Source organism: Pseudomonas sp. 2hn (genome assembly GCF_019646095.1).
GTDB classification, from domain to species: Bacteria; Pseudomonadota; Gammaproteobacteria; order Pseudomonadales; family Pseudomonadaceae; genus Aquipseudomonas; species Aquipseudomonas peradeniyensis.
This window is the reverse complement of the sequence record NZ_CP081016.1, coordinates 5,309,529-5,366,422: the sequence shown is the minus strand read 5'-3', so window position 1 is coordinate 5,366,422 and position 56,894 is coordinate 5,309,529. Positions and strand designations below refer to the sequence as shown.

At 65.3% G+C, this 56,894-nt stretch carries 48 protein-coding genes (1 of these 48 only partly in view); 29 read left to right on the top strand and 19 right to left on the bottom strand.

Annotated elements, in window-relative coordinates; translation table 11 throughout:
- Positions 1 to 528, bottom strand: the 5' end (the start) of a protein-coding gene (locus K2O50_RS24225) for a murein transglycosylase A (RefSeq protein WP_050707224.1). The gene continues 624 nt to the left of window position 1, outside the view; 528 of the gene's 1,152 nt are visible here — the first part of the coding sequence; it begins with the start codon at positions 526 to 528; its stop codon lies beyond the left edge, outside the window.
- A gap of 119 nt (positions 529 to 647) precedes the next feature.
- Between K2O50_RS24225 and K2O50_RS24220 the strand changes: the two genes are divergently transcribed.
- On the top strand, positions 648 to 1,094 hold the full coding sequence (locus K2O50_RS24220; protein WP_050707223.1) for a cytochrome c: 447 nt from the start codon (positions 648 to 650) through the stop codon (positions 1,092 to 1,094).
- 140 nt (positions 1,095 to 1,234) lie between these two features.
- Here K2O50_RS24220 and K2O50_RS24215 read toward each other — a convergent pair whose 3' ends face one another.
- The 4 genes from K2O50_RS24215 to K2O50_RS24200 form a co-directional block, all read right to left on the bottom strand.
- Complete coding sequence (locus K2O50_RS24215; RefSeq protein WP_050707222.1) at positions 1,235 to 1,630, bottom strand: DUF1090 domain-containing protein; 396 nt, start codon at positions 1,628 to 1,630, stop codon at positions 1,235 to 1,237.
- Positions 1,631 to 1,689: 59 nt separating this feature from the next.
- Positions 1,690 to 3,360 carry an NAD-dependent DNA ligase LigB gene (gene ligB, locus K2O50_RS24210; RefSeq protein ID WP_050707221.1) on the bottom strand — a complete coding sequence of 557 codons (1,671 nt, stop codon included), beginning with the start codon at positions 3,358 to 3,360 and terminating at the stop codon, positions 1,690 to 1,692.
- A gap of 145 nt (positions 3,361 to 3,505) precedes the next feature.
- On the bottom strand, positions 3,506 to 4,696 hold the full coding sequence (gene metK, locus K2O50_RS24205; protein WP_050707220.1) for a methionine adenosyltransferase: 1,191 nt from the start codon (positions 4,694 to 4,696) through the stop codon (positions 3,506 to 3,508).
- Positions 4,697 to 4,715: 19 nt separating this feature from the next.
- A complete protein-coding gene (locus K2O50_RS24200) occupies positions 4,716 to 5,708 on the bottom strand; it encodes a metalloregulator ArsR/SmtB family transcription factor (RefSeq protein ID WP_050707219.1) in 993 nt (330 codons plus the stop codon).
- 243 nt (positions 5,709 to 5,951) lie between these two features.
- Here K2O50_RS24200 and tkt point away from each other — a divergent pair, with 243 nt between their 5' ends.
- The 13 genes from tkt to K2O50_RS24135 all read left to right on the top strand — a co-directional run bounded on the left by tkt (position 5,952) and on the right by K2O50_RS24135 (position 19,008).
- The gene (gene tkt / locus K2O50_RS24195) at positions 5,952 to 7,949 is read left to right on the top strand and encodes a transketolase (protein ID WP_050707218.1); all 1,998 of its coding nucleotides are present in this window, start codon (positions 5,952 to 5,954) and stop codon (positions 7,947 to 7,949) included.
- 150 nt (positions 7,950 to 8,099) lie between these two features.
- The gene (gene epd, locus K2O50_RS24190) at positions 8,100 to 9,161 is read left to right on the top strand and encodes an erythrose-4-phosphate dehydrogenase (RefSeq protein WP_050707217.1); all 1,062 of its coding nucleotides are present in this window, start codon (positions 8,100 to 8,102) and stop codon (positions 9,159 to 9,161) included.
- A gap of 12 nt (positions 9,162 to 9,173) precedes the next feature.
- On the top strand, positions 9,174 to 10,337 hold the full coding sequence (locus K2O50_RS24185; protein ID WP_050707216.1) for a phosphoglycerate kinase: 1,164 nt from the start codon (positions 9,174 to 9,176) through the stop codon (positions 10,335 to 10,337).
- 32 nt (positions 10,338 to 10,369) lie between these two features.
- Positions 10,370 to 10,588: a hypothetical protein gene (locus K2O50_RS24180; protein ID WP_050707230.1), complete on the top strand. Its 219-nt coding sequence runs from the start codon at positions 10,370 to 10,372 to the stop codon at positions 10,586 to 10,588.
- A 159-nt stretch (positions 10,589 to 10,747) separates the two neighbouring features.
- Positions 10,748 to 11,077 carry an MliC family protein gene (locus K2O50_RS24175; RefSeq protein ID WP_050707215.1) on the top strand — a complete coding sequence of 110 codons (330 nt, stop codon included), beginning with the start codon at positions 10,748 to 10,750 and terminating at the stop codon, positions 11,075 to 11,077.
- Positions 11,078 to 11,177: 100 nt separating this feature from the next.
- Positions 11,178 to 12,242, top strand: coding sequence for a class II fructose-bisphosphate aldolase (gene fba, locus K2O50_RS24170; RefSeq protein WP_050707214.1), 1,065 nt, complete (start codon positions 11,178 to 11,180; stop codon positions 12,240 to 12,242).
- A 207-nt stretch (positions 12,243 to 12,449) separates the two neighbouring features.
- A complete protein-coding gene (locus K2O50_RS24165; RefSeq protein WP_050707213.1) occupies positions 12,450 to 14,567 on the top strand; it encodes a bifunctional diguanylate cyclase/phosphodiesterase in 2,118 nt (705 codons plus the stop codon).
- Between the two features lie 38 nt (positions 14,568 to 14,605).
- Complete coding sequence (locus K2O50_RS24160; RefSeq protein WP_023631708.1) at positions 14,606 to 15,106, top strand: M48 family metallopeptidase; 501 nt, start codon at positions 14,606 to 14,608, stop codon at positions 15,104 to 15,106.
- A gap of 14 nt (positions 15,107 to 15,120) precedes the next feature.
- On the top strand, positions 15,121 to 15,423 hold the full coding sequence (locus tag K2O50_RS24155; protein ID WP_028688318.1) for a helix-turn-helix domain-containing protein: 303 nt from the start codon (positions 15,121 to 15,123) through the stop codon (positions 15,421 to 15,423).
- 47 nt (positions 15,424 to 15,470) lie between these two features.
- Positions 15,471 to 16,100, top strand: a complete 630-nt coding sequence (locus K2O50_RS24150) for a transcriptional regulator (protein WP_050707212.1) — start codon at positions 15,471 to 15,473, stop codon at positions 16,098 to 16,100.
- Positions 16,101 to 16,198: 98 nt separating this feature from the next.
- The gene (locus K2O50_RS24145) at positions 16,199 to 17,176 is read left to right on the top strand and encodes a threonine/serine dehydratase (protein ID WP_050707211.1); all 978 of its coding nucleotides are present in this window, start codon (positions 16,199 to 16,201) and stop codon (positions 17,174 to 17,176) included.
- Positions 17,173 to 18,120, top strand: a complete 948-nt coding sequence (locus K2O50_RS24140; protein ID WP_050707210.1) for an ornithine cyclodeaminase family protein — start codon at positions 17,173 to 17,175, stop codon at positions 18,118 to 18,120. The genes K2O50_RS24145 and K2O50_RS24140 overlap by 4 nt, the downstream gene beginning before the upstream one ends.
- Before the next feature lie 150 nt (positions 18,121 to 18,270).
- A complete protein-coding gene (locus K2O50_RS24135; RefSeq protein WP_050707209.1) occupies positions 18,271 to 19,008 on the top strand; it encodes an ABC transporter substrate-binding protein in 738 nt (245 codons plus the stop codon).
- Between the two features lie 11 nt (positions 19,009 to 19,019).
- Here K2O50_RS24135 and yccS read toward each other — a convergent pair whose 3' ends face one another.
- The 7 genes from yccS to K2O50_RS24100 form a co-directional block, all read right to left on the bottom strand.
- On the bottom strand, positions 19,020 to 21,203 hold the full coding sequence (yccS, locus tag K2O50_RS24130; RefSeq protein ID WP_050707208.1) for a YccS family putative transporter: 2,184 nt from the start codon (positions 21,201 to 21,203) through the stop codon (positions 19,020 to 19,022).
- A gap of 189 nt (positions 21,204 to 21,392) precedes the next feature.
- Entirely contained in the window at positions 21,393 to 22,574 is a 1,182-nt protein-coding gene (locus tag K2O50_RS24125; RefSeq protein WP_050707207.1) for an NAD(P)/FAD-dependent oxidoreductase, read from the bottom strand.
- Between the two features lie 144 nt (positions 22,575 to 22,718).
- The gene (gene dbpA / locus K2O50_RS24120; RefSeq protein WP_256206027.1) at positions 22,719 to 24,056 is read right to left on the bottom strand and encodes an ATP-dependent RNA helicase DbpA; all 1,338 of its coding nucleotides are present in this window, start codon (positions 24,054 to 24,056) and stop codon (positions 22,719 to 22,721) included.
- Positions 24,057 to 24,168: 112 nt separating this feature from the next.
- Positions 24,169 to 25,596, bottom strand: coding sequence for a multidrug transporter subunit MdtD (gene mdtD / locus K2O50_RS24115; protein ID WP_050707205.1), 1,428 nt, complete (start codon positions 25,594 to 25,596; stop codon positions 24,169 to 24,171).
- Between the two features lie 155 nt (positions 25,597 to 25,751).
- Positions 25,752 to 27,083 carry a TldD/PmbA family protein gene (locus tag K2O50_RS24110; protein WP_050707204.1) on the bottom strand — a complete coding sequence of 444 codons (1,332 nt, stop codon included), beginning with the start codon at positions 27,081 to 27,083 and terminating at the stop codon, positions 25,752 to 25,754.
- Positions 27,083 to 28,525 carry a TldD/PmbA family protein gene (locus K2O50_RS24105; RefSeq protein WP_050707203.1) on the bottom strand — a complete coding sequence of 481 codons (1,443 nt, stop codon included), beginning with the start codon at positions 28,523 to 28,525 and terminating at the stop codon, positions 27,083 to 27,085. The genes K2O50_RS24110 and K2O50_RS24105 overlap by 1 nt, the downstream gene beginning before the upstream one ends.
- Before the next feature lie 30 nt (positions 28,526 to 28,555).
- Positions 28,556 to 30,352 (bottom strand): acyl-CoA dehydrogenase, encoded by a 1,797-nt coding sequence (locus K2O50_RS24100; RefSeq protein ID WP_050707202.1) that lies wholly within the window; start codon positions 30,350 to 30,352, stop codon positions 28,556 to 28,558.
- Between the two features lie 276 nt (positions 30,353 to 30,628).
- On the opposite strand from K2O50_RS24100, the gene K2O50_RS24095 reads away from it, so the two are divergent.
- Positions 30,629 to 30,961, top strand: coding sequence for a type II toxin-antitoxin system RelE/ParE family toxin (locus K2O50_RS24095; protein WP_050707201.1), 333 nt, complete (start codon positions 30,629 to 30,631; stop codon positions 30,959 to 30,961).
- 49 nt (positions 30,962 to 31,010) lie between these two features.
- Positions 31,011 to 31,295, top strand: a complete 285-nt coding sequence (locus tag K2O50_RS24090; protein ID WP_050707200.1) for a helix-turn-helix domain-containing protein — start codon at positions 31,011 to 31,013, stop codon at positions 31,293 to 31,295.
- A 489-nt stretch (positions 31,296 to 31,784) separates the two neighbouring features.
- Here K2O50_RS24090 and putA read toward each other — a convergent pair whose 3' ends face one another.
- Together putA and K2O50_RS24080 are read right to left on the bottom strand one after the other, a co-directional pair.
- Entirely contained in the window at positions 31,785 to 35,735 is a 3,951-nt protein-coding gene (gene putA, locus K2O50_RS24085) for a trifunctional transcriptional regulator/proline dehydrogenase/L-glutamate gamma-semialdehyde dehydrogenase (RefSeq protein WP_050707199.1), read from the bottom strand.
- 96 nt (positions 35,736 to 35,831) lie between these two features.
- On the bottom strand, positions 35,832 to 36,095 hold the full coding sequence (locus K2O50_RS24080) for a hypothetical protein (protein WP_156329675.1): 264 nt from the start codon (positions 36,093 to 36,095) through the stop codon (positions 35,832 to 35,834).
- On the opposite strand from K2O50_RS24080, the gene putP reads away from it, so the two are divergent.
- The 9 genes from putP (at position 36,094) to K2O50_RS24035 (ending at position 46,882) form a co-directional block, all read left to right on the top strand.
- A complete protein-coding gene (gene putP / locus K2O50_RS24075; RefSeq protein ID WP_050707198.1) occupies positions 36,094 to 37,572 on the top strand; it encodes a sodium/proline symporter PutP in 1,479 nt (492 codons plus the stop codon). The genes K2O50_RS24080 and putP overlap by 2 nt on opposite strands.
- 142 nt (positions 37,573 to 37,714) lie before the next feature.
- A complete protein-coding gene (locus K2O50_RS24070; protein WP_050707197.1) occupies positions 37,715 to 38,551 on the top strand; it encodes a 23S rRNA (adenine(2030)-N(6))-methyltransferase RlmJ in 837 nt (278 codons plus the stop codon).
- Between the two features lie 233 nt (positions 38,552 to 38,784).
- Positions 38,785 to 40,542 carry a carbamoyltransferase gene (locus K2O50_RS24065; RefSeq protein WP_050707196.1) on the top strand — a complete coding sequence of 586 codons (1,758 nt, stop codon included), beginning with the start codon at positions 38,785 to 38,787 and terminating at the stop codon, positions 40,540 to 40,542.
- Positions 40,526 to 41,656, top strand: coding sequence for a glycosyltransferase (locus K2O50_RS24060; RefSeq protein ID WP_050707195.1), 1,131 nt, complete (start codon positions 40,526 to 40,528; stop codon positions 41,654 to 41,656). Before K2O50_RS24065 ends, K2O50_RS24060 begins: the two co-directional genes overlap by 17 nt.
- Positions 41,656 to 42,552, top strand: coding sequence for an antimicrobial resistance protein Mig-14 (locus tag K2O50_RS24055; protein WP_050707194.1), 897 nt, complete (start codon positions 41,656 to 41,658; stop codon positions 42,550 to 42,552). Before K2O50_RS24060 ends, K2O50_RS24055 begins: the two co-directional genes overlap by 1 nt.
- 2 nt (positions 42,553 to 42,554) lie before the next feature.
- Positions 42,555 to 43,982: a PIG-L deacetylase family protein gene (locus tag K2O50_RS24050; protein ID WP_050707193.1), complete on the top strand. Its 1,428-nt coding sequence runs from the start codon at positions 42,555 to 42,557 to the stop codon at positions 43,980 to 43,982.
- Complete coding sequence (locus K2O50_RS24045; RefSeq protein WP_050707192.1) at positions 43,979 to 44,941, top strand: glycosyltransferase; 963 nt, start codon at positions 43,979 to 43,981, stop codon at positions 44,939 to 44,941. The genes K2O50_RS24050 and K2O50_RS24045 overlap by 4 nt, the downstream gene beginning before the upstream one ends.
- Positions 44,942 to 44,964: 23 nt before the next feature.
- The gene (locus K2O50_RS24040; RefSeq protein ID WP_050707191.1) at positions 44,965 to 45,732 is read left to right on the top strand and encodes a glycosyltransferase family 2 protein; all 768 of its coding nucleotides are present in this window, start codon (positions 44,965 to 44,967) and stop codon (positions 45,730 to 45,732) included.
- Positions 45,725 to 46,882, top strand: coding sequence for a hypothetical protein (locus K2O50_RS24035; RefSeq protein ID WP_050707190.1), 1,158 nt, complete (start codon positions 45,725 to 45,727; stop codon positions 46,880 to 46,882). Before K2O50_RS24040 ends, K2O50_RS24035 begins: the two co-directional genes overlap by 8 nt.
- A gap of 36 nt (positions 46,883 to 46,918) precedes the next feature.
- Here K2O50_RS24035 and K2O50_RS24030 read toward each other — a convergent pair whose 3' ends face one another.
- The gene (locus K2O50_RS24030; RefSeq protein WP_050707189.1) at positions 46,919 to 47,557 is read right to left on the bottom strand and encodes a phosphotransferase; all 639 of its coding nucleotides are present in this window, start codon (positions 47,555 to 47,557) and stop codon (positions 46,919 to 46,921) included.
- A 110-nt stretch (positions 47,558 to 47,667) separates the two neighbouring features.
- On the opposite strand from K2O50_RS24030, the gene msbA reads away from it, so the two are divergent.
- Positions 47,668 to 49,470, top strand: a complete 1,803-nt coding sequence (gene msbA / locus K2O50_RS24025) for a lipid A export permease/ATP-binding protein MsbA (RefSeq protein ID WP_050707188.1) — start codon at positions 47,668 to 47,670, stop codon at positions 49,468 to 49,470.
- Positions 49,471 to 49,602: 132 nt separating this feature from the next.
- On the top strand, positions 49,603 to 51,024 hold the full coding sequence (gene hldE / locus K2O50_RS24020; protein ID WP_050707187.1) for a bifunctional D-glycero-beta-D-manno-heptose-7-phosphate kinase/D-glycero-beta-D-manno-heptose 1-phosphate adenylyltransferase HldE: 1,422 nt from the start codon (positions 49,603 to 49,605) through the stop codon (positions 51,022 to 51,024).
- Positions 51,025 to 51,087: 63 nt separating this feature from the next.
- Here hldE and K2O50_RS24015 read toward each other — a convergent pair whose 3' ends face one another.
- From K2O50_RS24015 to K2O50_RS24000, 4 genes are all read right to left on the bottom strand, one after another.
- Positions 51,088 to 52,056, bottom strand: coding sequence for a hypothetical protein (locus K2O50_RS24015; RefSeq protein WP_050707186.1), 969 nt, complete (start codon positions 52,054 to 52,056; stop codon positions 51,088 to 51,090).
- 37 nt (positions 52,057 to 52,093) lie between these two features.
- Positions 52,094 to 52,906: an aldo/keto reductase gene (locus K2O50_RS24010; protein ID WP_050707185.1), complete on the bottom strand. Its 813-nt coding sequence runs from the start codon at positions 52,904 to 52,906 to the stop codon at positions 52,094 to 52,096.
- Complete coding sequence (locus K2O50_RS24005) at positions 52,903 to 54,078, bottom strand: FAD-binding oxidoreductase (protein ID WP_050707184.1); 1,176 nt, start codon at positions 54,076 to 54,078, stop codon at positions 52,903 to 52,905. The genes K2O50_RS24010 and K2O50_RS24005 overlap by 4 nt, the downstream gene beginning before the upstream one ends.
- Positions 54,079 to 54,152: 74 nt before the next feature.
- A complete protein-coding gene (locus tag K2O50_RS24000; protein WP_050707183.1) occupies positions 54,153 to 54,485 on the bottom strand; it encodes a multidrug efflux SMR transporter in 333 nt (110 codons plus the stop codon).
- A gap of 90 nt (positions 54,486 to 54,575) precedes the next feature.
- Here K2O50_RS24000 and K2O50_RS23995 point away from each other — a divergent pair, with 90 nt between their 5' ends.
- Together K2O50_RS23995 and waaA are read left to right on the top strand one after the other, a co-directional pair.
- On the top strand, positions 54,576 to 55,466 hold the full coding sequence (locus K2O50_RS23995) for a LysR family transcriptional regulator (protein WP_050707182.1): 891 nt from the start codon (positions 54,576 to 54,578) through the stop codon (positions 55,464 to 55,466).
- Positions 55,467 to 55,504: 38 nt separating this feature from the next.
- Positions 55,505 to 56,776, top strand: a complete 1,272-nt coding sequence (waaA, locus tag K2O50_RS23990) for a lipid IV(A) 3-deoxy-D-manno-octulosonic acid transferase (protein WP_050707181.1) — start codon at positions 55,505 to 55,507, stop codon at positions 56,774 to 56,776.
- The last annotated feature ends 118 nt before the right edge of the window (positions 56,777 to 56,894 follow it).

The following is a 56,894-nucleotide window of genomic DNA, read 5'->3' as shown; positions in this document are numbered from 1 at the left end:
CTCGGCGGTGTCGTAGGGCTTGAGCAGCCGCCCGTCGAGGCGCCCGCGCAGGCGCTTGCCCTTGAGCTCTGGGTACACGCTGGCCAGGTCGACCACGATCATGTCCTCGGGCACGCCATACACCGGGACGTGCGCCCTGTCGGTGCGAGCCAGGCTGCCGGGGTAGACCGGCTCGTAGTAGCCGGTGATCAGGCCGTTGGCGCTGTTCTGCGCCGAGCGCAGGCCATAGACCTGGAGGTTCTGTTCGAGGAAGGTGCGCACCTGGGCGGCATCGGCCGTGGCCGAGCCCGCTGCCTCGCAGGTGGCGGCCCACACCGGGTCGCGCCTGAGCTTCTCGCAGCCATTACGCCAGGCGTAGAAGCCGGCCAGCAGGTCGTCGTCGCTGACCTGGGGCAGGTCCTTGAAGGTGGCTGGCACGTAGGTGGCAATGGCGTGGGGTTCGGGCTTGGCGCTTTCGCCGCCGTTGCAGCCGGCCAGGAGCGCCAGGGCGGGCAGTGCCCAGGCGAGATGGCGCAATGCAGATTTCATGTCGTCGATCCTGTAGGGGGCGAAGCATGAAGATTCACCCCTGTTTTCTGTGTGGCTATTGGTCTTTGCCCGCGAGGCGGCGATACTGGCCGCCCGTTTTCCTGGCCGAAGAGACCGTGATGTTCAAGCGATTGACCGTAGTACTGCTCGCCGCCCTTGCCCTGAGTGCCTGTGACGGCGTTGATCCCAACTCGCCGCTGGGCCAGCGCAAGGCGATCTTCAAGCAGATGCTCAAGACCAGCGAAGACATGGGCGGCATGCTGCGCGGGCGCCTGCCCTTCGACGGCGTGAAGTTCGCCGATGGTGCGGCGAAGCTGGACAGCCTGGCCCACGCGCCGTGGCAGCATTTCCCGCAGGTGCGCGACGCGGGCGACAGCAGCGCGCGGGCCGAGGTCTGGGAGCGCCAGGCGCGGTTCCAGGACCTGGCCCGGCAACTGGAGGGCGTCACCGGCGAGTTGGTCGCGGTGACCCGTGCCCAGCCGCTGGATGCGGCGCAGGTGAAGGCGCCGATGGACAGGGTCGAGGCGGCGTGCAAGGCCTGTCATAGCGAGTTTCGCAATCACTGAGCGAGTGGGCCGTTGTGGGTGCGGGCTCGTGGGAGCGGGCTTGCCACGCGATGGCGTCGGATCGGCCAGTGACGTTGCCTGGGCTGACGTCATCGCGGGGCAGGCCCGCTCCCACGGTTCGTACACATAAGACCGGTCGGCTAGCGTTCGAGCTCGTCCACGGCTTCCTGCAGCTCCTTCTTCGCCTCGGCCAGCTTGTCCTTGCGCTTGTTGATCTTCTCCGCGTCGCCCTTCTTCATGGCCTTGTCCAGATCCTTGGTGCGCTGGTTCACCTCATGGCGAGCGTCGAGCACCTTCTGCTCGCGCTCCTTGCGCAGGCCGGCATCGGTGCAGTGTTCGGTGACTTCGCTCAAGGCTTTTTCCAGGCCCGTCAGCTGATCGCTGTTGCCATGGGCGCGGGCTTGCTCGATCTGTTCGCTGATGGCCTGGCGCTTGGCCGCGCAGCCGGTCAGGCCCGGCTGCTCTTCGGCGGCCAGCAACGGGCTGGCGACGAAGCCGAGCAGGGTGGACAGGGCGAGGGACGAAAGCAGTTTCATCGGGGGCTCCATTCGGGGCTGGGCAACAGAAAGCGAAATGCTGCCCTGATCCGCGCAAATTAGAAACCCTCGATTGCATGGGCGCGCAGGTTTCGGGCCAGCGCCTGAACCCGCTCGTGGGCGAAAAAAGCCTGCAATTGCTCTGCTCGACCAGGCCCGACGCCAGGTTCGGCAAGCCATTGCTCGATGTTTCTGGATGCCAGTGTGTGCCAGTCGGGGCCCATTTGCAGGCTGGACGGTGCGGGTACGCCGAGGCCTCGTAGCCAACGCTGGAAAGGCTGGCGGCGGGCCTGGGCGAAAGCAGTCTGCAATTGCCTGGCTCGAGCCTGGGCGATCCCAGGTACCTTGAGCAATTGGTCCTGTTCGAGGCTCAGCCAATCAGTCAGTTGCACGATATGGCCACTCTCGACGAGGTGCTTCCAGGTTTCGGCCCCCAGGCCTGGCAGGTCGAGGCCCTGCTTGCCGCCCAGCCAGGCCAGGCGGGCAAGGAACTGCTGCTGGCAGTCCTTGTCGGCCTGCCAGCAACTGAGAGCGTGATAGGTCGCCGGATCCGGAGCCTGCACGATGGGGCGTCGCGCGGCACGATGCACCACGCTTTCCAGACGTGGAATGGTCAGGCCGGCCAGGCTGACCGCTATCTGGTCACCGGGGCGAACGTCCAGCTGTTTCCAGCGCGCCAGCGAGCCGAGACTGAGCTGGCTGATCCGGCGGTCGTCCAGGGTCACCGGTTGTAACAGCAGCAAGGGCGTGATGCGCCCGGTACGGCCGATTCGGAACTGCACATCCCTGACCTGCGCCAGCGCCTGGGCGAACGGATACTTCCAGGCAGCGATCCAGTAGGATGCCTGGGCGCGCCAGCGCTGTGCCGGGGGACGGCTGTCCTGGCGCAGGATCACGCCGTCGCTGGCGAAGGGCAGGGGCGAGCGGTACCAGTGCTGACGCCAGCGCGTCGCCTCGGCAACGCCCTCGATGGCCACGCTCAAGCGCTGGCTGTCGGGGAAGCCAAGCACTGCCAGGCGTGCCAGGCGCTCGGCCTGGTTATCCGGGCCGTGCGGCCAGTCCCAGACGAAGAGTCCGATGCCTTCGCCTTGTTCCTCGGTCATCCGTTTGCGCGCCAGCAGCCCGGCGACGGTGCCGCGTGCATTGGCACTGCCTGCCTCGGCCTGCACATGGTCGTCCAGGCGCCAGTACAGCTCGCCCTGGAACACCGCGTCCAGCGGTTGGGAAAGTTGCCGCGCGATGCCGCTCAGCATGGGGATGTGCCGGCTCCAGTCGTGCCCCAGCGTGCCATCGCCACGGCTGAGCAGACCCGTCAGTTGTCCCTGGCGATAGATCAGCGACACCGCGACGCCGTCGACCTTCGGCTGCATCCAGACGTCGCGTTTGCCCTGCAGCCATCGGGCTACGGCCTGCTCGTCGGCAAGCTTGTCGACACCGGTGTGGGGGATGGGGTGAGGGATAGTGCCGCGGGCGCTCGCCAGCGGCGCTTCGTCGTGGGAAAGGCCAAAGCAGGCTTGAAGTTCCAGCAGGTGCTGGCGGCTTTGATCGTAGAGTTCGTCGGCCACCAGGGCGATACCCAGGCGATGGTACTGGTCATCCCAATGAGCGAGGGTGGCACGCAGTTGTGCGATCTCGGCTTCGGCCTGCGCGGTGCCCCAGGCCGGGCACGCGCTCGCCTGGGCGATGGAGTGGTGCAACAGCAGCGCTATGAGTATCAGCAGCAACGGCATGGCCGGCATCCTTGCGAGGCGGGAAGGAGTCCTCAGCCTAGGCGGGCGGCGGCGTTGGCAACGGCGGTGATTTGTCAGCCGATATGTCACAAAAAAGCCCCTGCCGATCACTCGGCAGGGGCTTTCCGTTACTGCTGTAGGAGGCTTACAGGCCAGCGGCGTCGCGCAGGGCGGCGGCGCGGTCGGTGCGCTCCCAGGTGAAGGTGGTGAAGGTGTCGTCACCGACGGTCTTCTGCTGCGGCGTACGGCCGAAGTGACCGTAGGCGGCGGTTTCCTGGTACATCGGATGCAGCAGGTCGAGCATGGTGGTGATGGCGTACGGACGCAGGTCGAAGCACTCGCGCACCAGCTGGATGATCTTGTCGTCGGAAACCTTGCCGGTACCGAAGGTGTTGATCGAGATGGAAGTCGGCTGGGCCACGCCGATGGCGTAGGACACCTGGATCTCGCAGCGCTCGGCGAGGCCCGCGGCAACGATGTTCTTGGCCACGTAGCGGCCGGCGTAGGCGGCCGAACGGTCGACCTTGGACGGGTCCTTGCCGGAGAACGCGCCACCACCGTGGCGGGCCATGCCGCCGTAGCTGTCGACGATGATCTTGCGTCCGGTCAGGCCGCAGTCGCCCACCGGGCCACCGATGATGAAGTTGCCGGTCGGGTTGATGTGGTACTGGGTGTCCTTGTGCAGCAGCTCGGCCGGCAGGGTGTGCTTGACGATCAGCTCCATCACCGCTTCCTGGAGGTCTTTCTGCGACACTTCAGGGTTGTGCTGGGTCGACAGGACGACGGCATCGATGCCTACGACCTTGCCGTTTTCATAGCGGCAGGTGACCTGGGACTTGGCGTCCGGGCGCAGCCATGGCAGCAGCTTGGACTTGCGCGCTTCGGCCTGGCGCTCGACCAGGCGGTGCGAGAAGCAGATCGGCGCCGGCATCAGCACGTCGGTTTCGTTGCTGGCGTAGCCGAACATCAGGCCCTGGTCGCCGGCGCCCTGGTCTTCCGGGCGCGAGCGATCGACGCCCTGGGCGATATCCACCGACTGCTTGCCGATGATGTTCATCACGGCGCAGGTGGCGCCGTCGAAGCCGACATCGGAGCTGTTGTAACCGATGTCGATGATCACTTTGCGCACCAGCTCTTCCAGGTCGACCCAGGCCGAGGTGGTGACTTCACCGGCGATGATGGCGACACCGGTCTTGACCAGGGTCTCGCAGGCCACGCGGGCGTACTTGTCCTGGGCGATGATGGCGTCCAGCACCGCGTCGGAGATCTGGTCGGCGATCTTGTCCGGATGCCCTTCGGACACGGACTCGGAGGTGAAAAGGGAGTATTCGCTCATCTCGATGGGTTCCTGAAATTTACCGATGTTGTATGTCGCCAGTGGTCCGCTGGAAGTGCCGGACCTGGATCTGGAAACCGTTACGCAAGCCCACGTAGAGGCTGTCCCCGGGGGCCAGCCCTGCCGCGTTGGCCCAACGGGCCAGGTCGTCCTGCTCGAAGCCAAGCCACAGGTCGCCGCAGGCTTCGCGCGCCCACCCCTGGTCATGGCTGCACAGTTCGGTGACCAGCAGGCTGCCGCCCGCCTTCACCCGTCTGGCCAGCAGGCGCAGGGCCTGGGCCGGATCGCTGAAATGGTGCAGGACCATGTTCAGCACAACGCAGTCGGCTTCCACATCCGTTGCACCCAGTGCATCGGCCAACTGCAGGTTTACGTTACTCAATTCGTTGCGCTCGCAGACCTGGCGGGCCAGCTCGAGCATGGTCGGGCTGTTGTCCATGGCCGTGACCTGCTCGAAGCGTCTGGCCAGGTCGGGCAGGAAACCGCCGTCGCCGGGGCCGACCTCCAAGGCGCTGGCACCGGCCTCGAAGCTCAGCTTGTCGAGCAGCGCCAGCAGGCTCTCGCGGTATTGCGGCAGGCCGGCGATCAGGTCCTGCTGGGCACGGAACTTCTCTTCCACGCGCAGGAAGAAATCCTGGCTGGTGGCGGCGCGACGCTGCTGGACCTGGGCGATGCGAGCCAGTACCGCTTGAGGCAGGGCGAGGTCATCGACCTCCTCGAGCAGCGCCGAATGCAGGCGACCGCCCAGGCGCTGGCTGTCGGGCAGGGCGCGGCGGTAGAAGATCGCGTTGCCTTCGCGGCGGGTCGCCACCAGTTCGGCCTGGGCCAGCACCTTCAGGTGATGGCTCATGCCCGACTGGCCGATGTCGAAGATCTGCGCCAGCTCCAGCACGCCGAACGAATCATTGGCCAATGCGCGCAGCACGTTCAGGCGCAGGGGGTCGCCGCCGGCCTTGCACAGGGCGGCCAGCTCGTCGCTGCGTTGTGGGGTGATGGGCGCATTGAGGTTCATGGGGCGGGAGTCTAGACAGGGGATGCTGTCGTCGCAATAGCAATATCAAAAAGTTTTGATATTGCCTGACCGATGGCCCCGTGGGGCTGATTGTGGGAGCGGGCTTTTCTACTCTTTTCCCAATCAATCACAGGAAAAAAGCCCGACTGCGACCATACGTCATTGCCCCCGGCCCCCCCTGTGGGCGAAAATGGCCGCCTTTTTTCGCTTCACCACCTATTTCAAGCCCCAGGAGACTCAGCGATGCCCAGCCGTCGTGAACGTGCCAACGCCATTCGTGCCCTCAGCATGGATGCCGTGCAAAAGGCCAACAGCGGCCACCCAGGTGCCCCCATGGGTATGGCGGATATCGCCGAAGTGCTTTGGCGCGACTACCTGAAGCACAACCCGAGCAACCCAAGCTTCGCCGACCGCGACCGTTTCGTGCTGTCCAACGGCCACGGCTCGATGCTGATCTACTCGCTGCTGCACCTGACCGGCTACGACGTCACCATCGACGACCTCAAGGCCTTCCGCCAGCTGCACAGCCGCACCCCGGGCCACCCGGAGTTCGGTTACACCCCGGGCGTCGAGACCACCACCGGCCCGCTGGGCCAAGGCCTGGCCAACGCCGTGGGCTTCGCCCTGGCGGAAAAAGTGCTGGGTGCCCAGTTCAACCGTGAAGGCCACGACATCGTCGACCACAACACCTACGTGTTCCTCGGCGACGGCTGCATGATGGAAGGCATCTCCCATGAAGTCGCCTCGCTGGCCGGCACCCTGGGCCTGAACAAGCTGGTTGCCTTCTACGACGACAACGGCATCTCCATCGACGGCGAAGTCCACGGCTGGTTCACCGACAACACCCCGGCGCGCTTCGAGGCCTACAACTGGCTGGTGATCCGCAACGTCAACGGCCACGACGCCGACGAGATCAAGACCGCCATCGAGACCGCGCGCAAGAGCGACCGTCCGACCCTGATCTGCTGCAAGACCATCATCGGCTTCGGCTCGCCGAACAAGCAGGGCAAGGAAGACTGCCACGGCGCACCGCTGGGCAACGACGAAATCGCCCTGGCCCGCAAGGAACTGAACTGGAACCACGGCCCGTTCGAAATCCCGGCCGACATCAAGGCCGAGTGGGATGCCAAGGAAGCTGGCGCCAAGGTCGAAGCCGAGTGGAATCAGCGCTTCGATGCCTACGCCAAGGCCTATCCTGAGCTGGCTGCCGAGTTCAAGCGCCGCGCCGCCGGCGACCTGCCGGCCGACTTCTCCGAGAAGGCCCAGGCCTACATCAACGAAGTTGCTGCAAAGGGCGAGACCATCGCCAGCCGCAAGGCCAGCCAGAACACCCTGAACGCCTTCGGCCCGCTGCTGCCCGAGTTCCTTGGCGGCTCCGCCGACCTGGCCGGCTCCAACCTGACCCTGTGGAAAGGCTGCAAGGGCGTCGAAGCCAACGATGCCAGCGGCAACTACGTGTTCTACGGCGTGCGCGAGTTCGGCATGACCGCCATCATGAACGGCGTCGCCCTGCACGGCGGCCTGGTGCCTTACGGCGCCACCTTCCTGATGTTCATGGAATACGCCCGCAACGCCGTGCGCATGTCGGCGCTGATGAAGCAGCGCGTGATCCACGTCTACACCCACGACTCCATCGGCCTGGGCGAAGACGGTCCGACCCACCAGCCAATCGAGCAGCTGACCAGCCTGCGCAGCACGCCGAACCTGGACACCTGGCGTCCGGCCGACGCGGTGGAATCCGCCGTGTCCTGGAAAGCCGCCCTGGAGCGCAAGGACGGCCCGTCGGCACTGATCTTCTCGCGCCAGAACCTGCAGCACCAGACCCGCGACGCCCAGCAGATCGCCGATATCGCCCGTGGCGGTTACGTGCTCAAGGACTGCGCCGGCGAGCCTGAGCTGATCCTGATCGCCACTGGTTCCGAAGTGGGCCTGGCCGTTCAGGCCTTCGACAAGCTGACCGCCGAAGGCCGCAAGGTCCGCGTCGTTTCGATGCCGAGCACCAGCGTGTTCGACGCCCAGGACGCAGCCTACAAGCAGTCGGTACTGCCGCTGGAAGTTGGCGCGCGTATCGCCATCGAAGCCGCTCACGCCGACTTCTGGTACAAGTACGTCGGCCTCGAAGGCCGCGTGATCGGCATGACCACCTACGGCGAGTCGGCCCCGGCCAGCGCGCTGTTCGAGGAGTTCGGCTTCACCCTGGACAACATCCTGGGCACCGCCGAAGAGCTGCTGGAAGACTGATACAGGTAAGGCGAGGGCCTTTGGCCCTCGTTCGCGGCACAAGGCCGCTCCTACAGGGCATTGCGCACGCCGTTTCCTGTAGGAGCGGCCTTGTGCCGCGAATGGGCCGCGCAGCGGCCCCGTTCAACCGCCGGAGTTCAAGAGCTACCTATGCCCCACCCGCGTCCCTACAAAGTTGCACTCAACGGTTACGGCCGCATCGGCCGCTGTGTCCTGCGCGCACTGTTCGAGCGGGGGGCGAAGGCCGGTTTCGAGATCGTCGCGCTGAACGACCTGGCCGACCAGGCCAGCCTGGAATACCTGACGCGTTTCGACTCCACCCACGGGCGCTTCCCCGGCGAGGTGAAGGTCGACGGCGACTGTCTGCATATCAATGGCGACTGCGTGAAGGTGCTGCGCAGCGCCACCCCGGAAGGCATCGACTGGGCCGCCCTGGACATCGACCTGGTGCTGGAATGCTCCGGTGCCTACCACACCCGTGCCGACGGCCAGCGCTTCCTCGATGCCGGTGCGCCGCGGGTGCTGTTTTCCCAGCCCATGGCCAGCGAGGCGGACATCGACGCCACGGTGGTCTACGGCGTCAACCAGGATTGCCTGACCGGCAGCGAACTGCTGGTGTCCAACGCCTCCTGCACCACCAACTGCGGCGTGCCGCTGCTGCGCGTGCTGGACCAGGCCTTCGGCATCGAATACGTGCAGATCACCACCATCCACTCGGCGATGAACGACCAGCCGGTGATCGACGCCTACCATCACGAAGACCTGCGCCGCACCCGTTCGGCGTTCCAGTCGGTGATTCCGGTGTCCACGGGCCTGGCCCGGGGTATCGAGCGCCTGCTGCCGGAACTTGCCGGGCGAATCCAGGCCAAAGCGGTACGCGTGCCGACCGTCAACGTCTCGTGCCTGGACATCACCCTGCAGACTTCCCGTGATACCAGCACCGAGGAAGTCAACCGGGTGCTGCGCGAGGCCGCCCTGGACGGCCCGCTGAAAGGCTTGCTGGCCTACACCGAGCTGCCCCACGCCAGCTGTGATTTCAACCATGACCCGCATTCGGCCATCGTCGATGCCAGCCAGACCCGCGTCTCAGGCCCCCGCCTGGTGAACCTGCTGGCCTGGTTCGACAACGAATGGGGGTTTGCCAACCGTATGCTCGACGTTGCCGAACACTATCTGCACGTCGTTCACCCAACCCGCAGCAAACAGCCCTGAAGGACTGCATTCATGACCGTGTTGAAGATGACCGACCTCGACCTGCAAGGTAAGCGCGTACTGATCCGCGAAGACCTCAACGTCCCTGTGAAGGACGGTGTGGTGGCCAGCGACGCGCGTATCCTGGCAGCGCTGCCGACCATCAAGCTGGCCCTGGAGAAGGGCGCGGCGGTGATGGTCTGCTCGCACCTGGGCCGCCCGACCGAAGGTGAGTTCTCTGCCGAGAACAGCCTCAAGCCGGTTGCCGACTACCTGAGCAAGGCCCTGAGCCGCGACGTGCCGCTGGTCGCCGATTACCTCGACGGCGTTCAGGTTCAGGCCGGTGACCTGGTGCTGTTCGAAAACGTGCGCTTCAACAAGGGCGAGAAGAAGAACGCCGACGAGTTGGCACAGAAATACGCCGCCCTGTGCGACGTGTTCGTCATGGACGCCTTCGGTACCGCCCACCGCGCCGAGGGCTCCACCCACGGTGTTGCCAAGTTCGCCAAGGTCGCCGCCGCTGGCCCATTGCTGGCCGCCGAGCTGGATGCACTGGGCAAGGCCCTGAAAGCCCCGGCCAAGCCGATGGCCGCCATCGTCGCCGGTTCCAAGGTGTCGACCAAGCTGGACGTTCTGAACAGCCTGAGCGCGGTCTGCGACCAGCTGATCGTCGGTGGCGGCATCGCCAACACCTTCCTCGCCGCCGCCGGTCACCCGGTCGGCAAGTCGCTGTACGAACCTGACCTGGTCGAGACCGCCAAGGCCATCGCCGCCAAGGTCAGCGTGCCGCTGCCGGTGGACGTGGTGGTCGCCAAGGAATTCGCCGAAAGCGCCGAAGCCACCGTCAAGGCGATCGCCGACGTGGCCGCCGACGACATGATCCTGGACATCGGCCCGAAGACCGCCGAGCAGTTCGCCGAGTTGCTGAAGACCTCGAAGACTATCCTGTGGAACGGTCCGGTCGGTGTGTTCGAGTTCGACCAGTTCGGCAACGGCACCAAGGTCCTGGCCAAGGCCATCGCCGACAGCGCCGCGTTCTCCATCGCCGGTGGCGGCGACACCCTGGCGGCCATCGACAAGTATGGCGTGGGTGCCGATATCTCCTACATTTCTACCGGTGGCGGCGCGTTCCTCGAGTTCGTCGAGGGCAAGGTCCTGCCTGCCGTGGCAATCCTGGAAGAGCGGGCCAAGGCCTGAGCGTGAAGGCGCCTGGCAAAGGGAGCGACCTGATGGTCAAGCAATTGCCTGTGATGATCGTGGCCTTGTTGCTGGGCGCCTGCTCTAGCAACAAGGGCAGCGAGGCCGATCCGGCGCAGCCGCCCAAGGGCGGTTGCTACCAGTCCCAGTGGCAGGCGGAGACGGCACCGGTGATCAATAAGCGCCTGGGCCCGGACGGCCTGGAAAAGTACGACGACGAACACCAGCGCAAGGCCCCGGGCTGCCCTTGATCGGGTGGCTGGCAACCTGAGCCGGATTTCGTGGTCTTGGACATTGGGGCTGTCGTTGCGGCCTCATCGCGGGGCAAGTCAGCTCCCACGCACTCATCGTGGGAGCGGGCTTGCCCCGGCGATGAGGCCGGTACAGCGCTCCCGTAACGAGGATGTTTGATGAAAGCGCTTCTGGCCGTATTGGCCCTGGCGACCCTGGCAGGCTGCTCGCTGTTGCAGCCGGCCCAACCCGCCCCGGCGGACAACTGGACCCGCTGGGTCTGCGACAGCCAGGCCGAAGTGCTGTGGCGCTTCGCCGACGCGCAACAGGACGCGGTCGATGTCCGCCTTGGCGGCGGCGACCAGGTCCATCGGCTCAAGGCCGAACCGGGTGCCTCCGGCGCGCTGTACAGCGATGGCATGCTGGCCTTCCACACCAAAGGTGAAGAAGGCCTGGTGTACTGGGTGGCGACCAACGATCTGATTGGGCGGGGCTGCAAGGCACCGTGACTGGCCGGGCCACGTAGATGGCCCACACTACTTGAACAGCAACCGCCCCTGCGGCAGGCTTGCATGAAACAAACGACGCTTGTCGGGAGAGAGATACACAATGGCACTCATTAGCATGCGCCAGATGCTGGACCACGCCGCCGAGTTCGGCTACGGCGTTCCGGCTTTCAACGTCAACAACCTCGAGCAGATGCGCGCGATCATGGAAGCCGCCGACGCCACCGACTCTCCGGTCATCGTCCAGGCCTCGGCCGGCGCCCGCAAGTACGCGGGTGCCCCGTTCCTGCGCCACCTGATCCTGGCCGCCATCGAAGAGTTCCCGCACATCCCGGTGTGCATGCACCAGGACCACGGCACCAGCCCTGACGTGTGCCAGCGCTCGATCCAGCTGGGCTTCAGCTCGGTGATGATGGACGGCTCGCTGAAGGAAGACGGCAAGACCCCGTCCGACTACGACTACAACGTCCGCGTCACCCAGCAGACCGTGGCGTTCGCCCACGCCTGCGGCGTGTCGGTGGAAGGTGAGCTGGGCTGCCTGGGCAGCCTGGAGACCGGCCAGGCCGGCGAGGAAGACGGCGTCGGCGCCGAAGGCATCCTGGACCACAGCCAGATGCTGACCGACCCGGAAGAGGCCGCCGACTTCGTCAAGAAGACCCAGGTCGATGCCCTGGCCATCGCCATCGGCACCAGCCACGGCGCCTACAAGTTCACCAAGCCGCCAACCGGTGACATCCTGGCGATCGACCGCATCAAGGAAATCCACAAGCGCATCCCCAACACCCACCTGGTGATGCATGGTTCCTCCTCGGTGCCGCAGGACTGGCTGGCGATCATCAACGAGTACGGCGGCCAGATCAAAGAGACCTACGGCGTGCCGGTCGAAGAGATCGTCGAAGGCATCAAGTACGGCGTGCGCAAGGTCAACATCGACACCGACCTGCGCCTGGCCTCCACCGGTGCCATCCGCCGCTATATGGCCCAGCACCCGAGCGAGTTCGACCCACGCAAGTTCTTCGCCGAGACCGTGAAGGCCATGCGCGACGTGTGCATCGCTCGCTATGAAGCCTTCGGCACCGCCGGCAACGCTTCGAAGATCAAGCCGATCTCCCTGGAAGGCATGTTCCAGCGTTACGCCAAGGGTGAGCTGGCCGCCAAGATCAACTGATCCGGCGCCATTCAACGAAAAAGCCCGCAGCGATGCGGGCTTTTTTTTGCCCGTACGTCGCCTGCCCGCCGCTTATACCGTTAGTCGGCTAACATCGGTTCGGATGGCTTATGGCCATCTGCCTGCATTGCGTCTTCGGGTGCCGAGTCTAGAGTAACAATCGGATCCAATCACAAGTCGAAGTTTGGACTTACCAAGAGAAGCAGCATGGATGGCGCTTATTCACAATCACCGGAAAGCAGCTCGGTGCTGCTGGTCGTAGACGACTACCCGGAAAACCTCATCAGCATGCGGGCCCTGTTGTCCCGCCAGGATTGGCAGGTATTGACCGCCAGTTCAGGGATGGAAGCCCTGAGCACCCTGCTCGAACACGAAGTCGACCTGGTCCTGCTCGACGTGCAGATGCCTGAGATGGACGGCTTCGAAGTGGCCCGCCTGATGCGCGGCAGCCAACGCACGCGGCTGACCCCGATCATCTTCCTCACCGCCAACGAACAGTCCGATGCCGCAGTGCTTAAAGGCTATGCCAGCGGCGCGGTGGACTACCTGTTCAAACCCTTCGACCCGCAGATTCTCAAGCCCAAGGTCCAGGCCCTGCTGGAGCAGCAGCGCAACCGGCGCATGCTGCAACGCCTGACCCGCGAGCTGGAGTCGGCGCGGGCCTTCAATGCCTCGATCCTGGAGAACGCCGCCGAGGGCATCCTGGTGGTGGACGAGTCGGGCTGCATCGGCTTTGCCAACCCGGCGATCTCGCGCCTGCTCGATGCCCCGGTGGACAAGCTGCAGGGCGCGCACATGCTCGACCTTATCCAGCTGCCCTGCGCCAACCTGTGGCCCGAGTCGGATTTCTACCAGGCCTACCTGGGCCGGCAGATCTTCCGTGTGCACGACGCCCAGCTGCGCACCCTCGGCGGCCAGCCGGTACCGGTGGCGCTGTCCTGCGCGCCGTTGCCCGCCGAGCAGAAGGCCATGGTGGTGACGGTGCTGGACATGTCGGTGGTGCGCAGCCTGCACCAGCAGCTCGAGTACCAAGCGGTCACCGACCCGCTGACCGGGCTGCTCAATCGCCGTGGCTTCTACCAGGCCGCCGAAAGCGCGCTGTTGCGCAACGAGCGCTCGGACAAGGCCAAGGCCTTGATGTACATGGATCTGGACGGCTTCAAGCGGATCAACGACCTGCTTGGCCACGAGGCCGGCGACAAGGTCCTGCGCTGGGTGGCCGACCAGCTCAAGGAGTGCCTGGGCAGCGAGGCGCTGCTGGCCAGGATGGGTGGCGACGAGTTCACCGCGCTGTTCGATGGCCTGCCGTACCCCGAGCAGGCCGGGCGCTATGCCGAGAAGCTGCTGGAGCGGATGTCGAGCTTCCAGCAGGTGGACGGCCTGGAGGTCAACCTGGGGGTCAGTATCGGCATTGCCACCTACCCCGACTGCGGCGCCAACGTGGAAGGCCTGCTGCGGGCGGCCGATGCCGCGATGTATGCGGCCAAGCAGGCCGGCCGCCAGCAGTACCGCTTCTACGACCAGGAGCTCAACGGCCGTGCCCGCTCGCGGTTGATGCTCGAGGACAGCGTGCGCACGGCCATTGAGCAGAACGATTTCAGCCTGGTCTACCAGCCCCAGGTGGCGTTCGCCGATGGCCGGTTGCGTGGCTTCGAGGCGCTGTTGCGCTGGAAGCATCCAAGCGTCGGCGATGTGCCGCCCGGGCTGTTCATTCCCTTGTTGGAAGAGGCGCGCCTGATCAACCGCCTGGCCAGCTGGATCTATCGCAAGGGTGCTGCCCAGCGCAATGCCTGGAGCGATCGCTTCGGCTCGCAACTGGTGCTGGGCATCAGCCTGAGCCGCGCCCAGTTCACCATGCCAGGGTTGGTCGATGAGCTGGCCCAGGTGATCGACAAGCACCAGTTGCTGCCAGCCCAGCTGGAGGTTGAGGTGGCCGAGACGTCGCTGATGTACAACATCGACGCGGCGGTGAAGCAGGTGCATCGCCTGCGCGAGCTGGGTATTCGCGTGGCGCTGGACGACTTCGGTGCCGGCGATTGCTCGTTGCGCATGCTGCGCGACCTGCCCATCGACACCCTCAAACTTGACCGCCACCTGGTTGCGCGGCTGCCGGACTCGGCGGCGGATATCGCCCTGGTGCGCAGCGTCATTGGCCTGTGCGCGGCCTACGACATCACCGTGATTGCCGAGGGCGTGGAGACCCGGGCCCAGGCAGAATGGCTCAAGGACGCCGGCTGCGCCTACGTGCAGGGGTTCCTGGTCGCCCGTCCGCTGACCGCCAGCGATGCTGGCAACTTCCCGGTGGTTTTCCCATGGGCGTCGTGATTGGCTAAACTCGCGTCTTCCCGTTCCGAACGCCTGCCATGACCGCCTTACGCTACCTGCAAGCCTACCCGCCGCACCTGCAGGAACAGGTGCGCCAGATGATCGCCAGCGATCGCCTGGGCGACTACCTGCGCCAGCGCTACCCCGAGCGCCATGACGTGCAGAGTGACAAGGCGCTGTACGGCTATGCCCAGGAAATCAAGCAGCAGTACCTGCGCAGTGCGCCGCCGCTGGACAAGGTGCTGTTCGACAACCGCCTGGACCTTACCCACCGGGCGCTGGGCCTGAACACGGCGGTGTCGCGGGTGCAGGGCGGCAAGCTCAAGGCGAAGAAGGAAATCCGCGTCGCCTCGCTGTTTCGCGAGGCGGCGCCGCAGTTCCTGCGCATGATCGTGGTGCATGAGCTGGCGCACCTGAGGGAGCGCGACCACAACAAGGCCTTCTACCAGCTCTGCCAGCACATGGAGCCGGACTACCATCAACTGGAATTCGACCTGCGCGTCTACCTGACCTATCGGGAGCTGCCGGGCAACACCTGAGGGACAAGCACCCCATGACCACGGAAGTGAGCAAGACCCGCAGCAGCTTCTATCGCCGCCTCTACGTGGCCTGGCTGATCGACAGCCAGACCGCCACCAGCGTGCCAGCGCTGATGGAGGCCACCGGCATGCCGCGACGCACTGCCCAGGACACCATCGCCGCCCTGGCCGACCTGGATATCGTCTGTGAGTTCGAGCAGCAGGCCGGCGCGCGCAACCATGCCGGGCACTACCGCATCCGCGACTGGGGGGCGATCGACAAGCAGTGGATCATCCAGCACCTGCGCCAGTTGCGCGAAGTGTTGGGTTATCCCTGAGTTTCACTACCACCTGTACGTCATACCTCTCTTTCAGGATGTTCCGGATGTCTGCCAAGGCCATTGACGCTCGCTTCAGCAACTACGCCGCCATGGCCGATGGTGTCGCGACCCTGTTGTTCCCCCATGCCGAAGTGGTGGTCCACGACCTGCGCAGCCAGACGGTCGTGCATATCGCCAACAATATTTCCAGGCGGCAGTTGGGCGACGACTCGGCACTTGAGGATCTACCGGGCGAACTGAGCGCCACGACGCCGTTGGGGCCCTACGAGAAACTCAACTGGAACGGTCAGAAAGTGCGCTCGATCAGCAGTGTCATGGTCGATGAGGCCGGTGCTCCCGAGGCGCTGCTGTGCATCAACTTCAATGTCTCGGTGCTGGAGCAGGCCAAGCAGGCACTGGACCTGTTCTTCCAGGCCAGCCGCCTGCTGCCCCAGCCAGACGTGCTGTTCCGTGATGACTGGCAGGAGCGCATCAACACCTTCCTGCATGCCTGGCTCAGGCAGCATGGCTTGAGCCTCGAGGGGCTCAGCCGGGAGCAGAAACGCGAGCTGGTCGAGGCCCTGCACGGGGAAGGCGCCTTCCGCGGCGGTGGCACATACGACTACGTGGCCAATATCCTCGGCATGGGCAGGGCGACGGTTTACAAGTATGTGAAGCTCGCTCGGGAGGCATAGTTTCCAGGCTTGTACTTGGTGGAAAAATATTCTACGGTGGATTTTTATTCCATTTGGCGTCGGCGCCTGCCTGTCGCTTCCCGAGGAGATTCCACCCCATGCCTATCGACGATCTGGCGCTCGAGCAGCTGTACCAGTCCATTCTCCAGGCCCATCAGGCCCTGCGCCCGCAGGTGCCGGTGACCCCGCTGGCACGCAGCCTGGCGCTCTCGGCCATGACCGGCTGCGACGTTCATCTCAAGTGCGAACACCTCCAGCTGACCGGTTCGTTCAAGTTTCGCGGTGCCAGCAACAAGCTGCGGCTGCTGGGTGAGGCGCAGCGAAGCAGGGGGGTTATCGCTGCTTCCTCGGGCAATCATGGGCAAGGGCTTGCCCTGGCCGGTCAGCTGCTGGACGTGCCGGTGACGGTGTATGTCAGCGATGAAGCCTCGCCGGCCAAGATCGAGGCGATGCGTCTGCTGGGGGCGCAGGTGCAGGTTCTGGAGGTCGATTCGCTGGGGGCGGAGCAACTGGCTCGTGAAGAGGCTGGGCGTCAGAACAAGCCGTTCGTCTCACCTTACAACGATCTGGAGGTCATCGCCGGGCAGGGGACCATCGGCATGGAACTGTTCGAGCAGGCGCCGGACCTGGACGCGGTGTTCGTCGCGGTGGGCGGCGGCGGAATGGTCTCCGGCATCGCCACCGCACTGCACAAGCTGGCGCCGTCGGTACAGATCATCGGCTGCTGGCCGGCCAACGCGCCGACCCTGCAACGCTCCATCGAACAAGGCCGGATCATCGAGATGGATGAACTGCCGACCCTGTCCGACGGCACCGCTGGGGGCGTGGAGACGGACGCGGTCACCTTGCCTATCTGCCAGCGCCTGCTGACGCGCACCGTGCTGGTCAGCGAGGACGAGATCAGGCAGGCCATGCGTGATGCCGCTGCGTGCGAGCGCTGGATCATCGAAGGCGCTGCCGCCGTCGCGCTGGCCGGCATGAAGCAGCTGGCCGGGCGCTACCAGGGCAAGAAGGTGGCGGTGGTGTTGTGCGGACGCAATATCCAGTTGGAGAAATACCTGGAGGCCATCGCATGAAGATCCACGACCTGCAGGCGATCAAGGCCTGCCTCGACCTTGACGCGATCGAGCGGCGGCTGGTGGACGGTTTCAAGGCCTACAGTGCGGGCCTGGTGCAGGCCCCGCCGGTGCAGACTTTCCAGTTCCGTCAGGCCAATGGTGATTGCTGCATCAAATCGGCTTACCTCGAGGGCGGCGAAACCTTCGTGGTCAAGGTCTCCAGTGGTTTCTACGACAATCCGGGCAAGGGCCTGCCCAGCAATGACGGCTTGATGCTGGTGCTGTCGGCCCGCACCGGTGAACCGCTTGCATGGCTGGCCGATCAGGGCTGGCTGACTGCCGTGCGCACAGCCTTGGCCGGGCGCATTGTTGCCCGCCTGCTGGCGCCTCGCGAGGTCGAGGCCATCGGCGTGCTTGGCACCGGCCTGCAGGCCCGCCTGCAACTGGAGTACCTGATGCCGCTGACGAGCTGCCGTCAGGTGGTGGTCTGGGGGCGCAGCGAGCAAGGCCTGTCGGACTACCGTGAGCATGCCCGGGCGCTGGGCTTCAGCGTGCGGACGGTCGGACAGCCGCAGGCTGTCGCGCAGGCGGCCAACCTGATCGTCACCACCACCCCGTCACGTGAGCCGTTGCTCAGGCGCGAGTGGGTTCGTCCCGGCACCCATATCACGGCGGTCGGCGCGGACTGCGTCGGCAAGCAGGAGCTGGATGCGGCGCTGGTCGCTTCGATGTCGCGAATCATCGTCGACTCGCAGGTCCAGTGCGGGGCCTATGGCGAGGTTTCCCACGCGCTCAAGGCGGGGGCGCTCGAACCTTCCCGCCTATTGGAGCTGGGCGCGGTGCTGGCTGGCCAGGGCACTGGGCGTCAGGATCAGCACGAGGTTACCCTGGCCGACCTGACCGGTGTCGCAGTGCAGGATGCGCAAATTGCCCAGTGGGTCTTCGAGCGCCTGCGCGGTTGAACGATGAAATTATCCACAGTCCGGCCAAAATAGAGGCAATTTGACAGTATTGTCGCGTGCCACAACGCTCAGCCTTGTGTAGGCTGCCAGAGCAGTAGTCGTTAAGATCGCCGTTACCGCGTGGGTTACCAATTGCGAAAGGACTTGAGCATGCGGCCACTGCTTTGCGTTCTTGGTTTACTCGGGCTGTTGTGCGCGGGGCCTGCCCTGGCCCAGGGCAAGCTGCGGCTGGTGGCCGACAGCTGGCCGCCTTTTACCGACACCAGCATGCCCGGTGGCGGCCTGGCCACCAGCATCGTCACCACGGCGCTGACCCGTGCCGGCTACGCCACCGAGTTCGAGGAGGCGCCTTGGGCCAGGGCGCTGATGGGCGTGGGCGAGGGGCGCTACGACGTGCTGATCAACGCCTGGTACAACGACGAGCGAACCCTGATCGGCCAGTTCTCCGATGCCTACCTGGTCAACCGCATCCGCCTGCTCAAGCGTGAGGGCGAGGCGTTCGCCTATGCGCGCCAGTCCGACCTCTACCCCTACACCATCGCCGTGGTGCGCGATTACGCCTATTCCCCTGAATTCGACAGCGACGAGCGCCTGAACAAGGTGCCGGTACGCAGCTTCTCGTCCGCGGTGCGCATGCTGGCGGCCGGCAGGGTCAACCTGGCGGTGGAGGATGAGTTCGTGGCGCGCTACAACCTGCAACGCGAGCCGCAGCCGGTGCGGGAGGGGGTGGCGTTCGTCGATCCGCCGCTGAGCGAGAACAGCCTGCATATCCTGGTCAGTCTCAAGCACCCGGAGCACCAGAAGATCGTCGCCCGCTTCGAGAAGGCCATCGCCGCGATGAAGGCCGACGGCAGTTACGACCGGTTGCTGCGCCAGCATGGGTTTTGATCGCGGGTCGATCAGGCGGGTTCGCCTTCCTTGATCAGATGCCCTGCCAGGGTGCGCAATGGCCCGAGTTGCCGGCAGATCAGCGCCAGTTGCGTCTGCACCAGCCGCTGATGCTCGTCCAGCTCCTCCGGCATCTGCTCCAGCGCATTGGCCAGGGCTTCTTCGGCATCGCTGTGGATCGCCACCGGCAAGCGCGCCGCCAGGCCATTGGCAATTTCGTCGAGGCTGCTGGCCAGGCTCCGCCCGGCGCCATCGATCAGCTGCTCGTGGACCTCGGTCGGCAGCGCCGTGTCGCGGTGCGCCCCGAGCCCCGAGAGGTAGCTGAGCAAGGTGTGTGACAGCACCAGGAAGCGGAAGCCGACATCGGCCTCCTTACGGAAATGCCCCGGCTCCATCAGCATGTTGGCCAAGGTGGTGGACAATGCCGCGTCGGCGTTGTGCGCGTTGCGCCGGGCCAGGCGATAGGCCAGGTCGTCGCGCTTACCGTGGGCGTACTGCTGCATGATCTGGCGCAGGTACTCGCTGGCGCAGGCCAGGGTGTTGGCCAGCACCTTGTTCAGCCGTCGGCCCTGCCAGTCGGGGAGGAACAGGAACACCGCGAGAATGGCGATCAGGCTGCCCACCAGGGTATCGAACAGGCGTGGCAGGAACAGGCCGTAGCCATCGCCGATCTGATTGAAGCAGAACAGCACCATCAGGGTGATCGCCGCCGTGGCCAGGGTGTAGCGGGTGGTGCGGTTGACGAAGAACACCACCCCGGCGACCACCGCGAACAGCGATTGGATGATCGGGTTGGGGAACAGGTCGAACAGCGCCCAGCCCACGGTCAGGCCGATGGCAGTGCCGAAGATCCGCTGCACCAGCTTGCGCCGGGTCGCGCCATAGTTGGGCTGGCAGACGAACAGCGTAGTGAGGATGATCCAGTAGCCCTGGGTCGGGTGGATCAGGTGCACCATGCCATAGCCCACCGACAGCGCCAGCGACAGGCGCAGGGCGTGGCGGAACAGCAGCGATGTCGGCGTCAGCTGGGTGCGCAGGCGTTTCCACACGTCCTTGAGGTTGCGGGGCGAGCGGTCGAGCAGGCTGCTGTCGCTGGCATCGGCCAGGCTGTCCGGGTTGCTCGCGGCGCTGAGCAGTCGGTCGAGGGTAGCCAGGTTGGCGGCCAGCGCGCGCAGCGAGCGCAGCAGGCCGCGCCAGGCCGGATTGCTTTGGATGCGCAGGTGCTCGAGCGAAGCATTGAGGTCTTCCAGGGCCTCGGGGTAGCCGCTGGCGAGCACGAAGGGCTGGCGCAGGCGAATCGAGCGGGCCAGCTCCTGGCAGGATGAGCCCTGTTTGCGCAGCAGGCGCTGGCAGCGGAACATCACATCGCTGTGGAAGAAGGCGTCGGTCAACGCGTTGTAGGGGTAGTGCGAGGCACTGACCCGCTCATGGATGTCCTGGGCCAGGAAGTACAGCTTGAGGTAGCGGCTGACCTTGGAGTTGGGCTGGCTGTTGCCGACCCGGTGCAGGATGATTTCCTTGGCCGCGTTGAGCGCCGCCACCACCCTGCCGTTCTGCTTGGCCAGTTCCAGGCGCGTGGCCTCGACGTCGAGAGTGCGCACCGGCTCGAACAGGCTGGCCTTGAGCTTGAGGTAGCTGCCCAGCTCGTAGAACAACTTGGCCAAGCTCTGTTGCACCGGCTGGTTGGAGAACAGCGCCTGCCACAGCACCGACAGCAGCCCATACCAGGCCGCTCCCGCCACCAGCAGCAACGGCTCGTGCCAGAAATCGCTGACTTCACCGCCGCGCTGGTCGACGCCGATCATCGTATAGACCGACAGGATCAGCGTGGCCGAGGCAATCGCCCCGTAGCGCTCGCCCAGGGCCCCGAGCATGGTCAGGGAAAACGCCGCCAGGGCCAGGGCGACGGCGAAGATCCAGGGGTAGGGGAACAGCAGCTCGACCGACAGCGCGGCGATGGCGAAGCAGCCCAGGGTCACCAGCAGGGCGCTGAGCCGGCCCTGCCAGCCATCGTCGGTTTCGGCCAGGGCACTGGCGATGATGCCGAGGAACAGGGGAATCAGCAGGCTCATCTCGTTCTGGTACCAGCACCAGGCCATGCTGCCGGTGAGGGCGATGGTCACGCGGATGGCGTAGCTGAACTTGTCTTGGCCCCACAGGCGACGCAATGAATGGCGGAACGAGCTCGATGACATGATGGCCCTGGGCTGAGATCAGTTGAATACCTTCGAGGCCCTTTCGCGGCACAAGGCCGCTCCTACAGAGGGACGCGATCTCCTGTAGGAGCGGCCTTGTGCCGCGATAGGGCCGCACAGCGGCCCCAAAAAATGGCGCTCAAGCACAGACCAGCAAGAAGCGTTCCGTGCTGCTGAATGGATTCTACTCTACACGAACTGTGCCGCCGCGTTGGCCGAAGCCCAGGCCCACTGGAAGTTGAAACCGCCCAGGTGCCCGCTCACGTCCAGCACCTCGCCGATGAAGTAAAGCCCAGGGCTCTTCAGCGATTCCATGGTCTTGGACGACACCTCGCGGGTGTCCACGCCACCCAGGGTCACTTCCGCGGTGCGATAGCCCTCGGTGCCGGCCGGGATAACCTGCCAGGCCGCCAGTTTTTCGGCGATCTGGGTCAATTCCGCCGGGGTGTACTGCTTCAATGGTTTCGAAACGAACCACTGCTCGGCCAGCAGGTTAGCCAGCTTGCGGGTGAACACCTCGCCCAGCACCGTCTTCAGTTCGCTGTTGGGGCGTTCGACTTGCTGGCCCTGCAGCCACTCCAGCGCATCGCGATCAGGCAGCAGGTTGATCTCCACCGTGTCGCCAGCTTCCCAGAACGACGAGATCTGCAGGATCGCCGGGCCGCTCAGGCCGCGGTGGGTGAACAGCAGGTTCTCGCGGAAGCTTGTGCCATTGCAGCTGGCGACGCAGTCCAGCGAGGTACCCGACAGCTCGGTGCACAGTGCCTTGAGCTGGGGCTCGGTGATGGTGAACGGCACCAGACCGGCGCGGGTCGGCAGCAGCTCATGGCCGAACTGGCGGGCGACCTGGTAGCCAAAGCCGGTGGCGCCCAAGGTCGGGATCGACAGGCCGCCGGTGGCGATCACCAGCGACTGGCAGGCGAATGGGCCGGCGCTGGTCTGCAGGGTATAGCCGCCTTCGGTCTTGTCGATGCGCTCGATGCTGGTGTTCATGCGCAGCTCGGCGCCAGCCTCGTCGCACTCGGCCAGGAGCATGTCGAGGATGTCGCTGGACTTGTTGTCGCAGAACAGCTGGCCGAGCTTCTTCTCGTGGTACGGCACGCCGTGCTTGCACACCAGCTCGATGAAGTCCCACTGGGTGTAGCGGGCCAGCGCCGACTTGCAGAAGTGCGGGTTGTGCGAGAGGAAGTTGGCCGGCTCGGTGTACATGTTGGTGAAGTTGCAGCGCCCGCCGCCGGACATGAGGATCTTCTTGCCCGGCTTGTTGGCGTGGTCGAGCAGCAGCACCCGGCGCCCGCGGCGGGCGCTGAGCTGGGCGCACATCAGGCCGGCGGCGCCGGCGCCGAGGATGATCACGTCGGTGGAGTGCACGTGGGTGAACCTTTGCAATTGGAGTTGAGTGTCAGGGCAGCGTGGGAGCGGGCTTGCCCCGCGATGGCGCCAGCAGGGGCAACATCATTGCCTGGCTTGACGCTATCGCGGGGCAAGCCCGCTCCCACGGGATCTGTGCAGGGCTTAGATAATACGGACTTTCAGGGCACGACCCTTGATCTTGCCGCTGTTCAGCCGCTGCATGGCCTGCTTGGCCACCGCCCGCTCCACAGCCACGAACGCCACGAAATCGAAGATGGCGATCTTGCCCACCTGCTTGCCCGGCAGCCCGGCATCGCCGGTCAGCGCGCCGAGGATGTCGCCCGGACGCAGCTTGTCCTTGCGTCCGGCACCGATGCACAGGGTAGTCATCGCCGGCAGCAGCGGCTCGCCTCCCTTGTTCTTGAGGTTGTCCAGCTGTTCCCAGCGCAGCGGCTTGTTCTGCAGGTCCTCGATGGCCTGGGCGCGATGGCCTTCGGCCGGGGCCACCAGGCTGATCGCCACGCCTTTCTCGCCGGCGCGACCGGTACGGCCGACGCGGTGCACGTGGATCTCGGCGTCACGGGCCAGCTCGACGTTGATCACCAGGTCCAGGCCGTCGATGTCCAGGCCACGGGCGGCCACGTCGGTGGCCACCAGCACCGAGCTGCTGCGGTTGGCGAACATCGTCAGCACCTGGTCGCGATCGCGCTGCTCCAGGTCGCCATGCAGGGCCTGGGCGACGATGCCCTTGGCGGTCAGGTGGGTGACCAGGTCTTCGCACTGCTGCTTGGTGAAGCAGAACGCCACGCAGGACTGCGGGCGGTAGTGGCCGAGCACGCGGGTCACCGCTTCCAGGCGCTGCTGCGGGTCGATCTCGATGAAGCGCTGTTCGATCTGGCTGTCGCTGTGCAGCGCCTCGACCTTGACCTGCTGCGGCTGGCGCATGAAGTCCTTGGCCAGTTGCTCGATGCCGGCCGGGTAGGTGGCGGAGAACAGCAGGGTCTGGCGGCGCGACGGGGTCTTGCCGATGATGCTGGCGATGGCGTCGAAGAAGCCCATGTCGAGCATGCGGTCGGCTTCGTCCAGGACCAGGGTGTTGAGGCCGTCGAGCACCAGTGTGCCTTTGTCCAGGTGCTGCTGGATGCGCCCCGGGGTGCCGACGATGATGTGCGCGCCGTGTTCCAGCGAGGCGATCTGCGGGCCCAGCGAGACGCCGCCGCACAGGGTGAGGATCTTGATGTTGTCCTCGGCGCGGGCCAGGCGGCGCAGCTCCTTGGCCACCTGGTCGGCCAGTTCGCGGGTCGGGCACAGCACCAGGGCCTGGCAGCCGAAGTAGCGCGGATTGATCGGGTTGAGCAGGCCGATGCCGAAAGCGGCGGTCTTGCCGCTACCGGTCTTGGCCTGGGCGATCAGGTCCTGGCCCTTGAGGATGACCGGCAGGCTCTGGGCCTGGATCGGCGTCATCGAGGCGTAGCCCAGGGCGTCCAGGTTGGCCAGCATGGCGGCGGACAGCGGTAGGGTGGCAAAAGCGGTGGTTTCAACGGTCACGAGGCGGGCCTACGGTGCGAAGCGAAAAATGCCGCATAGTCTACCAGCCTCGAAGCCATTCACCCTACGACTCGACGTGTTCTTCCGGACGACGCGCACGCCTTCCGTCCGTCGGCGCCAGTTGCAGGAAGATCGCCGCCGCCAGCATGGCCATCACGCCGATGGTGACGAAGGTCAGCTGGAACGCGCCCAAGGTGCTCTCCACACCATCGCCGCTGCCGGCCGCGGTGAAGCCGCCGAGCAAGGCGCCGGCGCAGGCCACGCCCAGGCTCAGCGACAGTTGCGCGACCACCGACAGCAGGCTGTTGCCGCTGCTGGCGCTGGCGTCGTCGAGGTCGATCAGGGTCACGGTGTTCATCGCCGTGAACTGCATCGAGTTGACCGCCCCCAGCAGCGCCAGTTGCACCAGCAGCAAGGCATAGGGCGTCTGCTCGTCGACCAGCCCCAGGCTGGCCAGCAGCAGGCCCAGCAGCAGGGTGTTGCCGGTCAGTACGATGCGATAGCCCAGGCGCTCGATCAGCGGCCGGGCGATGGACTTGGCGAGCATCGCCGCCGCCGCCAGCGGGATCATGCTCATGCCGGCCTGGGCCGGCGAATAGCCCAACGCCACCTGCAGCAGCAACGGCACCAGGAAGGGCAGGGCGCCGCTGCCCAGGCGGGCGAACAGGTTGCCGAGGATGCCGATGGCGAAGGTTCGTACGCGGAACAGCGAGGGCGAGAACAGGGGCTCCGGATCACGTCCGGCGCGCAGCCAGTAGGCGGCCAGGCAGGCCATGCCGGCGAACAGCAACAGCATCACCCGCAGGTGCGGCAGGTGCAATTCGCCCAGGCCCTCCATGGCGATGGTGATCAGCACCATCGCCGCGCCGAACAGCAGGAAGCCCGGGCCATCGAAGCTGGTGCGTTCGGCGCCGCGCAGATCGGGGATGAACTTCCACACGGCGTAGCAGCCCAGTGCCCCCACCGGCAGGTTGATCAGGAAGATCCAGTGCCAGCTGAGGATCTCCACCAGCCAGCCGCCCAGGGTCGGACCCAGCAGCGGGCCGAGCAGGCCGGGGATGGTGATGAAACTCATGATCCGCACCAGCTCCGAGCGCGGGTAGGCGCGCAGCACCACCAGGCGCCCGACCGGCAGCATCAGCGCGCCGCCAAGGCCCTGGATCACCCGGGCGAGGATCAGGAAACCGAGGCTGTTGGCCATGGCGCACAACAGCGAACCGAAGCTGAACAGCAGGATGGCGCTGAAGAAGATGCGCTTGGTGCCGAAACGGTCGGCGATCCAGCCCGAGGCCGGGATCAGCAGGGCCACGGTGAGCATGTAGGCGATGATCACCCCCTGCATGCGCAGCGGGTCCTCGGCCAGGGAGCGGGCCATGGCCGGCAGCGCGGTGTTGAGGATGGTGCCGTCGAGCGACTGCATGAAGAAGGCGATGGCCACCACCCAGGGGATCCAGCGGGCGGTGACGGGGTCCAGTGGTGCGCGGTCGGGCATGAGAAACCTCAGGCGAGTGTGGGGCCCATTGTGGGAGGGGCGTGGGAGCAGTCCACAGCGTGGGAGCGGGCTTGCCCCGCGATGGCGTCGGATCAGCCATTGATGTTGCCTTGACTGGCCCTATCGCGGGGCAAGCCCGCTCCCACGCTGTAGTCTTACAAGGTCAAGGTGAGCCCTTGGACCAACGCCCCCGGCAAATGACTCGACCCGGTGCTGCGCTGCCCGTAGGTGCTGGTCGAGAGGATCATCTCGCGCTCCTGGGTCAGGTCTTCGAGCTGGCTGCCCAGCAGGTTGTACAGGCTGTCGTCGAAGCGCATGGTGCTTACCGGCCCCTGAATCTGCCCATTTTCCACCCAAAACGTGGCGAAGCGGGTCAGCCCGGTCATGCGCGCCGCGGGCAGGTCCGAATAGTTCAGGTACCACAGGTTGCTGATGTACAGCCCGGTGCCCAGACGCTCCAGTACCTCTTCGCCGGGCAGGTTGCCCGGTGCCAGGCTCAGCGCGCACGGCGACTCATGGCTGTCGGCGCCATTGGCCTCCTGGGCGAACTCGGCGGCGCTGCGGGCGCTTACCAGCCGCTCCAGCGCACGGCCTTCGCCGATCAGCAGCAGGTCGCGACGGGGCGAGCCTTCGTCGGAGAACGCCGGGCTCAGCGAGCCGCTGACCTGCTCGCTGAAACTCACCTGCGGGCTCAGTTGCGCGTCGCCGTTGTACAGGCGCTGCAGCGGGCTGTTGCCCGTGGCCAGGGCCTGCGCGGAGAAACCGCCCCAGCAGAGCATGCCGGCGATCTCGTCCATCGCCGCTGGCGCCAGGTAGGCACGGTAGCTGCCGGGCTTGAGGGTGATGGCCGGGCGTCCCAGGTACGCCAGCTGTTCGCGGGCCTGGCGCAGGCGCGCGGCGAAGGTCTCGCCGCTCCAGGCCTGTCCGGCATAGTTGGCCTTGACCGCTTGGCCGTTGGCGTGGAACAGGCTCCAGTCGAAGTTGAAACTGTTCGCCTGGTGCCAGCCGAAGGCCCCGAAGGAACTGGCGAAGCCCCGGCAGATGGGGCCGGCGGCATAGATGCCGACCAGGTCCAGGTCGCCGGCTTCGCGCTCGACCAGGGCCAGCACTTCGTCCAGTTCGGGCAATGGCTGCTCCAGCAGGCTATGGCTGTGCCAGGCGCTGTCGTCGAGGTTCAGGTAGGGATCCACCGCCAGCAATGGCAAGGTCTGGCGCAACTGCACCAGGGCGTCGTGCAGACGCCGCTGGTCGAGCTCGGGATCGTCCCCCAGGGTGATCTGCTGCTCGGCCTGGCGCCCTTCGCGCACCAGTCGCAGGTGCACGCTGGCCTGGCTGACCAGCCCGGCCTGGCGCACCTTGGCATGGTTGAAGCGCACGAACTGCGAATGCTCGGCGCTGTAGCCGAGGGTGAACTGCTCGCCCGGCTGCACGGCGGCGTTCAGGCTGTCGAGCAGGTTTTCGAAACGTTGCTGGTACAGGGTGCTCATCAGGCGTCTCCCCCGAATACGTCGATCTGGCGGAACACGCAGGCCGGCGAGGCATGGCCGACGCGCACTACCTGGTTGGGCTCGCCCTTGCCGCAGTTGGGCGTGCCGAGCACCTGGAAGGTGCTGCTGTCGCCCACGGCCGAGAGGTTGCGCCAGAAGTCGGCGGAGATGCCCCGGTAGTTCGGGTTCTTCACCACGCCCTTGAGCTCGCCGTTTTCGATCAACTGCCCCCACTCGCAGCCGAACTGGAACTTGTTGCGCGCATCGTCGATGGACCAGGAGCGGTTGGTGCGCATCAGGATGCCGTGCTCGATGCCACTGACCAGTTGTTCGAGCGACTGGTCGCCCGGCTCGATGTTGAGGTTGGCCATGCGGTCGATCGGCGCGCGGTTCCAGCCGCAGGCGCGGCTGTTGGCGACGCCGTCCAGGCCCGAGCGCAGCTGCGACAGGGCGCCGCCCAGGGGGCGCTCCAGCAGGCCGTCGCGGATCAGGAACTGCTTGCTGGCCGGGGTGCCGTCGTCATCGAAGCTGTAGCTGGCCAGCTCCTCGCGAAGGGTCGGATCGAAGGTCACGTTGAGCAGCTTCGAGCCGTACTGCAGATGGCCAAAGTCGCCGGCTTTGACGAAGCTGGTGCCGGCGTAGTTGCGCTCATCGCCGAGGATGCGGTCCAGCTCCAGCGGGTGGCCGATGGACTCGTGGATCTGCAGCATCATCTGGTCGGGCATCAGCAGCAGGTCGCGCCGGCCGCTTGGGGTATTCGGCGCCAGCAGCAGTTGCAGCGCCTCGTCGGCCACCCGGCGGGCCGCGCCGACCAGGCCACAGCGCTCGATCACCTCGAAGCCGCCCTGCTGGCCGAAGTTTTCCCGGCCCAGGCTACGGCTCTGGCTGTCCTGGCCGTCGCTGGCGGTGACGCCCAAGCCCGGGTAGACGAAGCGTTGGGCATGGCGCAGCTCGGCGCCGGCGGAGTTCAGGTAGGTCTGCTCGACCACGCTGATGCCCAGGCTGGCCTGCCAGTCCACCAGGCGTTCGTCCTTGGGCACGCTGGCCGATTCGGCGGCCAGCAGGTCCAGGCAGTCGGCGAGGTTGGGCAGAGGCTGTTCGAAGTTGGGCGAGACATGGTCGTGGCGCCCGTCCGGGGCCGGCTGGTTGCTCAGGTCGAGCAGGCTGCTGGCCTTGATCCGCCGGGCCAGCGCCTCGGCCTGCTCAAGGGCGCGTTGCAGCCCGGCCTGGGACAGGTCGGCGGTGGCCGCGTAGGCCTCGACGCCCTCCACCCGCACGGTGAGCATGGCGCCTTCGTCCTGGCTGAAGAAGGGCGGCTCGGCGACGTTGCGCCGCACCGACAGTGACTGGTGCGATTGCTTCACATGGCGAAGCGAGAACAGTTCGGCCGTGCTGCGCAGCGCGGCAAAGCGCTGGCGCAGCAGGGTGCTGGAGTCGAACATCGGAAACCTCCGTGTGTGCGGTGGTTCCCCCTAGAACCACCCCTCTTGCATCGCGAGGCAGGTGTCGTCGCGGGCCTCGAGCAAAGCGAGGTCATTATGGCAGCCCGGCACTTCCCAGGTTAGGAAATAACGCGCGGCCTGAAGTTTGCCCAGGTAGAAGTCGCGATCGCTGCCCTTGAGCAGGCCGACCTCGGCATGAATGGCCTGCTCCAGCCAGCGCCAGCCGATCACGCAGTGGCCGAACACCTTGAGGTACAGCGCCGAGTTGGCCAGCGCGCCGGCGACCTTGCCGGCGGCCAGGTCGCCGAGCAGGGTGAGGGTCACGCTCTGCAGGCGGTTGACCAGGTGCTCCAGGGGCTGGCGCAACGGATCGAGGTTCGGGTGATGGCTGGCGCGCTCGCAGGTGCCGGCGATCAGGCGAATCAGTTGCTTGAGCCCGGCGCCGTTGTTCTGCGCCAGCTTGCGCCCGAGCAGGTCGAGGGACTGGATGCCCTCGGTGCCCTCGTGGATCGGGTTGAGACGGTTGTCGCGGTAATACTGCTCGACCGGGTACTCACGGGTGTAGCCGTGGCCGCCAAGGATCTGGATCGCCAGTTCGTTGGCTTTCAGGCAGAACGCCGAGGGCCAGGACTTGACGATGGGGGTGAGCAGGTCGAGCAGTTCCAAGGCTTGCCGGCGAGCCTCAGCATCCGCGACGGTGTGGGTGTCATCGAACAGCCGGGCCGCGTACAGGCCCAGGTCGAAAGCACCCTCGACGTAGGCCTTCTGTGCCAGCAGCATGCGCTTCACATCGCTGTGCTCGATGATCGGCACGGCGGGGCTATGCGGGTCCTTGTTGTCCGGCAGGCGGCCCTGTGGACGTTGGCGGGCGTAGTCCAGGGAATACAGGTAGCCGGCGTAGCCCAGCATCACCGCGCCCATGCCGACGCCGATGCGCGCTTCGTTCATCATCTGGAACATGCAGGCCAGGCCCTGGTGCGGCTGGCCCACCAGGTAGCCGACACACTGGCCGTTGTCCCCGAAGTTAAGCGCCGTGGAGGTGGTGCCGCGCCAGCCCATCTTGTGGAACAGGCCGGCCAGCAGCACGTCGTTGCGCGGCCCCAGGCTGCCGTCGGCGTTGACCAGGTACTTGGGCACGATGAACAGCGAGATGCCCTTCACACCTGGCGGCGCGTCCGGCAGCTTGGCCAGGACCATGTGCACGATGTTCTCCGAAAGCTCGTGGTCGCCGCCGGAGATGAAGATCTTGTTGCCCTTGAGTCGGTAGGTGCCGTCGCTTGCGGGTTCGGCGCGGGTGCGGATGTCGGCCAGGGACGAGCCGGCATGGGGCTCGGTCAGGGCCATGGTGCCGAAGTAGCGGCCTTCGATCATCGGTTGCAGGAACAGGCGCTGCTGTTCGACGCTGGCGAAGCTCTCGATCAGGTTGGCCGCGCCCATGGTCAGGAACGGGTAGGCCGTGGTACCGGCGTTGGCAGCCTGGAAGTGGGCGAAGCAGGCTTGCGACACCAGGCTGGGCAACTGCATGCCGCCGACTTCGAAGTCACGGTTGGCGTTGAGGAAGCCCGCTTCGAGGAAGGCGTCGACCGCAGGCTTCACCTCCGGGATCAGCTCGGCACTGCCGTCCACGTAGCGCGGCTCATTTTCATCGCCCTTGCGGTTGTGCGGGGCGAAGTACTTTTCGGCAATGGTGCGGGCGGTGGTCAGCGCCGCGTCGAAGGTCTCGCGGCTGTGCTCGGCGAAACGCGGGCGCTGGGTCAGGGCCTCGGCGTCGAGGACTTCGTAGAGTTCGAAGGCGAGGTTGCGGCTGCTGAGGAGTTGCTCGGACATGGCGGCATTCCTGGTTCGGGATGCAGCGAGTCTAGGCAAGGTGATGGGGCAGGGGACAGGTTAATTGGTTTGGGTGATATGGGGACAGAAGTTGCCGTCGCCCAGGCCGTCTTGGGTTGCGCCGGGCGGTATGGGCGTGGGTGTTACCCGTCGCAAAGCCTTGTCACGCAATTGCGCTTATATCGATATCGATATAGTTTTATCTTTGCCGCTCATGGAGAGCTTACGCCTCCGGTATGGACAAGCCAGGCGAGTGCATTGGCGGGAGCGTGCAGGATGCATGATGGGCAAAAGCCAATCGAATGGTTGGGTAGCAGCAAGCAGGACCTGCGGGACTTTCCGATTGTGGCAAGGCAGCGGGCCGGGTATCAGCTGGAGCTGATCCAGGGCGGTGAGGCCCCCTTCGACTGGAAACCAATGGAAAGCGTTGGGCCTGGGACGCGGGAAATCCGCATCAAGTGCCAGGACGGGGCGTTTCGGGTGTTCTACGTCGTGAGTCGACCAGAAGCGGTTTATGTCCTGCACGCGTTTCGCAAGACGACCGAGAAGACGGAAAAGCGCGATATCGATCTGGCGAAAGCGCGATACAAATGGTTGGGCGCCTGCTGAGCTGGAGTCGACAGTGTTTGAACGAGACGGATGCACAGAGGGATTTGCGATGACAAACGAACGCTCCACTTCGGTATGGGATGCGCTGTTCGACTCACCGGAAGAGGCCGAGAACCTGCGGCTTCGGGCGAAGCTGATGAGGGTGTTGGCCAGGATTGTCCGGTCCTGGGATCTGCCGCAGAAAGACGCAGCACGGCAACTGCATCTGACTCAGCCACGCTTGAGTGACTTGCTCAATGGCAAGATAGACAAGTTCTCGCTGGATGCACTGGTGAATATTCTGGCGAACGCCGACCTGGAAGTTGACTTCACGGTGAAAAAGAAATCTGCGTGATGGTTGCTTCACTTTAGTTGCGCGGGCTTTTCCTGATTAGGTGAGGGCTGCCAGGTGTTCGCCGAAAGTTCTTCAGCGCCTATGAGATCGAGCGCCGCCCGCGCGAGGCAAGGCCGCTCCTACATCTGTTTCGGGCCAATGAGTCCTGTGAGAGTACCGCTGCCCGCCTTGGCGCATGCCTTGAGTCATGTGGGGCGGCAGTAATGCCCACGCTGAAATTGTTTCGAGCCAATAAGGCGGATCAGGTATTGGCACAGGAGATACTGGCCCGAAACAAATGTAGGAGGGGCCTTGCGTCGCGAAAGGGCTGCGCAGCAGCCCCGGGATTTCAGCGTTGTCGCAAAGATCGCCGGGGCCGCTTTGCGGCCCTTTCGCGACGCAAGGCCGCTCCTACAGGGACCGTGCCAGGTTGAGAAATCTTGGCAAGACAGTTGCTCCCACAAAAAAGGAGAGCCTGAGCTCTCCTTTTCCGTTCTACGACCGTCAGCGTCAGCCGATGGTCATCAGGCTGGCGTTACCACCTGCCGCCGCGGTGTTAACACTCACCGCCCGCTCGATCACCAGGCGTTCCAGGGCGATCTGGTGGTCGCCGCTCGACAGCCCGTGCACGCCGACGATCGCGCCGGCACGCTTGGCCACCTGCTCGCAGACGCCGCGCAGCTGGTCGGAGTGACCGTGGTGGATGACCGCGTCGAACGCCACGTCGTCCTTGCTCCAGTCGGCCACCAGCTTGATCTTCGCTTGCAGCTCCTTCGGCAGACGGCCGCGCACGGTCTTGGCCGGCTCGCCGTCCTGGAACACCGCCGAGCTACCCACGGCCAGTACCGCCGCCAACTGGGCCAGCAGGTCGGCCTCGTTGTCGGCCAGGCACAGCACGTGTTCGCGTGGCAGCACGCTGTAGGTGTTGCGCTCGCCGGTCGGGCCTGGCAGCACGCGGGTGATGCCGCTCTGCGACTGCTCGGCGAACTGCTCGCACAGCGCGGCCAGGTCGCTCATCTGGCTGCTGGCCGCCCAGGTCTTGAGGGTGGTCAGCGGCTTGAACTGCTGGTCGCGCAGGGTGGTGTCGGCCTGGCTGCGCGCATCGTCGGCCTGGAAGTGGCGGGCGATGGCGTCGGCCGGGCGGGTCGACAGCAGGCGGTACAGGTACAGCGGGCCGCCGGCTTTCGGGCCGGTGCCCGACAGGCCTTCACCGCCGAACGGCTGCACGCCGACCACGGCACCGACGATGTTGCGGTTGACGTACATGTTGCCGGCGTTGACGTTGTCCACCACCTTGGCGATGGTCTCGTCGATGCGGGTGTGCACGCCCAGGGTCAGGCCGTAGCCGGAAGCGTTGATCTGCTCGATCAGCTGGTCCAGATCCTTGCGGTTGTAGCGCACCACATGCAGCACCGGGCCGAAGATCTCGCGCTTGAGCTCGTCGAAGCTTTCCAGCTCGATCAGGGTCGGCATCACGAAGGTACCGCGCTTGATCTCCTCGCCTTCGGCGATGGCCACCTGGTAGACGGTGCGGCCTTTATCGCGCATGCCCTGGATGTGCTTCTCGATGCCGGCCTTGGCTTCGGCGTCGATCACCGGGCCGATGTCCACGGACAGGCGCTCCGGGTTGCCCAGGCGGCTTTCGGCCATGGCGCCCTTGAGCATCTCGATCACGCGGTCGGCGGAGTCTTCCTGCAAGCACAGCACGCGCAGGGCCGAGCAACGCTGGCCGGCACTGTCGAAGGCCGAGGAAACCACATCGATCACCACCTGCTCGGTCAGTGCCGAGGAGTCGACGATCATGGCGTTCTGGCCGCCGGTTTCGGCGATCAGCGGGATCGGGCGGCCCTGATTGTCCAGGCGCCCGGCGATGTTGCGTTGCAGCAGGCGGGCGACTTCGGTGGAGCCGGTGAACATCACGCCCTTGACACGCTCGTCACCGACCAGGCCGGCACCGACGGTTTCGCCCTGGCCTGGCAGCAGTTGCAGCACGCCTTCGGGGATGCCGGCTTCCAGCAGCAGGCGCACGGCCTGGGCGGCGACCAACGGGGTCTGTTCGGCCGGCTTGGCCAGTACCGGGTTGCCGGCGGCCAGCGCCGCGGCCACCTGGCCGGAGAAGATCGCCAGCGGGAAGTTCCACGGGCTGATGCACACCACCGGGCCCAGCGGGCGGCAGCTGTCGTTGCGCAGGTCGTTGCGCGCCTGCACCGCGTAGTAGCGCAGGAAGTCCACGGCCTCGCGTACTTCGGCGATGGCGTTGGCGAAGGTCTTGCCGGCTTCGCGCACCAGCAGGCCCATCAGCGGCTGGATGTCGGCTTCCATCAGGTCGGCGGCGCGTTCGAGGATCGCGGCGCGTTCGGCCGGCGGAGTGGCCTGCCAGATCGGCGCGGCGTTCAGCGCGCACTGGATGGCGTTGTCGACGTCGGCGACGGTGGCTTCCTGTACATGACCCACGACATCGCGGTGGTCGGCCGGGTTGAGCACCGGTACGGCCGGCTGCTCGCTGGCGGCGCAGGCCAGCAGCGGCGTGGCTTTCCAGTCGTTGTGGGCGGTGGCCAGCAGGGCGCAGGACAGCGACGCCAGGCGGTGTTCGTTGGCCATGTCGATGCCGGCCGAGTTGGCCCGCTCGCTGCCGTACAGTTCACGCGGCATCGGGATGCGTGGGTGCGGCAGGCCGATGCTGCCTTCCTGGGTGCCCATGCGCTCGATGCTGGCGACCGGGTCGGCGACCAGTTCCTGGATGGAGATCGAGTGGTCGGCGATGCGGTTGACGAACGAGGTGTTGGCGCCGTTTTCCAGCAGGCGGCGGACCAGGTAGGCCAGCAGGGTCTCGTGGGTGCCGACCGGTGCGTACACGCGGCACGGACGGTTCAGCTTGCCCTCGGAGATCTTGCCCACGACTTGCTCGTATAGCGGTTCGCCCATGCCGTGCAGGCACTGGAACTCGTACTGGCCCGGGTAGTAGTTCTGCCCGGCGATGGTGTAGATGGCCGACAGGGTGTGGGCGTTGTGGGTGGCGAACTGCGGGTAGATGGCTTCTGGCACGGCCAGCAGCTTGCGGGCGCAGGCGACGTAGGACACGTCGGTGTACACCTTGCGGGTGTAGACCGGATAGCCTTCCAGGCCCTCGACCTGGGCGCGCTTGATCTCGCTGTCCCAGTAGGCGCCCTTCACCAGGCGGATCATCAGGCGGTGACGGCTGCGCTTGGCCAGGTCGATGACATAGTCGATCACGTACGGGCAGCGCTTCTGGTAGGCCTGGATGACGAAGCCGATGCCGTTCCAGCCGGCCAGCGACGGCTCGAAGCACAGGCGCTCGAGCAGGTCCAGCGACAGCTCCAGGCGGTCGGCTTCCTCGGCGTCGATGTTCAGGCCGATGTCGTACTGCTTGGCCAGCAGGGTCAGCGACAGCAGGCGCGGGTACAGCTCGCTCATCACGCGTTCGTACTGGGCGCGGCTGTAGCGCGGGTGCAGGGCCGAGAGCTTGATCGAGATGCCCGGGCCTTCATAGATGCCGCGGCCGTGCGAGGCCTTGCCGATCGAGTGGATCGCCTGCTCGTAGGAGGCCAGGTATTTCTGCGCGTCGTGCTCGGTCAGCGCGGCTTCGCCGAGCATGTCGTAGCTGTAGCGGAAGCCCTTGGCTTCGAACTTGCTGGCGTTGGCCAGTGCCTCGGCGATGGTCTCGCCGGTGACGAACTGCTCGCCCATCAGGCGCATGGCCATGTCGACGCCCTTGCGGATCATCGGCTCGCCGCTCTTGCCGATGATGCGGGTGAGCGAGGAGGTCAGGCCGGATTCGTTGTGGGTGCTGACCAGCTTGCCGGTCAGCAGCAGGCCCCAGGTGGCGGCGTTGACGAACAGCGACGGGCTGTTGCCCAGGTGCGGCTGCCAGTTGCCGGTGCTGATCTTGTCGCGGATCAGTGCGTCACGGGTGCCTTTGTCGGGGATGCGCAGCAGGGCTTCGGCCAGGCACATCAGCGCCACGCCTTCCTGGGAGGACAGCGAGAACTCCTGCAGCAGGCCCTGGACGATGCCGGCACGGCCGCCGGCGCTCTTCTGGTTGCGCAGTTTGTCGGCAAGGCTCGCGGCCAGCTTGTTGGTGGCTTCGGCCTGGGCGGCCGGCAGACGTGCCTGCTCCAGCAGCATCGGCACCACTTCCTGCTCGGGACGGCGGTAGGCGGCGGTGATCGCCGAGCGCAGTACCGACTGCGGCAGGATGCTTTCGGCGAACTCCAGGAAGCACTGGTGGGCATGGTCGGCGGCGACTTCGCCGGCGTCGTCGCCAGCGGCAGCATGGCCGTTGAGGTCGTTCAGGGTGGCGCCACCCTCGAGCTTCTCGAGATAGTTGAAGATCGCTTGCTTGATCAACCAGTGCGGCGTGCGGTCGATGGACTGCGCAGCTGCTTTGAGTCGCTCACGGGTCGGGTCGTCGAGTTTGACCCCAAGGGTGGTCGTCGCCATTTCTTATCCTCGTTATTGGTCACGGATGTGGCCTAAGCTGAAGGCAAGATTAGCCTGTAGGACAATTCGGGTGCAACCGGGTGCAACCCGAAATCTTCACGGTAAAGGTGCAACTCGTCTGAAGGGTGTTTCCTTAAAGCCGAAACGGTCTTTTTTGCTGCTTTTGCTTATGTAAAACGCTGTGTTTGCTCCGAAAAGGAGCAAAAAAGGGGCTTTGTCCGAAAAACCATGGCTGGGTGCAACTTGCAAATGAAAAATGGTTGCACCTCGTTCATGTTGTTGCATAGGATTCGCCGCCTGGGTGCAACCGTCGTGCGCGGCGGTCGCAAGAGATAAAAACAACGCCAGGGCACAACTCATGGGCAATCCACTAACGATCACTTTCGTGATCTACATTGCGGCAATGGTGCTGATCGGCTTCGCCGCCTATCGCTCCACCAAGAACCTTTCCGACTATATTCTCGGCGGCCGTAGTCTCGGCAGCGTGGTTACCGCGCTTTCCGCCGGCGCATCGGACATGAGCGGCTGGCTGTTGATGGGCCTGCCGGGCGCCATCTACTTCGCGGGCCTTTCCGAGGCCTGGATCGCCATCGGCCTGACCGTCGGCGCCTACCTGAACTGGCTGTTCGTCGCCGGCCGTCTGCGTGTGCAGACCGAGCACAACGGTGATGCCCTGACCCTGCCGGACTACTTCTCCAGCCGTTTCGAAGACCAGACCGGTCTGCTGCGGATCATCTCGGCGATCGTCATCCTGGTGTTCTTCACCATCTACTGCGCTTCCGGCATCGTCGCCGGCGCCCGCCTGTTCGAAAGCACCTTCGGCATGTCCTACGAAACCGCCCTGTGGGCCGGTGCCGCGGCGACTATCGCCTACACCTTCATCGGTGGTTTCCTGGCTGTAAGCTGGACCGATACCGTACAGGCTTCGCTGATGATCTTCGCGCTGATCCTCACCCCGGTGATCGTGCTGATCTCCACTGGCGGCTTCGACCAGACCTTCGCTGCCATCGACGCGGTGAACCCGGCGCACTTCGACATGTTCAAGGGCGCGACCTTCATCGGCATCATCTCGCTGATGGGCTGGGGCCTGGGCTACTTCGGCCAGCCGCACATCCTGGCGCGCTTCATGGCCGCCGACTCGGTCAAATCGATCGCCAACGCCCGCCGCATCTCCATGACCTGGATGATCCTGTGCCTGGCCGGTACCTGCGCCGTCGGTTTCTTCGGTATCGCCTACTTCTCGGCGCACCCAGACCTGGCCGGCCCGGTTACCGAGAACCATGAGCGCGTGTTCATCGAGTTGGCCAAGATCCTGTTCAACCCGTGGATCGCCGGTATCCTGCTGTCGGCCATCCTGGCCGCGGTGATGAGCACCCTGAGCTGCCAGCTGCTGGTGTGCTCCAGCGCACTGACCGAAGACTTCTACAAGGCCTTCCTGCGCAAGAACGCTTCGCAGAAGGAGCTGGTGTGGGTCGGCCGTCTGATGGTCCTGGCCGTCGCGCTGATCGCCATCGCCATGGCGTCCAATCCGGAAAACCGCGTGCTGGGCCTGGTGGCCTACGCCTGGGCCGGCTTCGGTGCCGCCTTCGGTCCGGTGGTGCTGATCTCGGTGCTGTGGAAGGGCATGACCCGCAACGGCGCCCTGGCCGGTATCGTGGTCGGCGCGCTGACCGTGATCCTGTGGAAAAACTACGTGGACATGGGCCTGTACGAGATCATCCCGGGCTTCCTGTTCGCCAGCATCGCCATCTTCGTGGTGAGCAAGCTGGGCAGCCCGTCGAACAGCATGGTTTCGCGTTTTGAAACCGCTGACGCGGCGTACCACGCCGACAAGTAACGCCTGCTGAACCGGCGTTATCCCTATCGCGGGGCAAGCCCGCTCCCACGTGTCCTCGGGCATTTGTGGGAGCGGGCTTGCCCCGCGATGCTTTGTGCCGACTGCAAGGCAAGGTAAACTTGTCGCCCCCGCAGGAGTCCTCATGAACTATCGTCACGCCTTCCACGCCGGCAACCATGCCGATGTCCTCAAGCACATCGTGCTCACCCGCCTCATCGCCCTGATGTCGCGCAAGGAGCAGCCGTTCGCCTACATCGATACCCACGCCGGCCTGGGTCTCTACGACCTGCAGGGCGACCAGGCGAGCCGTACCGGCGAATACCTCGAGGGCGTGGCCCGCCTGTGGAACCGCGACGACCTGCCGGAAGCGACCGCCGACTACCTGCGCATCATCAAGCGCCTGAACCAGGACGGCGAGCTGCGCTACTACCCGGGCTCGCCGGAGCTGGCGCGCCGCCTGATGCGCCAGCAGGACCGTGCCCTGCTCAACGAGAAGCACCCTGAAGATGGGGCGCTGCTCAAGGAAAACATGAAAAAGGATCCGCGGGTCACCGTGCATCTGGGTGAGGGTTGGCATATCGCCCGGGCCCTGCTGCCAGTGCAGGAAAAGCGCGCGATCATGCTGATCGACCCGCCGTTCGAGCAGGCCGACGAGCTCAAGCGCTGCACCGTGGCCATGAAAGAGGCGATCGGTCGCATGCGCCAGACTGTCGCGGCGATCTGGTACCCGATCAAGGACCAGCGCTCGCTGACCCGCTTCTACCAGGACCTGACCAGCACCGGCGCGCCGAAGTTGCTGCGGGTCGAGCTCTACGTGCACCACCAGGACAGCCCGCAGGGCCTGAACGGCTCAGGCCTGGCCATCGCCAACCCGCCGTGGGGCCTGGAGGACGAGCTCAAGACGCTGCTGCCGTGGCTGGCCAAGGAGCTGGCGCAGACCGCCGGCAGCTTCCGTATGGACTGGCTGATCGCCGAGTAACCCGTACGAACCCTGTAGGAGCGGCCTTGTGCCGCGAAAGGGCCGCAAGGCGGCCCCGGCGATGTTCGCTGTGACGCTGAGCCCCGGGGCCGCTACGCGTCCCTTTCGCGGCACAAGGCCGCTCCTACAACGACCGTGCAGTGCATGGCGTTTGCGTTATAATCCCGCCCTTTAGCCGCCATCCGCCCGAATGGCCGTTGGCGCACTTCATACCGATTTGAGAGGCTAGACCCTTGGCACTGACGATTCTTGGCCTGTCCGGCGCCCTTAGCCATGACCCTTCCGCGGCCCTGTACATCGACGGCAAGCTGATTGCCGCCGCCGAAGAAGAGCGCTTCGTGCGTGACAAGCATGCGAAGAACCGCATGCCCTACGAGTCGGCGAAGTTCTGCCTGGAGCAGGCCGGCATCAAGCCGTCGGACGTCGATGTGGTGGCCATTCCGTTCGCCCCGATCAGCCTGTTCGGCAAGGCCCGCTGGCATTACGCCAAGCGCTACTGGTACGCCCCGGACCGCGCCCTCGACGCGCTGCTGATGGGCAACCGCCGCTACAAGCGCTACCGCAAGAAGATCGTCTGGTGCCTGGAGCAACTGGGCTTCGATCCGAAGAAGATCAAGATCGAGCCGGTCGAGCACCACCTGGCTCACGCCTCCAGCGCCTACCACTGCTCGGGTTTCAAAGAGAAAACCGCGATCCTTGGTATCGACGGCAAGGGCGAGTACGCCACCACCTTCTTCGGCTACGGCGAAAACGGCAAGATCCACAAGATCAAGGAATTCTTCGATCCGGACTCGCTGGGCGGCCTGTATGGCGCGATCACCGAGTTCCTCGGTTTCGAAATGCTCGATGGCGAGTTCAAGGTCATGGGCATGGCGCCATATGGCGACGCCAGCAAGTATGACTTCTCGCGCCTGGCCAGCTTCGAAAACGGCGAGCTGGTGATCAACACCGAATACGCCAACGTCATCGGCCTGCGCCGTTATAAAGAGAAGGGCAAGGGCTTCTACTTCTCGCCCAAGCTGATCGAGTGGCTGGGTCCGAAGCGCGAAGGCGATATCGCCGACGAGCCGTACATCCATTACGCCGCCAGCATGCAGGCGCTGTTCGAGAAGCTGGCCCTGCAGATGATCGACCATTACCTGGGCGACACGCTGAAAGAGACCGGCAAGCTGGCCTTCGCCGGCGGCTGCGCGCTGAACGTCAAGCTGAACCAGAAGATCATCGCCCGCGACGACGTGAAAGAGCTGTTCGTCCAGCCGGCCTCCGGCGACGCCGGTACCGCCGTTGGTGCGGCCGCCTACGTGTCCCACGCCCGTGGCGTGCCGGTCGAGAAGATGGAGCATGTCTACCTCGGCCCTGCGTACTCCAACGAAGACGTGATTGCCGCCTGTGCCCGTCACCCGAACCAGCCCGCATGGCGCAAGCTCGAGAACATGCCCGAGCAGATCGCCAAGATCATGGTCGATGGCAACCCGGTGGCGTGGTTCCAGGGCCGCATGGAGTTCGGTCCGCGTGCGCTGGGTGGTCGTTCGATCATCGGCTGCCCGAGCGTTGAAGGCGTGGCCGATCGCATCAACCACCAGATCAAGTTCCGCGAGCGCTGGAGACCTTTCTGCCCGTCGATGCTGGACACCGTCGCGCCGCAGATGATCAAGATCGATCACCCCGCGCCGTTCATGACCTTCACCTTCGAAGTCGCCGAAGAGTGGAAGACCCGCGTGCCGGAAGTTGTGCACGAAGACGGCACTTCGCGCGCCCAGGTGCTCAAGCGCGAGTACAACCCGCGCTACTACGACATGATGAAAGCGCTGGAAGACCTGACCGGCAACGGCGTGTCGCTGAACACCTCGCTGAACCGCCGTGGCGAACCCATGATCTGCTCGCCGACCGACGCCCTGAACATGTTCTTCGGCTCGGACCTGCAGTACCTGATCATGGAAGACATCCTGGTGGTCAAGGAAGGCGCCGCGCCGTATGACCAGCCGCTCTGAACCGCGCATCCTGCAGTTCTGCCATGGCTATGACGGGCCGTTTCTCGATTGTGCCCGTCAATACGCCAGCCTGTTCCAGGGCAGCGGCTACAAGGTCACTACCGTGTTCCTCACCGGGGCAGCCGACGCGAAAGTAGCTGCCGGCTGTGCCTCGGACGAGGTGCTGTTTCTCGAGTTCAGCTCCAAGGCCGTGCGCGGCCTGAAGCTGGGCGCGATCCGCGCGCTGCGCGAGATCGCCGCGCAGCGCAATTTCAGCTTTTGCATCGCTCATCGCTTCAAGCCGATCTATGTCGCGCTGCTCGGGACCGGCCTGCCGGTGATTGGCGTGCACCATGCCTTCAGCGACTATGAGCGCAAAGGGCGGCGGCTGTTCGCCAATCTGTTCCGCAAGCGCCTGAGCCTGCTCGGTGTGTCGGACGCGGTGCGCGACGACATGCGTCGCTGCCTGGGTCTGTGGCCAGCCGAGCGTATCCAGACTTTGTACAACCGCATCGACGTCGAGGCACTGCAGGCCAGCCTGGTGCCGCGTGACGAGGCGCGCCGGGCCTTGGGCCTGGATGAACGTGCCTGGGTGGTCGGCAACGTCGGCCGTCTGCATCCGGACAAGGACCAGGCCACGCTGCTGCGTGGTTTCGCCGAAGCCTTGCCGGGGCTGCCGTCCGGCGCGCGCCTGGCGATCCTGGGCAAGGGGCGTCTCGAGGCGAAACTCAAGGCCCTGGCTGCCGAGTTGGGCATCGCCGGGCAGGTCGACTTCCTCGGCCAGGTACCGGACGCTCGCCGCTATTTCCGTGCTTTCGACGTGTTCGCCTTGAGCTCCGACCATGAGCCGTTCGGCATGGTCCTGCTCGAAGCCATGGTCGCTGGCGTGCCGGTGCTGGCCACCGCCTGTGGCGGTGCCCGGGAAGTGGTCGAGGGCGTGGGTGTGCTGTTCCCACTGGGCGATGCCGCGCAGCTGGCCCAGGGCCTGAAGCACATGGCCGGCCTGGACGCGCAGCAGCGCGAGGCATGCGCCGGGCATATGCTGCAGCGTCTGCAGCAGCGCTTCAGCGACCAGGCGGTGCGTGATGCCTTCTGGCAACTGCCGCAAGTCCGCGCGCTGATGGCGGAGGCCTGATGCTCAATCATCTCAAGGCCTGGCGCGAACGCGGCTGGCAAGTGATCGACGCGGCCGCGTACAGCGACGCCTGGCAGCGTCATGGCGGCAGTGTCGCCACGCACCCGTTGGTGATCGAGCAACTGGCGGACCTGGCCGGGATCCCGGTGCGTTACCTGGGCTGGTTCCAAGGCGCCGAGCTCAAGGCCGCGCTGCCGACCTGGGGGCGCCATCTGGCGCTGTCCAAGGATGTGCTCAAGCGCGAAGGCAAGAAAGGCCTGTTCGACCTGGGCAATGCCGAGATCATCCTGCCGGCCGCCGCCGATGCCGGGGCGCCGCTGCGCCACGCCGGTCGCTACCTGTCGGAGTTGAACCAGGGCCGTTTCGCCGGCCTGAAGGCGCAACCCGAGCAGTTGGCCATGGCGCGGCCCCATGAAGACCTGTCGAAGAAATTTCGCTACAACCAGCGTCGTGAGCTGCGCTTGCTGGAAGAGGCGGGCGGTCAGGTGCGACCGATCGGCGATTTCACTGCAGCCGAGATCGCCGCGATGTACTGTGATCTGTTCCAGCGTCGCTGGGGCTTCCCGGCCACCGGCGCGGCCCGCATGGCCGAGGTGGTCGAGCGCCTGCGCGAGCTGCTGGTCGGTTCGGTGCTGTTCCTCGACGGGGCGCCCATCGCCATTCAGCTGGTGTATTGCGTCGAGGCGCCGCAATGGATCAGCGTCGAATATGTAAACGGCGGTGTCGACCCGCAGACCAAGGCATTCAGCCCTGGTAGCGTACTGAGCTTCCTCAATACCCAGGCTGCCTGGGAGGATGCCAATGCCCGCGGCAAGATGCTGCGGTTCTCGTTCGGTCGGGCCGACCGGGAGTACAAGGATCGTTGGTGCAACCCCGTCAACGTCTTCCAGGTCTGAACATGAGCGCCAACAAACAGCAACTGCTCAAACGCCATCGCAAGCGCAAACGGGTGATCCTGCTGCTGGCGCTGATCGTGCTGCTGTTCTCGTCGCTGTGGGCGCTGTGGCTGCCGCCCGTGCTCGCAGTGCTGCTGTGGGTGGCCCATGAAGCCTGGTTTTCCGACCATCTGTTCTACGTGCCGGGCAGCGACTACCAGTATGACCTGCAAGCCAGCGAGCGTCATGCGCTGCGCAGTCAGGAAGGGGGGCTGGCTTTGCCGGGCGATTGCACGCTGGACGGCAGCGAGACGCTGTTGTTGCAGGTGAGCCTGCGTGCCGGCTGGTTGGGTCGGCTGTTCGATCCGGTAGTACGCATCGAAGGTGACACAACCGATTGCCAGGCTTTCGAGCGGGGTGTGCGGGGTGTGCGTTATCTGAACCTGAGCGGGCAGGCCGAGGCGCTGCGCGCCGGACGGTTACGCTTGAGCGGTCGCCATTGCCGCATCGAGCCGGAGATGGAACTGCTGGTGCTGCGCCACCCCGACTACCTGGCCGGCACCCTGATGGTTATCGCCCCCCATGCCGACGATGCCGAGCTGGCGGCGTTCGCTGCCTATTCCCAGGCGAAGAGCAGCTGGATCGTGACCCTCACCGCCGGCGAGATCGAGAACGAGTACTACCGCGACACCTTTGGCCTCGACCTGACCGAGGCGGCCCGGCTCAAGGGCCAATTGCGCAGCTGGGACAGCGTCGCCGTGCCGCGTTGGGCTGGCGTGCCTTCCAGCCAATGCGTGCAGTTGGGCTATTTCTGCATGCAGTTGCCCGCCATGCAGGCCGAGCCCGGGGCATCGATTCCGTCGCGCGAGGCAGACCTGACCGACACCCGGCCATTCCGTCGATTCAACGAAGTCGCGTTGCAAAGCGACGCCGATGGCCGACCGACCTGGGTCAACCTGGTCCAGGACCTGCGCGAGCTCATCGAGCGCGCGCGTCCGGCAACCATTGTGATGCCGCACCCGACCCTGGATCCGCACCCGGACCATGTGTGTGCCCATGACGCCTTGCAGCAGGCGTTGCAGAGCGCCGACTGGCGGCCTGAAACCCTGCTGTTCTATGCCAACCACCTGCATGACAATGACCGTTGGCCGATGGGTGATGCCGGGACCGGCGTACCTCTGCCACCCTTCTTCGATGCCGGCATGCCCATGCGTCCGTGGGTGCTTGGGGTGGGGGCACAAGAGCAGAGGCAAAAGGCCATCGCTTTGGGTATGATGCACGACCTGCAGCCCGCGGCCCCGCTCAAGCGCCGAATCCGTCGCTTCCTGCAGCGCTGCCTCGCCGCCCGGCGCTGGCCCGCATTCGGTGAAAATGAATTCTTCCGCAAGGCCGTACGGCGCCACGAACTGCTGTGGGTCGGCACAATGATCGACAAGAGAGAACCACGGTGAAAGTCCTGTTCCTGGTCCAGAAAGAGCAACGCGCCATCCTGGACCGCCTGTACGAAGGCATCGCGGCCGACTGCGAGTGCGATATCCGTTGGTTGACCGGTGACGAACAGGCGGATCTGCGCAGCTATTTCCGCGAGCATGTGCAGGTCGAGCGGTACGACCGCATCCTGTTCTTCCTGCGGTTCAAGAAAGAGATCCGCCAGGCGCGCTTCATTCGGACGATTCCGAACCTGGTGATCCTCGAACACGACGCCTACCAGAACTACATCCCCTGCAAGTACACCGGCAAGTTCAGCGAGTACTACCGCCAGTTGCCATGGGCGCGGATCATCACCTCCGGCGCGGTGGTCACCCGACGCCTGCGCGATGAAGGCTTCGACGCGATCTTCGTGCCCAAGGGGTATGACCAGGCGCTGCTGCGCAATGAAAACCATGAGCGCGATATCGAGCTGGCGTTCGTCGGCAGCCTGCGCAGCGTGGCCTACTCCGGGCGCAAGCAGATGCTCGAGTCGATCGCGGCGGTTGAAAACCTGCTGATCACCCGTACCAAGTCCGGCGAGGAATACAGCCAGACCCTCAGTCGCATCCGCTTTTTCGTCAGTGCCGATGTCGGCATGGGCGAATACATGATCAAGAACTTCGAAGCCATGGCCTGTGGCTGCGTCCTGTTCGCCTATGACCAGGGCGAGGAAGAGAACCAGGCGCTGGGCTTCGTCGACATGCACAATATCGTGCTCTACCGCGACCTCGAGCAGTTGCGCGAGAAGCTCGCCCGGCTGCGTGGCGATCTCGCCCTGGCCGAGCGTATCTCGCGCAATGGCCAGCAGTTGGCCGAGCAGCGCTACACCTTCCACGCGCTCGGGCAAGCGATCACCGAGGCCATGCGCGCGCCGCTGCGCCCGGCCGCGAAACCCGGCCTGCTGGAGCGTGTGCTGCTGGCCATCGGCCTGTCGCGTTAGGCCCCACACACATCGAGGAAGCCATGATCTTCAGTGAAAACAGCGAGATCACACTGGTGGTGACCAGTTGTGGTCGTTTCGAGTTGCTCAAGCGCACGCTCGAAAGTTTCGACCGCTACAACACGGCGCCCATCCGTGAAGTCTTCATCACCGAAGACTCCGGTGACGAGGCGGTGCGTGGCTGCATCCCGGAACACTGGCGCGAACACACCACCTTCATCGTCAACAATCCCAAGCTTGGGCAGTTGCGCTCGGTGGACGCCGCCTATTCGCAGATCAAGACCTTCTGGGTGTTCCATTGCGAGGATGACTGGGCCTTCTATCGCCCGGGCTTCGTCGAGGAATCCCAGGCACTGCTGGAGGCCGACCCGCAAGCGTTGCAGGTCTGGCTGCGCAGCTTCAATCATGACCTGCAGGTGCACAGCCCCTATGTGTTCCTGGAGGAGCGCCAGGTGCTGCAGGGCATCGCTTTCCACAAGCTGGGCTCGCACAAGGCGGAATGGCAGGGGTTCTCGTTCAACCCAGGCCTGCGCAGGCTGGCCGACTACCAGGCACATGCACCGTACGCCTCGCATTCCGGCGAGAAGAGCTTGTCGCGGTTGTACGCCGAGCGCGACCGCTATGCGCTGATCCTGGAGAACGACGCCGTGCTGCATACCGGTTTCGGCGAGCATGTGGAAATGGCGGAAGAGAAAATCAAGAAGGCACGGCGCAAGCGCATGGATCGCATTCGTCTGTTGGGCGTGCTGATTATCGGACTATTGCTGGGATGGGTGTTGAAGGATGTTTGAAGGGATTGGCAACGACAACCGAACGAGCAGGCGCTACTTCAGCGCTGCGCTGATCGCGTTCCTGGCCAGCTTCGTGCTGATGGCCTCATCGAAATGGACCAACAACATTTTCTACGCCTTCATCGCGTTGCCTGGCCTGGTGTTCCTGGTCAAGGAGCGCGGTGCGGGGCTGTTCGGCGACAAGCTGGGGCTGGCTTGGCTGGTATTCCTGCTGTGGTTCCTGGTGCCGGCGGTGATTGCCGGTGATGGGCAGTTCTACAAGCACATCGCTTACGTGACGCTCTTCGTCTTCGCGGTGGCTGGGCTGACGAACCAGGGCTTCTTCCGCTCCGAGGTGTTTGCGCGCGCGCTATTCTGGATCATCTGCCTGTACATCTTCGGCTATTCGGCCTTCGCCTACCTGACCGGCATCTACGCCTTGGGTGAGCGGGTCAGTCTGATGCCTGCGCGCATGCAGAACGTGATCTACACCAGTATATGGCTGCTCTGTGCGCTGGCACTGGCCATGCCGGGGTGGTTGCACCGTCGTCGCTGGATCGAAGCGTTTGCCGCCGTGGCGCTGTCGGTGGTGGCAATCACCTTTGTCCTGCAGACGCGTACCGCGATGGTCGGCGCGGCCTTCCTGTTTGCCGCCTGGGCATGCTGGGCGCTGTGGCGCTTCCCGCGCGTGGCCGGAAGCTGGCTGCTGGTGTTCGCGGTACTTGGCGGCATCGCCCTGTGGTTGGTCAAGGACATGGCCTGGTTCCATTCGCTGTTCGAGCGCGGTGACTCCTATCGTGGCGAGTTGTTCCACGTGATGGTCGGCGAGTGGCAGAACTGTGGCTGGATGGTTGGCTGCGGCGTCGAGTTCCATACCGACAAGCTGCTGAGCGGCTTCATGCCGATCCAGCATCCGCACAATATCTTCGTTGCCTTGGGCCTCTATACCGGCGGCGTCTCGCTGGTCCTGTTCCTGGTCATCGTGGCGATGACCCTGGTCCAGGCCTTGCGCCTTCGAGACCCTTGGGGCATGTACCTGGCCTGTGCCCTGGTGATGCTCAACTTCGATGGCAGCAAGCTGATCGGCAACCCTGACGAGCTGTGGCCATTGGTCCTGTTGCCGGCGGCCATGGTGCTGGGTCGTGGGTTGCAGCAGCGACGTTCGAACTGATGATGAAGATGGCCGCCTCCGGGCGGCCATTTTCGTTCAGACCAGTGCGTTGGCCAGGTCCTGGCGGCGGCAGACCTGCTGACTGGCAAGGTAGGCCTCGATGAAGGTGTTGTCGCCGTCACCCAGCAGCCACTCTCGATCTTCCTGGTAACGCAGCATATGACGGAAGTTGCGCTGGCGTTGAGAACGGCGAAGTGGTCTGCGGTACATGCGCAGGTCGGCGACGTCGATCAACCCCAGCTCGCCTTCGGGCGTCAGCACCACGTTGCCCAGGTGCGCGGAGCGGAAGTACACCCCCGCTTCGTGAAGCGTCGCGATGAAACGCCCGAGCTGATCGCGCAAGCCTGGGTGGTTGCCGGGTTGCTCCAGCAGTTGGCGCAGCGTATGGCCGGGTAGCGGGTCATAGTGCACGGCATCGCGGGCAATCTCGGCGATACGATAGACCGCCTTGACCTGCGGGCAGGGGATACCGCGTTCGGCCAGCGCCTGGCAATTGTCGGCGAAGCGCCGGGCGTAGGGATACCAGGCCGCCGAGCTGATCAGACGCTTGCGCCGGAACAGCTTGAGCATCGAACCATCCTTTAGGCGCAGGACCTTGTCGCCAGTGCCGTCGGCCTCGAGGACGTGGGCGCCCTCGCGCAGGGCAAGGTAACGGGCGTGGTCAAGTGCGTGCATCAAGCCTCCGGGGCCAGGGTTCGGGACAGCCGTCTATCTTAACCTGCGGCGGACGGTGCAAGACACCGTGTGTGGTATAATCCCGACTCTTTTTGACCCGACGGATTCTCATGACAGTTCCCGAATCGTCTTCCCCCGCAAGCCTGAAGATCTATCTGCGCCTGCTGGGCTACGTCAAACCCTATATCGGCATCTTCCTGCTGAGCATCGTCGGTTTCGTGATCTTCGCCTCGACCCAGCCGATGCTGGCCGGGATCCTCAAGTATTTCGTCGATGGGCTGAGCAATCCGCAGGCGGTGCTGTTCCCCGACGTGCCTTACCTGCGCGATCTGCAATTATTGCAGGCGGTGCCGCTGCTGATCATCCTGATCGCCGCCTGGCAGGGCCTGGGTTCGTTCCTCGGCAACTACTATCTGGCCAAGGTGTCGCTGTGCCTGGTGCACGACCTGCGGGTGGAGCTGTTCAACAAGCTGCTGGTCCTGCCCAACCACTACTTCGACAACCACAATTCCGGGCACCTGATCTCGCGCATCACCTTCAACGTGACCATGGTCACCGGCGCCGCCACCGACGCTATCAAGGTGGTCATTCGTGAAGGCCTGACGGTGGTGTTCCTGTTTGCCTACCTGCTGTGGATGAACTGGAAGCTGACCCTGGTGATGGTGGCGATCCTGCCGGTAATCGCGGTGATGGTGAGCACTGCCAGCAAGAAATTCCGCAAGCAGAGCAAGAAGATCCAGGTGGCCATGGGCGATGTCACTCACGTGGCTTCCGAGACCATCCAGGGCTATCGCGTGGTGCGCAGCTTCGGTGGCGAAAGCTACGAGGAGCGTCGCTTCGGTGCCGCCAGCCAAAGCAATACCGACAAGCAACTGCGCATGACCAAGACCGGCGCGCTGTACACGCCGTTGTTGCAATTGGTGATCTACAGCGCCATGGCCGCGCTGATGTTCCTGGTGCTGTTCCTGCGCGGCGAGGCATCGGCGGGTGACCTGGTGGCCTACATCACTGCCGCCGGCCTTCTGCCCAAGCCGATTCGCCAGTTGTCGGAAGTCAGCTCGACCATCCAGAAGGGCCTTGCCGGTGCAGAGAGCATTTTCGAGCAGTTGGACGAAAAACCCGAAATAGACAAGGGCAGCATCGAGAAGGAGCGGGTCGAGGGACGCCTGGAAGTGCGCAACCTCAGCTTCACCTACCCAGGTACCGAGCGCCAGGTGCTCAGCGACATCAACTTTACCGCCGAGCCCGGGCAGATGATCGCCCTGGTGGGGCGTTCCGGCAGTGGCAAGTCGACGCTGGCGGCGTTGATCCCGCGTTTCTACCACCACACGGAAGGGCAGATCCTGCTCGACGGCGTGGAGATCGAGGATTACCGCCTGCGTAACCTGCGCCGGCATGTTTCCCAGGTGACCCAGCATGTCACCCTGTTCAATGACACCGTGGCCAACAACATCGCCTATGGCGACCTGGCCGGCGCGCCGCGGGCCGATATCGAGGCCGCCGCCGCAGACGCTTATGCCAAGGAGTTCGTCGACCAGTTGCCCAAGGGCTTCGATACCGAAGTCGGCGAGAACGGCGTGCTGCTTTCCGGCGGCCAGCGCCAGCGCCTGGCGATTGCCCGGGCCTTGCTCAAGAATGCGCCGCTGCTGATTCTCGACGAGGCTACCTCGGCCCTGGATACCGAGTCCGAACGGCATATCCAGGCGGCGCTGGACCATGTGATGGAAGGGCGCACCACCCTGGTGATCGCGCACCGGCTGTCGACAATCGAGAAGGCCGACCTGATCCTGGTCATGGACCAGGGCCGTCTGGTGGAGCGCGGCACCCACGCCGAACTGCTCCAGGCCAATGGTCATTACGCCCGTCTGCACGCCATGGGGCTGGACGAGGCCGAAAAGGCCAACATCACCTGAGCCTGCGTCACGGCGGGGCCTTGCAGGCCTCGCCGGTCAATCGATACAGCATCGCCGCGGTTGGCCGTAAAGCCCTGCGCATCCCTGTGCTAATATCCTGCCCCTGTTCACTTTTCCAAAAATGGGTTGCCCATGAAGTTGTCCATGCCGCGTTTCGATCAAGCCCCGGTACTGGTGGTCGGCGATGTCATGCTCGACCGCTACTGGCATGGCGGTACTTCGCGTATTTCGCCTGAAGCGCCGGTGCCGGTGGTCAAGGTCGATCAGATCGAGGATCGCCCCGGCGGCGCGGCCAACGTGGCCTTGAACATCGCCGCCCTCGGCGCCCCGGCCGCGCTGGTCGGAGTCACCGGCCAGGACGAGGCTGCCGACAGCCTCGCCAACAGCCTGCACGCCGCCGGTGTGCGCTCGATCTTCCAGCGCATTGCCCACCAGCCGACCATCGTCAAGCTGCGGGTGATGAGCCGTCACCAGCAACTGCTGCGCATCGACTTCGAGGAACCGTTCGCCACCGACCCGCTGTCGCTGGGCGCGGAGGTCGATACCCTGCTCGAGGGCGTCAAGGTGCTGGTGCTGTCCGACTACGGCAAGGGCGCACTGCAGAACCATCAGGCGCTGATCCAGGCTGCTCGCGGCAAGGGCATCCCGGTGCTGGCCGACCCCAAGGGCAAGGATTTCTCGATCTACCGCGGTGCCAGCCTGATTACCCCCAACCTCAGCGAGTTCGAGACCATCGTTGGCCGTTGCGCCGATGAAACCGAACTGGTCGCCAAAGGCCTGAAGCTGCTCGAAGAACTGGACCTGGGCGCATTGCTGGTGACCCGAGGCGAGCATGGCATGACCCTGCTGCGCACCGGCCACCCGGCCCTGCACCTGCCGGCTCGCGCCCGCGAGGTGTTCGATGTCACCGGTGCCGGCGATACAGTGATTTCCACCCTTGCCGCCGCCATCGCCGCGGGCGAGGACCTGCCGCATGCCGTCGCCCTGGCCAACCTGGCCGCCGGCATCGTGGTCGGCAAGCTGGGTACCGCCGCCATCAGCGCCCCCGAGCTGCGTCGCGCCATCCAGCGTGAAGAGGGCTCGGAGCGGGGTGTCCTGGGGCTGGAGCAACTGCTGCTGGCCATCGATGATGCCCGTGCGCACAACGAGAAGATCGTCTTCACCAACGGCTGTTTCGATATCCTTCATGCGGGGCACGTGACCTACCTGGAACAGGCTCGCGCCCAGGGTGACCGGTTGATCGTCGCCATCAACGACGATGCCTCGGTCAGCCGCCTGAAGGGCCCGGGCCGGCCGATCAACAGTGTCGACCGACGCATGGCCGTGCTGGCCGGCCTCGGTGCGGTGGACTGGGTCATCAGCTTCCCCGAGGACACGCCAGAGAACCTGCTGCGCCAGGTCAAGCCGGATGTGCTGGTCAAGGGTGGTGACTACGGTATCGACCAGGTGGTCGGCGCCGATATCGTCAAGGCCTATGGCGGCACGGTGAAGGTACTGGGTCTGGTGGAGAACAGCTCGACCACGGCGATCGTCGAGAAGATCCGCAAGCACTGATACGTTGCAGATCGCGGGGCAAGCCCGCTCCCACGAAACATCGGGAGCGGGCTTGCCCCGTGTTCATTTATGCAGCGAGGTCCGCGCACGGGCCAGCAGTTCCCGTGCCTTGTCTCCGAACCGCTTCAGGTGCGACGCCGGCGCGGGCTTGCTTTCGACCAGCCCCTGCTGCTTCAGCCAGTCCTTCCAACGCACCCGTTCATCCCGCACCACCCAGCCATCCTGGCGGGCGAAGCTCTCGGCCAGCCACAGTCCGCGCGTACCCGCAGGTGTCAGCTGGTCCTTCTTCAAGGTATACAGCTCGGCCACGGGTTGACCGTCCTTGAGCGGCATCAGGTAAAGGTCCGGCCGCTTGCGATTGAGCCTGGCCACCAGCTGATCGCCCTCCAGGCGCTCGTCGACGTGGAACAGGCTCAGCGACTTGGCCTCCCGTGGCACCTGCAGGCGCAGGTCGTAGATCAGCTGCAGCGACGCGGTGGGCAGGTGCACATAGGCGCGTGGTCGCTCCAGCAACATCAGGTTGGCGCAATGCACCGGGCGGGCGGCGCCCGACTCGGGCGACAGCACGAACGGCAGGGCCTCGCGATAGTGCAGGGCAGCGGCATAGGGCGCCGGCAGCCAGGTATCGTTGAAGCGTCCGCCCAGCCAGCCCTCGGGGGTTTCCAGCAGGCATTCCTCGGCCACTTCCTGGATCGCCGTGTGCAGCGGCAGGTTCAGCTCGTGGGCCGGGACATAGCCGGAAATCAGCTTGAGCACCACATCGCCACGGTCCTGGCGGCGCTGGCGGACCAGCACCCAGTAGTCGCGCCCCTGCCAGTGCAGGGTCAGGCGCACCGACACGCCGAGGTTGGCCAGTTCCGCGACGAAGTGTTCGGGGTCGGCGACCTGGATGGCCTTGCGCCGCTGCAGGGTCTGGGCGAAATTCAGCGGCATGCCGATGCTCTGGTAGGTCAGGCCTTCAGGCGTGGCCTCGACGTGCAGCGGCAGGGTCTTGAAGTTGCTCGGATTCTTGCGGATCAGCGTACGCGGCACGAGGCTCCTCCTTGCGTTGGGCCCCCGCCCGGGCGGCTCAGGACCGGCCCAGGATGCGGGCGACAGTGGCCACGTTATGGGCCAGGTGCAGCGGGTTGATGGTGCCGACAATGGCACTGCTCACGCCCGGGTGGGCGAACAGCAACTCGAAACTGGCCTGCACCGGATCAACCCCGGGGGCCAGGCAGATATGCCCGCTGGCCAGGGCTTTCTTCACCAGGATGGCCTTGCCGTGTTCGGCAGCGTAGTCCAGCACGGGCCGCTCCGCCTGCTCGTTGAGGTTGTAGGTGACCATGGCGCAATCACCTTGCTCGAGCGCCTTCAGGCCGCCGGCGACGGTCTTGCCGGACAAACCATAGCCGAGGATCTTGCCTTCCTGCTTGAGCGCGGCAAGGGTTTCGTACACCCCCTCCTGCTCGAGGATCGCCAGGTCGTTGCCGTCGGAGTGCACCAGCACCAGCTCGATGCGGTCGGTTTCCAGGCGCCTGAGGCTGCGTTCCACCGACAGGCGGGTATGGGCGGCGCTGAAATCGAAGTGCGACTGGCCGGCTTCGAACTCTTCGCCGACCTTGCTGACGATCACCCACTGGTCGCGCTGGCCGCGCAGCAACGGGCCGAGGCGCTCCTCGCTGCGGCCATAGGCCGGTGCGGTGTCGAGCAGGTTGATGCCCAGCTCGCGGGCCTGGGCGAGCAACAGGCGGGCGGTTTCGTCATCAGGAATGGTGAAACCGTTGGGGTATTTCACGCCCTGGTCGCGGCCAAGCTTGACCGTGCCCAGGCCCAGCGGCGACACCCGCAGGCCGGTGCTGCCCAGGAGGCGGTGATGATCGTGCAGGGTCGGCAGGCTCATGGCAGCAGTTGCTCCCAGGCGGGCAGTGCCAGTGGTGGGCGGGGCAGGTCGGCGAGGTCCGGCTGGCTCGCCGGGCGGATGCCGTCACGTTCGAAGCTGGACAGTACGCGATCGGCGAAGTCCGGCGCCAGGGCCAGCTTGGTCGGCCAGCCGACCAGCAGGCGCTGTTGGTCGGCGAGGAAGGCGTTGTCCGGGCGTACCAGGCCCGATTGCGCGGGCTCGGCACGGTCGACGCGCAGGGTGGCCCAGCGCACCTGGGCCTGGTCGACCCACGGCAACAGGCTGGCGACTTCCTTTTGCGCCGCGGCGATCTGCGCGGCGGGCTCGCGGGCCACGCCATCGGCCTCGGCGATGTCGCCACCCAGGTACCACACCCATTGGCCATCGGCGGCCGGGTGGGTGGTCACGGTGATGCGCGGCTTGGGCCCGCCGCCCAGACAGTGGGCGTACAGCGGCTTGAGGTTGGGGCCCTTGGCCAGGACCATGTGCAGCGGACGGCGCTGCATGGCCGGTTGGCTCAGCCCCAGGGCATGCAGCAGCGCTTCGGTGCCGCCACCGGCGCTGAGGACAATACGTTGGGCGCGGATCTCGCGGCCATCGACTACCAGCCCGGCCAGTTCGTCGCCATCGCGCAGCGGCTCGATACGCTCGCCGGCCAGCAGGCTGTCGCCCGCCAGCTGCGCCAGGTTGGCCAGCAGGCTGGGCACGTCGATGACCAGTTCGGCCAGGCGGTAGACCTTGCCCTTGAACGCGCGGTCCTGCAGGGCCGGCGGCAGTTGCTCGCCCTTGACCTGGTCGACCCGGCCACGCACGGCCTTGCTGGCGAAGAAACTGGTGAGGTTGCCGGCCAGGGTGCCGGGGGACCACAGGTAGTGGGCGTCGGACAGCAGGCGGGTATCAGTCAGGTCCAGCTCGCCGTTGCCGGCCAGCGCTTCGCGCCAGCGCCGCGGCATGTCGGCGATGGCTTCGGAGGCGCCGCTGAGGGCGCCGTGCAGGGCGTATTTGGTGCCACCGTGGATGATGCCTTGCGACTTGATGGTCTGCTCGCCACCCAGGCTGGCGCGCTCCACCAGCACCGTCGAATAGCCCAGGCGTCGGAGCCGGGCATTGAGCCAGAGGCCTGCGACCCCGGCGCCGACGATCAGCACGTCAGTGGTAATGGCGGATGGCATGCGGGCACCTCGAAAACTGGGACAGGTGCGCAGTATACAGGCTGTAACCGGGGGAGAGGACCGTGGGAGCGGGCTTAGTGTCCGGCAGTATTGGAAAACACCTGGATCACCACCACCCCGCCGACGATCATGGCCATGCCCAGCATCGCCGGCACATCCAGCTTCTGCCCATAGATCACCAGCGCCGCGATGCTGATCAGCACGATGCCCAGCCCCGACCAGATCGCATAGGCGATGCCCACCGGAATGCTGCGCACCACCAGGGTCAGCATCCAGAACGCCACGCCGTAGCCGCAGACCATCAGCAGCAGTGGCAGCGGCGTGTTCAACCCCTTGACCGCCTTCATGGAGGCGGTGGCGATGACTTCGGCGCAGATGGCGATGGCGAGATAGGTATAGGCGTTCATGGTGCGGGTCCTCCGTTGCTGGATGGGCATTCTAGGGAATCCCTGGATGCGGTAAAGTCATTACCTATCTGCTTTGGAGATAGGCTTGCTATGACTGAACACTGGAGCCTCGAGCAACTGCGCCTGTTCGTGCGGGCCGCCGAATTGCGTTCGTTTTCCGCCGTGGCCCGCGAGCAGCGCAAGGCCCAGTCGGCGATCAGCAGTGCCATCGCCTTGCTCGAGACGGACCTGGGCGTGACCCTGTTCGAGCGCAGCAGCGGGCGGCAGCCGCGTCTGACTGAGAGCGGCGCCGCGCTGCTGGAGGACGCCCGCGAGCTGTTGCGCCAGTGCGAACGCCTGGATGGCCGGGCGCTGGCCTTGATGCGCGGGCAGGAGGCGTTGTTGCGGGTGGCCCAGGACGAGGCCATGCCCTACCAGCCGGTGATCGACAGCCTCGACGAGCTGGCGGCGCGTTACCCTTACCTGGAAGTGCAACTGGCCAGCGGTGCCCAGGGCGATGTGGCGCGCAAGCTGGTGGAGCGGCGCGCCGACCTGGGCTTGTTCTTCCACCACGAAAGCATCCCCGCCTCGCTGGAGCGGCGCGCCCTGGGCAGCGTCGAGATGGTCACGGTGTGCGCCATCGACCACCCGCTGGCGCACCTGGCCAAGGTCAGCCGCCAGCAACTGGCCCGCCACCGCCAGCTGTTGATCACCCCGCAGCAGAGCGGCTACCCCGGCGGCGAGGCGATCAGCCCGCAGGTCTGGCGCGCCGACAGTTTCTACGCCATGGCCGAGTTGCTGATGCGCGGCCTGGGCTGGGCCTGGCTGCCCCGGCATGTGGTGCAGTACCCCACCTACCAGACGCAGATGGTAGAGTTGGACAGCGAGTGGCGCCCGCCGGCGCTGGTGGCGGAGCTGGCCTGGCGGCGCGACGAACCGTTGGGTCCGGCCGCGCAGTGGCTGGCCGAGCGCTTCGCCGTGCACCTGCGGGCGATTGGCTGACAGGCCTTTTCATCCAGTTCCTAGTAAACTCCGCCGCCATGAACAGAACCCTCTATACCCTGCTGTTTCACCTGGGCCTGCCGCTGGTCGCGCTGCGCCTGTTCCTGCGCGGGCGCAAGGCGCCGGCGTACCGTGCGCGGATTGCCGAGCGCTTCGCCTGCAAGCTGCCGCCGATGCGCCAGGGCGGCATCTGGGTGCATGCGGTTTCGGTGGGCGAGAGCATCGCCGCCGCGCCGATGGTGCGGGCCCTGCTCAAGCAGTACCCGGACCTGCCGATCACGCTCACCTGCATGACCCCGACCGGCTCCGAGCGCATCCGCGCGATGTTCGAGGGCGAGCCACGGGTGCAACACTGCTACCTGCCTTACGACCTGCCGTGGGCGGCCGGGCGTTTCCTCGACCATGTGCGCCCGCGCCTGGGCATCATCATGGAAACCGAGCTGTGGCCGAACCACATCCACCAGTGCGCCAGGCGCGGCATTCCCGTAGCGCTGGCCAATGCCCGGCTGTCCGAGCGCTCGGCCCGTGGCTATGCCCGCTTCGCCGGCCTGACCCGGCCGATGCTCGAGGAGATGAGCCTGATCGCCGTGCAGACCGAAACCGAGGCCGAGCGCTTCCGTGCGCTCGGTGCGCGCGATGAATGCGTACAGGTGACCGGTTCGATCAAGTTCGACCTGAAGATCGACGATCAACTGCTGCCACGGGCCGTTGCATTGCGCGAGCAGTGGGCTGCCCGGCAGCGTCCGGTGTGGATTGCCGCCAGTACCCATGATGGCGAAGACGCGTTGATTCTCGAGGCTCATCGTGAGCTGCTGAAGGTCCACAGCGATGCGTTGCTGATCCTGGTGCCGCGCCATCCCGAGCGTTTCGCGGCAGTGCATGAACTGTGCGCCGGCCAGTTCAGCACGGTGCGCCGCTCGACCGGCGACGCGGTCACGGCGCAGACCCAGGTGCTGCTGGGCGACACCATGGGTGAGCTGCTGTTCCTCTATGCCCTGGCCGACATCGCCTTCGTCGGTGGCAGCCTGGTGGCCACCGGCGGGCATAACCCGCTGGAGCCGGCGGCGCTGGCGCTGCCGGTGCTCATGGGGCCGCATGTGTTCAACTTCCTCGAGATCAGCGCGATGCTGCGCGAGGCGGGGGCGTTGCAGCAGGTGGACGACGCCGAAGGGCTGGCCGGGGCGGTGCGTCGGTTGGTCGAGCTGCCGCAGGATGCGCGGCGCATGGGCGAGGCGGGCAGGGCGGTGATGCGGGCCAACCAGGGGGCGTTGCAGCGGTTGCTGGATGGGCTGGGACGACTTCTGAACTGATGATCCTGTAGGCGTTCGTGGGAGCGGGCTTGCCCCGCGATAGGGCCCGACCAGGCAATATCACTGCCTGATCGGGCCCTATCGCGGGGCAAGCCCGCTCCCACGAAGCCCGTCCCTA

Excerpts from the sequence above, each read along its gene's own strand:
- K2O50_RS24220 (WP_050707223.1), top strand. The coding sequence starts at position 648 with ATGTTCAAGCGATTGACCGTAGTACTGCTCGCCGCCCTTGCCCTGAGT.
- K2O50_RS24215 (WP_050707222.1), bottom strand. The coding sequence starts at position 1,630 with ATGAAACTGCTTTCGTCCCTCGCCCTGTCCACCCTGCTCGGCTTCGTC.
- ligB (WP_050707221.1), bottom strand. The coding sequence starts at position 3,360 with ATGCCGTTGCTGCTGATACTCATAGCGCTGCTGTTGCACCACTCCATC.
- metK (WP_050707220.1), bottom strand. The coding sequence starts at position 4,696 with ATGAGCGAATACTCCCTTTTCACCTCCGAGTCCGTGTCCGAAGGGCAT.
- K2O50_RS24200 (WP_050707219.1), bottom strand. The coding sequence starts at position 5,708 with ATGAACCTCAATGCGCCCATCACCCCACAACGCAGCGACGAGCTGGCC.
- tkt (WP_050707218.1), top strand. The coding sequence starts at position 5,952 with ATGCCCAGCCGTCGTGAACGTGCCAACGCCATTCGTGCCCTCAGCATG.
- epd (WP_050707217.1), top strand. The coding sequence starts at position 8,100 with ATGCCCCACCCGCGTCCCTACAAAGTTGCACTCAACGGTTACGGCCGC.
- K2O50_RS24185 (WP_050707216.1), top strand. The coding sequence starts at position 9,174 with ATGACCGTGTTGAAGATGACCGACCTCGACCTGCAAGGTAAGCGCGTA.
- K2O50_RS24180 (WP_050707230.1), top strand. The coding sequence starts at position 10,370 with ATGGTCAAGCAATTGCCTGTGATGATCGTGGCCTTGTTGCTGGGCGCC.
- K2O50_RS24175 (WP_050707215.1), top strand. The coding sequence starts at position 10,748 with ATGAAAGCGCTTCTGGCCGTATTGGCCCTGGCGACCCTGGCAGGCTGC.
- fba (WP_050707214.1), top strand. The coding sequence starts at position 11,178 with ATGGCACTCATTAGCATGCGCCAGATGCTGGACCACGCCGCCGAGTTC.
- K2O50_RS24165 (WP_050707213.1), top strand. The coding sequence starts at position 12,450 with ATGGATGGCGCTTATTCACAATCACCGGAAAGCAGCTCGGTGCTGCTG.
- K2O50_RS24160 (WP_023631708.1), top strand. The coding sequence starts at position 14,606 with ATGACCGCCTTACGCTACCTGCAAGCCTACCCGCCGCACCTGCAGGAA.
- K2O50_RS24155 (WP_028688318.1), top strand. The coding sequence starts at position 15,121 with ATGACCACGGAAGTGAGCAAGACCCGCAGCAGCTTCTATCGCCGCCTC.
- K2O50_RS24150 (WP_050707212.1), top strand. The coding sequence starts at position 15,471 with ATGTCTGCCAAGGCCATTGACGCTCGCTTCAGCAACTACGCCGCCATG.
- K2O50_RS24145 (WP_050707211.1), top strand. The coding sequence starts at position 16,199 with ATGCCTATCGACGATCTGGCGCTCGAGCAGCTGTACCAGTCCATTCTC.
- K2O50_RS24140 (WP_050707210.1), top strand. The coding sequence starts at position 17,173 with ATGAAGATCCACGACCTGCAGGCGATCAAGGCCTGCCTCGACCTTGAC.
- K2O50_RS24135 (WP_050707209.1), top strand. The coding sequence starts at position 18,271 with ATGCGGCCACTGCTTTGCGTTCTTGGTTTACTCGGGCTGTTGTGCGCG.
- yccS (WP_050707208.1), bottom strand. The coding sequence starts at position 21,203 with ATGTCATCGAGCTCGTTCCGCCATTCATTGCGTCGCCTGTGGGGCCAA.
- dbpA (WP_256206027.1), bottom strand. The coding sequence starts at position 24,056 with ATGCTGGCCAACCTGGACGCCCTGGGCTACGCCTCGATGACGCCGATC.
- mdtD (WP_050707205.1), bottom strand. The coding sequence starts at position 25,596 with ATGCCCGACCGCGCACCACTGGACCCCGTCACCGCCCGCTGGATCCCC.
- K2O50_RS24110 (WP_050707204.1), bottom strand. The coding sequence starts at position 27,083 with ATGAGCACCCTGTACCAGCAACGTTTCGAAAACCTGCTCGACAGCCTG.
- K2O50_RS24105 (WP_050707203.1), bottom strand. The coding sequence starts at position 28,525 with ATGTTCGACTCCAGCACCCTGCTGCGCCAGCGCTTTGCCGCGCTGCGC.
- K2O50_RS24100 (WP_050707202.1), bottom strand. The coding sequence starts at position 30,352 with ATGTCCGAGCAACTCCTCAGCAGCCGCAACCTCGCCTTCGAACTCTAC.
- K2O50_RS24095 (WP_050707201.1), top strand. The coding sequence starts at position 30,629 with ATGCATGATGGGCAAAAGCCAATCGAATGGTTGGGTAGCAGCAAGCAG.
- K2O50_RS24090 (WP_050707200.1), top strand. The coding sequence starts at position 31,011 with ATGACAAACGAACGCTCCACTTCGGTATGGGATGCGCTGTTCGACTCA.
- putA (WP_050707199.1), bottom strand. The coding sequence starts at position 35,735 with ATGGCGACGACCACCCTTGGGGTCAAACTCGACGACCCGACCCGTGAG.
- putP (WP_050707198.1), top strand. The coding sequence starts at position 36,094 with ATGGGCAATCCACTAACGATCACTTTCGTGATCTACATTGCGGCAATG.
- K2O50_RS24080 (WP_156329675.1), bottom strand. The coding sequence starts at position 36,095 with ATGAGTTGTGCCCTGGCGTTGTTTTTATCTCTTGCGACCGCCGCGCAC.
- K2O50_RS24070 (WP_050707197.1), top strand. The coding sequence starts at position 37,715 with ATGAACTATCGTCACGCCTTCCACGCCGGCAACCATGCCGATGTCCTC.
- K2O50_RS24060 (WP_050707195.1), top strand. The coding sequence starts at position 40,526 with ATGACCAGCCGCTCTGAACCGCGCATCCTGCAGTTCTGCCATGGCTAT.
- K2O50_RS24055 (WP_050707194.1), top strand. The coding sequence starts at position 41,656 with ATGCTCAATCATCTCAAGGCCTGGCGCGAACGCGGCTGGCAAGTGATC.
- K2O50_RS24050 (WP_050707193.1), top strand. The coding sequence starts at position 42,555 with ATGAGCGCCAACAAACAGCAACTGCTCAAACGCCATCGCAAGCGCAAA.
- K2O50_RS24040 (WP_050707191.1), top strand. The coding sequence starts at position 44,965 with ATGATCTTCAGTGAAAACAGCGAGATCACACTGGTGGTGACCAGTTGT.
- K2O50_RS24035 (WP_050707190.1), top strand. The coding sequence starts at position 45,725 with ATGTTTGAAGGGATTGGCAACGACAACCGAACGAGCAGGCGCTACTTC.
- K2O50_RS24030 (WP_050707189.1), bottom strand. The coding sequence starts at position 47,557 with ATGCACGCACTTGACCACGCCCGTTACCTTGCCCTGCGCGAGGGCGCC.
- msbA (WP_050707188.1), top strand. The coding sequence starts at position 47,668 with ATGACAGTTCCCGAATCGTCTTCCCCCGCAAGCCTGAAGATCTATCTG.
- hldE (WP_050707187.1), top strand. The coding sequence starts at position 49,603 with ATGAAGTTGTCCATGCCGCGTTTCGATCAAGCCCCGGTACTGGTGGTC.
- K2O50_RS24010 (WP_050707185.1), bottom strand. The coding sequence starts at position 52,906 with ATGAGCCTGCCGACCCTGCACGATCATCACCGCCTCCTGGGCAGCACC.
- K2O50_RS24005 (WP_050707184.1), bottom strand. The coding sequence starts at position 54,078 with ATGCCATCCGCCATTACCACTGACGTGCTGATCGTCGGCGCCGGGGTC.
- K2O50_RS24000 (WP_050707183.1), bottom strand. The coding sequence starts at position 54,485 with ATGAACGCCTATACCTATCTCGCCATCGCCATCTGCGCCGAAGTCATC.
- K2O50_RS23995 (WP_050707182.1), top strand. The coding sequence starts at position 54,576 with ATGACTGAACACTGGAGCCTCGAGCAACTGCGCCTGTTCGTGCGGGCC.
- waaA (WP_050707181.1), top strand. The coding sequence starts at position 55,505 with ATGAACAGAACCCTCTATACCCTGCTGTTTCACCTGGGCCTGCCGCTG.